This is a genomic window from Vreelandella indica (genome assembly GCF_037070225.1).
In the GTDB taxonomy this organism is placed as follows: Bacteria; Pseudomonadota; Gammaproteobacteria; order Pseudomonadales; family Halomonadaceae; genus Vreelandella; species Vreelandella arctica.
Genome location: NZ_JBANSO010000016.1, coordinates 57,672 through 105,935, shown reverse-complemented (window position 1 = coordinate 105,935; position 48,264 = coordinate 57,672). Strand labels below are relative to the sequence as shown.

At 52.8% G+C, this 48,264-nt stretch carries 41 protein-coding genes (1 of these 41 cut by a window edge); 15 read left to right on the top strand and 26 right to left on the bottom strand.

The features are described from left to right. Nucleotides 1–328: hypothetical protein (locus tag V8L71_RS12680; protein WP_336274342.1), on the top strand; the 328-nt coding region annotated here is incomplete at its 5' end. A 34-nt stretch (nucleotides 329–362) separates the two neighbouring features. Here V8L71_RS12680 and V8L71_RS12675 read toward each other — a convergent pair. The 4 genes from V8L71_RS12675 to V8L71_RS12660 form a co-directional block, all read right to left on the bottom strand. Continuing rightward, entirely contained in the window at nucleotides 363–2,168 is a 1,806-nt protein-coding gene (locus V8L71_RS12675) for an acyl-CoA dehydrogenase C-terminal domain-containing protein (RefSeq protein WP_336274341.1), read from the bottom strand. A 257-nt stretch (nucleotides 2,169–2,425) separates the two neighbouring features. Further along, nucleotides 2,426–3,193 (bottom strand): SDR family NAD(P)-dependent oxidoreductase, encoded by a 768-nt coding sequence (locus V8L71_RS12670; protein ID WP_336274340.1) that lies wholly within the window; start codon nucleotides 3,191–3,193, stop codon nucleotides 2,426–2,428. A gap of 26 nt (nucleotides 3,194–3,219) precedes the next feature. Next, a complete protein-coding gene (locus tag V8L71_RS12665; protein WP_336274339.1) occupies nucleotides 3,220–4,890 on the bottom strand; it encodes an AMP-binding protein in 1,671 nt (556 codons plus the stop codon). 208 nt (nucleotides 4,891–5,098) lie between these two features. Further along, on the bottom strand, nucleotides 5,099–5,668 hold the full coding sequence (locus V8L71_RS12660) for a TetR/AcrR family transcriptional regulator (protein WP_101146495.1): 570 nt from the start codon (nucleotides 5,666–5,668) through the stop codon (nucleotides 5,099–5,101). A 126-nt stretch (nucleotides 5,669–5,794) separates the two neighbouring features. Here V8L71_RS12660 and V8L71_RS12655 point away from each other — a divergent pair, with 126 nt between their 5' ends. After that, nucleotides 5,795–6,982: an acetyl-CoA C-acyltransferase gene (locus tag V8L71_RS12655; protein ID WP_336274338.1), complete on the top strand. Its 1,188-nt coding sequence runs from the start codon at nucleotides 5,795–5,797 to the stop codon at nucleotides 6,980–6,982. A gap of 45 nt (nucleotides 6,983–7,027) precedes the next feature. Here V8L71_RS12655 and V8L71_RS12650 read toward each other — a convergent pair whose 3' ends face one another. The 3 genes from V8L71_RS12650 to V8L71_RS12640 form a co-directional block, all read right to left on the bottom strand. After that, a complete protein-coding gene (locus V8L71_RS12650) occupies nucleotides 7,028–8,161 on the bottom strand; it encodes an SLC13 family permease (protein ID WP_336274337.1) in 1,134 nt (377 codons plus the stop codon). Nucleotides 8,162–8,244: 83 nt separating this feature from the next. Then, nucleotides 8,245–9,945 (bottom strand): methyl-accepting chemotaxis protein, encoded by a 1,701-nt coding sequence (locus tag V8L71_RS12645; protein WP_336274336.1) that lies wholly within the window; start codon nucleotides 9,943–9,945, stop codon nucleotides 8,245–8,247. Nucleotides 9,946–9,969: 24 nt separating this feature from the next. After that, the gene (locus V8L71_RS12640; RefSeq protein ID WP_336274335.1) at nucleotides 9,970–10,383 is read right to left on the bottom strand and encodes an arsenate reductase ArsC; all 414 of its coding nucleotides are present in this window, start codon (nucleotides 10,381–10,383) and stop codon (nucleotides 9,970–9,972) included. Between the two features lie 150 nt (nucleotides 10,384–10,533). Here V8L71_RS12640 and arsH point away from each other — a divergent pair, with 150 nt between their 5' ends. From arsH to V8L71_RS12580, 12 genes are all read left to right on the top strand, one after another. Next, on the top strand, nucleotides 10,534–11,271 hold the full coding sequence (gene arsH, locus V8L71_RS12635; protein ID WP_336274334.1) for an arsenical resistance protein ArsH: 738 nt from the start codon (nucleotides 10,534–10,536) through the stop codon (nucleotides 11,269–11,271). 13 nt (nucleotides 11,272–11,284) lie between these two features. Next, nucleotides 11,285–12,361, top strand: a complete 1,077-nt coding sequence (gene arsB / locus V8L71_RS12630; protein WP_336274333.1) for an ACR3 family arsenite efflux transporter — start codon at nucleotides 11,285–11,287, stop codon at nucleotides 12,359–12,361. 15 nt (nucleotides 12,362–12,376) lie between these two features. Then, complete coding sequence (locus tag V8L71_RS12625; RefSeq protein ID WP_336274332.1) at nucleotides 12,377–13,045, top strand: NADPH-dependent FMN reductase; 669 nt, start codon at nucleotides 12,377–12,379, stop codon at nucleotides 13,043–13,045. 17 nt (nucleotides 13,046–13,062) lie between these two features. Continuing rightward, nucleotides 13,063–13,464, top strand: a complete 402-nt coding sequence (arsC, locus tag V8L71_RS12620) for an arsenate reductase (glutaredoxin) (protein ID WP_336274331.1) — start codon at nucleotides 13,063–13,065, stop codon at nucleotides 13,462–13,464. Continuing rightward, entirely contained in the window at nucleotides 13,461–14,039 is a 579-nt protein-coding gene (locus tag V8L71_RS12615; protein WP_336274330.1) for an RNA polymerase sigma factor, read from the top strand. Before arsC ends, V8L71_RS12615 begins: the two co-directional genes overlap by 4 nt. 94 nt (nucleotides 14,040–14,133) lie before the next feature. After that, complete coding sequence (locus tag V8L71_RS12610; protein ID WP_336274329.1) at nucleotides 14,134–15,141, top strand: permease; 1,008 nt, start codon at nucleotides 14,134–14,136, stop codon at nucleotides 15,139–15,141. Nucleotides 15,142–15,158: 17 nt separating this feature from the next. Further along, nucleotides 15,159–15,395, top strand: coding sequence for a thioredoxin family protein (locus V8L71_RS12605; protein ID WP_336274328.1), 237 nt, complete (start codon nucleotides 15,159–15,161; stop codon nucleotides 15,393–15,395). Nucleotides 15,396–15,476: 81 nt separating this feature from the next. Next, complete coding sequence (locus V8L71_RS12600; protein WP_336274327.1) at nucleotides 15,477–15,764, top strand: CC/Se motif family (seleno)protein; 288 nt, start codon at nucleotides 15,477–15,479, stop codon at nucleotides 15,762–15,764. Nucleotides 15,765–15,990: 226 nt separating this feature from the next. After that, on the top strand, nucleotides 15,991–16,791 hold the full coding sequence (locus V8L71_RS12595; RefSeq protein ID WP_336274326.1) for a class II glutamine amidotransferase: 801 nt from the start codon (nucleotides 15,991–15,993) through the stop codon (nucleotides 16,789–16,791). A 16-nt stretch (nucleotides 16,792–16,807) separates the two neighbouring features. After that, complete coding sequence (locus V8L71_RS12590) at nucleotides 16,808–17,707, top strand: cation diffusion facilitator family transporter (RefSeq protein WP_336274325.1); 900 nt, start codon at nucleotides 16,808–16,810, stop codon at nucleotides 17,705–17,707. A gap of 288 nt (nucleotides 17,708–17,995) precedes the next feature. After that, nucleotides 17,996–18,514, top strand: coding sequence for an arsenate reductase (azurin) small subunit (locus V8L71_RS12585; protein WP_336274324.1), 519 nt, complete (start codon nucleotides 17,996–17,998; stop codon nucleotides 18,512–18,514). 15 nt (nucleotides 18,515–18,529) lie between these two features. Further along, complete coding sequence (locus V8L71_RS12580; RefSeq protein ID WP_336274323.1) at nucleotides 18,530–21,010, top strand: arsenate reductase (azurin) large subunit; 2,481 nt, start codon at nucleotides 18,530–18,532, stop codon at nucleotides 21,008–21,010. A 32-nt stretch (nucleotides 21,011–21,042) separates the two neighbouring features. On the opposite strand, the gene arsJ is transcribed toward V8L71_RS12580, so the two are convergent. The 16 genes from arsJ to V8L71_RS12500 form a co-directional block, all read right to left on the bottom strand. Continuing rightward, complete coding sequence (gene arsJ / locus V8L71_RS12575) at nucleotides 21,043–22,209, bottom strand: organoarsenical effux MFS transporter ArsJ (RefSeq protein WP_431313179.1); 1,167 nt, start codon at nucleotides 22,207–22,209, stop codon at nucleotides 21,043–21,045. A gap of 49 nt (nucleotides 22,210–22,258) precedes the next feature. Then, a complete protein-coding gene (locus V8L71_RS12570) occupies nucleotides 22,259–23,290 on the bottom strand; it encodes an ArsJ-associated glyceraldehyde-3-phosphate dehydrogenase (protein ID WP_336274321.1) in 1,032 nt (343 codons plus the stop codon). A gap of 175 nt (nucleotides 23,291–23,465) precedes the next feature. After that, a complete protein-coding gene (pstB, locus tag V8L71_RS12565) occupies nucleotides 23,466–24,305 on the bottom strand; it encodes a phosphate ABC transporter ATP-binding protein PstB (protein WP_336274320.1) in 840 nt (279 codons plus the stop codon). 26 nt (nucleotides 24,306–24,331) lie between these two features. Beyond that, a complete protein-coding gene (pstA, locus tag V8L71_RS12560; protein WP_336274319.1) occupies nucleotides 24,332–25,498 on the bottom strand; it encodes a phosphate ABC transporter permease PstA in 1,167 nt (388 codons plus the stop codon). 18 nt (nucleotides 25,499–25,516) lie between these two features. After that, nucleotides 25,517–26,767: a phosphate ABC transporter permease subunit PstC gene (pstC, locus tag V8L71_RS12555; RefSeq protein ID WP_101147905.1), complete on the bottom strand. Its 1,251-nt coding sequence runs from the start codon at nucleotides 26,765–26,767 to the stop codon at nucleotides 25,517–25,519. A 153-nt stretch (nucleotides 26,768–26,920) separates the two neighbouring features. After that, nucleotides 26,921–27,934 carry a substrate-binding domain-containing protein gene (locus V8L71_RS12550; RefSeq protein ID WP_336274318.1) on the bottom strand — a complete coding sequence of 338 codons (1,014 nt, stop codon included), beginning with the start codon at nucleotides 27,932–27,934 and terminating at the stop codon, nucleotides 26,921–26,923. A 127-nt stretch (nucleotides 27,935–28,061) separates the two neighbouring features. After that, the gene (locus V8L71_RS12545; RefSeq protein WP_336274317.1) at nucleotides 28,062–28,793 is read right to left on the bottom strand and encodes a sulfite exporter TauE/SafE family protein; all 732 of its coding nucleotides are present in this window, start codon (nucleotides 28,791–28,793) and stop codon (nucleotides 28,062–28,064) included. Nucleotides 28,794–28,837: 44 nt separating this feature from the next. Beyond that, entirely contained in the window at nucleotides 28,838–30,025 is a 1,188-nt protein-coding gene (locus tag V8L71_RS12540) for a multidrug effflux MFS transporter (RefSeq protein WP_336274316.1), read from the bottom strand. A gap of 178 nt (nucleotides 30,026–30,203) precedes the next feature. After that, nucleotides 30,204–30,722 (bottom strand): STAS domain-containing protein, encoded by a 519-nt coding sequence (locus V8L71_RS12535; RefSeq protein WP_336274315.1) that lies wholly within the window; start codon nucleotides 30,720–30,722, stop codon nucleotides 30,204–30,206. After that, the gene (locus V8L71_RS12530) at nucleotides 30,712–31,905 is read right to left on the bottom strand and encodes a PP2C family protein-serine/threonine phosphatase (protein WP_336274345.1); all 1,194 of its coding nucleotides are present in this window, start codon (nucleotides 31,903–31,905) and stop codon (nucleotides 30,712–30,714) included. Before V8L71_RS12530 ends, V8L71_RS12535 begins: the two co-directional genes overlap by 11 nt. 8 nt (nucleotides 31,906–31,913) lie before the next feature. Then, on the bottom strand, nucleotides 31,914–32,753 hold the full coding sequence (locus tag V8L71_RS12525; protein ID WP_336274314.1) for an MlaA family lipoprotein: 840 nt from the start codon (nucleotides 32,751–32,753) through the stop codon (nucleotides 31,914–31,916). Between the two features lie 42 nt (nucleotides 32,754–32,795). Continuing rightward, entirely contained in the window at nucleotides 32,796–33,917 is a 1,122-nt protein-coding gene (locus tag V8L71_RS12520; RefSeq protein ID WP_336274313.1) for a beta-ketoacyl-ACP synthase III, read from the bottom strand. Between the two features lie 128 nt (nucleotides 33,918–34,045). Beyond that, complete coding sequence (gene hrpA, locus V8L71_RS12515; protein WP_336274312.1) at nucleotides 34,046–38,050, bottom strand: ATP-dependent RNA helicase HrpA; 4,005 nt, start codon at nucleotides 38,048–38,050, stop codon at nucleotides 34,046–34,048. A 292-nt stretch (nucleotides 38,051–38,342) separates the two neighbouring features. After that, nucleotides 38,343–40,028: an AMP-binding protein gene (locus V8L71_RS12510; RefSeq protein ID WP_336274311.1), complete on the bottom strand. Its 1,686-nt coding sequence runs from the start codon at nucleotides 40,026–40,028 to the stop codon at nucleotides 38,343–38,345. A 208-nt stretch (nucleotides 40,029–40,236) separates the two neighbouring features. Then, nucleotides 40,237–41,016 (bottom strand): class II glutamine amidotransferase, encoded by a 780-nt coding sequence (locus V8L71_RS12505; RefSeq protein ID WP_336274310.1) that lies wholly within the window; start codon nucleotides 41,014–41,016, stop codon nucleotides 40,237–40,239. Nucleotides 41,017–41,062: 46 nt separating this feature from the next. Beyond that, nucleotides 41,063–41,488, bottom strand: coding sequence for a hypothetical protein (locus tag V8L71_RS12500; protein WP_336274309.1), 426 nt, complete (start codon nucleotides 41,486–41,488; stop codon nucleotides 41,063–41,065). A 62-nt stretch (nucleotides 41,489–41,550) separates the two neighbouring features. Between V8L71_RS12500 and V8L71_RS12495 the strand changes: the two genes are divergently transcribed. Then, nucleotides 41,551–43,653 (top strand): S9 family peptidase, encoded by a 2,103-nt coding sequence (locus V8L71_RS12495; protein WP_336274308.1) that lies wholly within the window; start codon nucleotides 41,551–41,553, stop codon nucleotides 43,651–43,653. On the opposite strand, the gene V8L71_RS12490 is transcribed toward V8L71_RS12495, so the two are convergent. The 3 genes in view from V8L71_RS12490 to V8L71_RS12480 are tightly spaced (at most 7 nt apart) and all read right to left on the bottom strand, a layout consistent with a single transcriptional unit that may run on beyond the window. Next, a complete protein-coding gene (locus V8L71_RS12490) occupies nucleotides 43,622–44,185 on the bottom strand; it encodes a biliverdin-producing heme oxygenase (protein WP_336274307.1) in 564 nt (187 codons plus the stop codon). The genes V8L71_RS12495 and V8L71_RS12490 overlap by 32 nt on opposite strands. Then, a complete protein-coding gene (locus V8L71_RS12485; protein WP_336274344.1) occupies nucleotides 44,178–45,659 on the bottom strand; it encodes a GAF domain-containing protein in 1,482 nt (493 codons plus the stop codon). Before V8L71_RS12485 ends, V8L71_RS12490 begins: the two co-directional genes overlap by 8 nt. A 7-nt stretch (nucleotides 45,660–45,666) precedes the next feature. Further along, nucleotides 45,667–48,264, bottom strand: the 3' portion of a protein-coding gene (locus tag V8L71_RS12480) for an EAL domain-containing protein (RefSeq protein ID WP_336274306.1). Its footprint extends 1,965 nt past the window's final position; only the last 2,598 of its 4,563 coding nucleotides appear in the window; its start codon lies beyond the right edge, outside the window; the stop codon is at nucleotides 45,667–45,669.

Here is a 48,264-nt window from a genome sequence, read left to right as displayed (position 1 = left end):
GATCAAATTGTTAAAGAGCTGTTTCGCTGTGCTTAACTGGCGAACCGTTGAACTGGCTTGCCGCAGCGAGGAAGGCGTATTCTACGCATTTCCTGGTGGTTGTCAACCGCTGTGTTTAGCGACTGAAGCGAGCGATGAAACTTGCGCTAACTTCCTGACAAACCAAGGCTTTTACACCTTATTCACCGCTGGTAACGCTAGGCGTCCCCGGCAGCGGATGCGTACTTTAAGGCCTCACTATCAAGATAGCAAGGAAAAGAAGATATTGCGTATAAAAAAGCGGCAGAAGGCTCTCCTTCTGCCGCAAACCACCGATCAGAACGCCTGACCAGAGAGTGCTCTTTTGGCATTTTCGCCGTTAATTAAATTTCAAAGCCCAAACCAAAGTCGTCGCTGGAAATGGTCATCAGGCTGGAAGCGCCCGACTGAATCATTTGCGCATGCGCCTTTGTGCGCGGCAATAGCCGCTGATAATAGAAGCGAGCAGTATTCAATTTAGCAGCATAGAAGGCTTTATCTTCGCCCTCTAAAGAACCAGATGCCTGCTTGGCCGCACGAGCAAATAGGTACGCCAGCGTGACGTAGCCGGAGTACATAAGGTAATCAACGCTTGCCGCGCCTACCTCTTCGCGGTCCTGCATCGCTTTCATACCTATGCCCATGGTTAGCTCACCCCACTCTGTGTTCAGCTTTGCCAGCGGCCCGATAAACTCTTTAAGCGCGGGGTTCTCTGATTCAGCCTTGCAGAACTGATGAATCTCCTTGGTGAACACTTTCAACGACTCACCCTGACTCATAAGGACTTTACGACCCAGTAGGTCGAGCGCCTGAATACCGGTAGTGCCTTCATACAAGCGAGTAATACGTGCATCGCGTACCAATTGCTCCATGCCCCACTCTTTAATAAAGCCATGGCCGCCGTAAATTTGAACACCTTCATTGGTGCTTTCAAAACCGACTTCGGTCAAGAACGCTTTTACAATCGGGGTTAGCAACCCCAAAAGCGTGTCGGCACGCTCTCGCTCTTCACCTGGCTGACCATGCTCTACAGCATCCAGCATTTGAGCGGTGTATAGCACCAGCATACGCCCGCCTTCGGCGAAGGCCTTCTGAGTCAGCAGCATGCGTCGAACATCGGGGTGGACGATAATCGGATCAGCCGGTTTTTCAGGCGCTTGCTTACCCGACAAACTTCGCATCTGCAGGCGATCACGGGCATAGCTCAACGAATTCTGGAAGCTGGCTTCAATCAACCCCAGCCCCTGAATACCTACCCCAAGACGAGCAGCGTTCATCATGGTGAACATGCACGCCAAGCCTTTATTCGGGGCGCCCACCAGATAGCCGGTTGCGCCATCGAAGTTCATCACACAGGTAGCGTTACCGTGAATGCCCATTTTATGTTCTAAAGAGCCACAGCTAACGCCATTGCGCTCACCAGGGTTGCCTCCGGCATCAGGCATAAACTTAGGCACCACAAACAGTGAGATACCTTTTGAGCCTTCGGGCGCATCAGGCAGTTTTGCTAACACTAAATGAACGATGTTCTCAGCCAGATTATGCTCACCGGCCGAGATAAAGATTTTGGTGCCGGTAATCGCGTAAGCATCGCCTTCAGTGGGCACTGCACGCGTTTTGATCAAGCCGAGATCGGTACCGCAATGGGACTCGGTTAAACACATCGTGCCAGTCCAAACGCCTTCCACCAACTTGGTGAGGTAGGTAGCCTTCTGCTCATCGGTACCGTGATGGCGTAGCGCATCCGCGGCGCCATGGGAAAGACCTGGGTACATGCCCCATGCTAAGTTGGTTGCGCAAATCATCTCCGAAAGCAGCATCGCTAACGAATGCGGCAGCCCCTGCCCCCCATGCTCAGGATCGGCAGCCAAGCTCGGCCAGCCGCCTTCTACATATTGTTGATAGGCTTCTTTAAAACCATTGGGCGCTTTTACTTCGCCCCCTTCTAACAAGCACCCTTCTGCATCGCCGCTTTGATTAATCGGCAGCAGGACCTCGCGAGCAAAACGCGCCCCTTCCTCTAAAATTGCGCTAACGACATCGGGCGATGCTTCGTCACCGCCTGGCAAGCGCGCATAGTGACCGGGATAATCAAGCATTTCGTCCATAACGAAACGCATATCACGAATAGGGGCCTGATAAGTGGGCATCGCACTTCTCCTAAAACACTCTCCTACAACCGGGGGATCAAAAGCCAAATAATATCTTCAAAACAGCAAGCAGCTTTCAAACGCATGTTTGAAAGCTAGCGCGGGCGCTCTGCATAGTCAAGCGAGCGTTTGAATTTAGCGCTAAAACGCTCTACAACTTTGGTAGCTAATGCTGCAAACCTCTAATGCCAGCAATAAAAAACTCGCCAGCCAAAAGCTGACGAGCCGTCTCATTGTGATTCTATATAGCTGAAGCGTTACTGCATACGTATGCCGCCATCCAAGCGAATGAGTTCGCCATTCAGCATTGGGTTGGTAATAATTTGCTCGGCTAATTGAGCAAACTCATCCGGCTTACCCAACCGCTTGGGAAATGGCACCGCTGCCGCTAGCGCCTGGGCAGCCTCATCGGGTATCTCGCTCATCATTGGTGTTTCAAAAACGCCTGGGGCAATTACCATAACTCGAATGGCATGACGCGATAACTCACGCGCCGCTGGCAAGCTCATACCCACAACGCCCGCTTTAGAGGCGCTATAAGCACACTGCCCTACCTGACCATCAAAAGCCGCAATAGAAGCAGTGTTAATAATCACCCCGCGCTCCCCGCTCTCATTAGGCGTATTTTTAGCCATCGCCGCCGCGGCGAGGCGCATTACGTTAAAGGTACCCACCAAGTTGATGTTGATGGTTTTAATGTAGCTATCTAGATCAGCCGGCTTTCCCTCACGATCAACCAACTTGGCTACGCTAACGACGCCCGCACAATGAACCACACCTGAGAGACCGCCCTTGCCACCCAGCGCTACCGCGGTATCGACCGCCTGCTGCATTTGCTCGGCAGAGGTAATGTCTGCCAAACACGCTTGAGCATGCTCCCCCAACTGCTGAGCATGTGCGTTTACACTGTCATTTAAATCGCATAAAACGACCCGAGCGCCCGCAGCCACCAAACGCTCTGCCGTTGCCGCGCCAAGACCAGAAGCGGCCCCAGTAATTAAAAAAGTACTGTCCTTAACCTGCATAACCATATTCCCTATAAGCGTTATGTTTATTTGGCTGTCTTAGCTTCTTCTGCTGCTTGGGCACGCAATTTAAAGCGCTGAATCTTGCCACTGGGGGTTTTGGGTAACTCATCGACAAACTCAATAACGCGTGGGAAAGCGTGAGTCGATAACCGCTCACGCACTCGCTGCTTGATCTCATCGGCAAGTGCTTCACTTGCCTCATAGCCTTCTCGCAGTACGACATAGGATTTGATCACTTCGCCACGGATCTCGTCTGGCTGCCCCACCGCCGCCGACTCTGCAACAGCCGGGTGTGTCATTACGCTATTCTCAACATCCGTTGGCCCCACCCGATAACCTGCGGTGGTAATAATGTCGTCGTCCCGCCCGGCAAATTGAAAGGTGCCATCTTCATTGCGGATCACAACATCCCCGGTAAGGTAATAGCCTTCTACAAAGGGATTTTTCTCCTGCCAGGTGTAACCTTGAAAGAAGTGCGCAGGTGAATTCTTGATATCCACGGCAAGCACCCCAGGCTCACCCGCAGGCAGCTCATGATACTCGGCATCCAAAATCGCCAGACGATAGCCCGGCATTGGGACGCCCATCGCACCCACATGCTTAAGGTGATCAAGTGCATGGTGGTTATTGCACGTCATGCCGGTTTCAGTTTGCCCATAATGGTCCATGACAGGACAGCCAAGCGACTTCTCAACCCAAGTGACCACTTCAGTGTTCAAAGGCTCTCCGGCTGAACTCGCTGCACGCAGCTCCAAGGTTTGATGGGCGTCATCAAACAGGCCTGATGCCTTCATCAGCCGGTAAGCGGTAGGGGCAGCGGCAAAATTGGTAATGTGGTGGCGCTTCATAAACGCCAGCGCCCCCTCAGCACTAAAGCCCGCTTCACAAAAATGGGTCGTCACACCGAGCAGCAGTGGCCCCGTGATCGCATAGTAAAGGCCATACGCCCAGCCTGGGTCAGCCATATTCCAAAAGCGGTCATCACCACGCAGGTCAATGGCGAGCTCCATATAGATCGCGAAGGCAGTCATTCCAGACAAGGGAACAGCAACACCTTTGGGCTTGCCCACGGTGCCAGAGGTAAACATTTGTAGAAAAGGTTGTTTAGGCGATAGCCTTGGCGGTTTATCGCTCATTGACGTATGCGTCAATGCAGCTTGCCAATCATGATCATCCGCATGTTCGCTGGTTGCACCACCGATTGCCAGCACGGGCGGGCACTGGCTCAAGCCATCAAACTTATAGCGATTGGCGTGATCAGTAATCACCAGCTTGGTATCTGCACGCCCTAAACGATAGTCCACGGCATCAGGACCAAAGGCAGTAAATAGAGGTTGATAAACCGCGCCAATACGCCATGTGGCGAGTACCGCAATCAAAAGCTGTGGTGACCGCGGCAACATACAAGCAATGCGATCACCTTTACCTAGCCTTTGAGCCTGAAACCAACCCGCCAATTTAGCGCTTTGCGCATCCAACTCAGCATAAGTCAGGGTGTGAACCGCCCCTTGGGTATCCTCTTGAACTAGCGCTAGCACATCGCCGCGCCCTTGGCGCACATGCCGACCACAGCAGGCTTCGAAAGCATTCAACATTCCATCCTGATGGTCATCCAGGCGAGCAATAACGCTCTTGATAGAAAAGTTTTCAAGGTAGTGCTGATAGTCGGGCAGTGATTGTGGTGTAGCTGTCATGATGGCTCTCTAATGTAGATGATCATTGTTGTTAGTAATGAGCGCAAAGCAATACAGGTAGGGCGCAGGCTAGGTCGCTAAAATTATCCGTTGACGTTAACGGAAACTTTAAGTTAAAAGCAACGCTAAAAGTAATCGTCTTAGAGAGCAAGCACTCTGATGAATTAAAGCGTTAGACGTTGGTAGGAAGCTGTATAGCGCAAGCAGTTCAAGCAGGCGGGGGCATAATCATGGCGACAAGCTCATCAGCGAGTTCATCAGGGGAACGGGGACCATTAGGATCATACCAGCGTACGGTCCAATTCAGTGCCCCGAGCACGAAGCGCGAGACCAGAAAGCGGTCTCCATGAATCAGCCCTGCTTCTAAAGCATCATCGATGACAGTAACCCACAGCGCCTCATAAGCATCGCGCAAATGACTTAAATGAGCACTTGCATCAGGATCGAGTCGACGCCACTCAAAGAGCGCCACTACATGAGCATTACGGTCAGTAAAAAGCGTTTCGAGATGGGCACGAGCCATAACGCGCAGGCGCACTTCAGGGTCAGAGGCACACTCATCCAGTGCTTTACGTGCAATTACTAAGGCGTTTTGAGTACCTTCTTCGATAACCGCTGCGAGGATTTCCTGCTTGTCTTTAAAATGATGAAACAAGCTACCAGACTTAATCCCCATTTCCTGCGCCAGCATACGCACGGTGGTGCGATCAAAGCCCTCTTGAACGAAGAGCTGGGCGGCAAGGCGCGTCAACTCCTTGCGGCGAGGTGATGCATTCATTACATTCATGTTATTTACACTAGCGCTTGCTTGGTTACTCTGGAGAAAACCACAGCACCGCCTACGGGTCAACGTATCACCCACTACTCAGCATGATAATCACAATAAACCTGAAGGAGATTGACCATGAGCAACGCCACTGATGTTGTATTTCTCGCCGCTAAACGCACCCCTATGGGCGGCATGATGGGAAGTCTTGCGAGTATGACTGCCCCGCAGCTTGGTGCCATCGCTATCAAAGCGGCGATTGAAGAGTCAGGCATTGACCCTGCTGCCATCAATGAAGGCATTATGGGCTGTGTACTTCCGGCAGGCGTTAAACAGGGCCCGGCTCGCCAGGCAATGCGGCAGGCGGGCATTCCCGATGCCAATGGCGCCACCACCATCAATAAGCTGTGTGGCTCCGGCATGAAGGCCGCGATGCTTGCCCACGATTTAATCAAAGCAGGCAGCGGTGATATTTTGCTGGCGGGAGGCATGGAGTCCATGTCTAACGCTCCACACATGCTGACCAAGGCACGCGGCGGCTACCGGCTGGGGCACGGCGAGCTTAAAGACCATATGTTTTTGGATGGTCTTGAAGATGCCGAAACGGGCAAGCTCATGGGCGTGTTTGCTCAGGATGTCGCCACAGAACGCGGCTACACGCGCGAACGCCTGGACGATTTTGCCATTGCCTCACTTGAGCGCGCCATGGCGGCCACTAACGCAGGCCACTTAAACGCTGAGATGGCCCCCGTCACGGTTTCCACGCGCCAGGGTGAACACCTGGTCGAGCACGACGAGCAGCCTTTCCAAGCTAAACTCGACAAAATCCGCGAGTTGCGCCCTGCTTTCGCCAAAGATGGCACCATTACCGCTGCCAACGCCAGCTCGATTTCCGATGGTGCCTCGGCGCTGATTTTGGCCAGTCAGGAAGCCGCGGATCAGCACGGTATTAAACCTTTAGCACGCATGCTCGGCCATACTACCCATTCACGCCACCCAAGTGAGTTCACTATCGCGCCGGTGGGTGCGATAGAAAAGCTGATGAAAAAGCTAGGCTGGGGCGTTAATGATGTAGATCTATTTGAGATCAACGAAGCCTTTGCCGTGGTGACACTTATGGCGATGGATGATCTAGGCCTGCCCCATGACAAGGTGAATGTTTTCGGTGGTGCCTGCGCCCAGGGCCACCCGATTGGCTCAACCGGCTCGCGCATTATTGCCACGCTGATACACGCGCTGCGCACCAAAGGCGGCAAACGCGGCATTGCCAGCCTGTGCATCGGCGGCGGCGAAGCGACGGCAGTCGCCGTCGAGCTAATCGACTAACCACTCCTCGCAAGGATTTAATCCCGAGAGGGTACCGCCCTGTCGCTACAACGACAGGGCGTTTTTCCAAAGCGCAGCAAACAGCCAAGCAAGGCCTAACATAGGCAAAGACCAACGGTGAAACTCTGTCCAAATGCCAGGCTGACGAGCCAAGCGCAGGGCAATTAAATTAGCCATTGAACCTACCGCCAAACCAAAACCACCGACACTGACGCCCCAGGCAAGCGGCTGCCACTCACTCTGCTCCGCGAGTAGCAGCGTTGCTGGCACGTTGGAAATAATTTGTGAAAGCAGTATCCCTACGCTGATATCGCCACCGGGCCACTGACGCATTGTATTTATTGCCTGCTGAACGACATTTAGCTCACCGATGACACTTAAATTGATGAACATTAATACGAACACTACCAGCAGCATCCAATCGATGCTGAACACCGCTCGCCGGGCCACCAATAACATCGCTAGCATTACGCCGGCCATCGCTGGCAACACCCAGCCCATGTCCACTGCAATCAAAAAAAGCGGGTAGCCGATTAGTGCCGCCCATAGTGGCTTTTTGTGCCGTATTGTTGCTGCAATAGAAGCTGACTCCAAATGTATTGACGCTTTAGGAAACGCCAAGGGAATAAGGAGCAAGAGCAGCAGCATCAAACCAACACCCAGCGGTAGCATTACCCATAGAAATTCGCCAAAGCGTAGGTCTGAAAGCTGCCATAGATATAGGTTTTGTGGATTCCCAATCGGACTCAGTGATGACCCCGCATTCACCGCTAGCGCTTCAAACACAATTAAACGCGCAATAGGCAGCGTTGCCATTTTGGCTAGGCCAAGAGTCAGCGGCACGACAATAAACAGCGCCACGTCATTGGTGACAAAGGCAGAAAGCAGACCTGAAAACAGCACCAAACCCACCGCTAGGCGCCTTTCACCCTTCAGACGGGCCAACAACTGGCGCCCCCAGAGCGTTAAATAACCGCTGAGCTCCAACGACCGACTGAGCAGCATAAGACCGGTCAACACAGCAAGCGTGGTCCAATGCACCCGCTCAGCCATCTCCGTCAATGACTGAGGTTCCAGCCACCACAAAACGACCCATAGGCCGCTCATTGAGAGCAGCATAGGATCGTTCAGTAAACGCTGAGAGATAAAGACGACGGGCGAGATGAGCCGTTGGATCAATTGCAAAACATTAGTCGCTCAGAGAAAACCGAATGATAGCGCTGGATGCCTCTGATTAAACGCAAATTACTGTTTTTAGTATTTTAAGCAGACGTCATTACATCCGTTTGACGATGGTGCTGCCCATCAGAGCTAGGTAAAGGGGTTTGTTGATGACTAAGCTGCTCCCATTCAGGGCACTCGCCGTTATGTTCATTGATGTCAGCAAAGTTCATTCCGGCGGCTTCTTCGGCAACACTAAACTGTCCTGCATACTCGCGCATTTGCAAAGCCTCCTGAGATAATCCTTCAGCGCTCTGGGCCGCCTGGTTGACTAAGCGCATGGTTCCTTGCGTCGTAGTATCAATTTGCACCACCGCCTGATTAACTTCTTCAATGCCGCGTCGCTGCTCCTCAGAGGCATTGGCTATTTGCGTCATTAGCGTATCCACGTTACTGGCAGCCTGCATTATCGCACGAGTATGCTCACCCGCTTGCTGCGACAATACACTGCCCTGTTGGACACTCGCACTCGACGCTTCAATGCGTGATCGAATCTCGCTGGCAGCATTGGCACTGCGGGTTGCCAGCGCCCGCACTTCATTTGCCACGACTGCAAAGCCACGTCCATGCTCACCAGCACGCGCCGCTTCAACCGATGCGTTCAGCGCCAATATATTGGTTTGGAAAGCGATGCTCTCAATCATTCGGATGATGCTTTGGATCTCTTCAGAGTGATCATTGATCGCCTCCATAGTGGCAATAAACTGAGTAATGACCTCGTCACCCTGCTGCGCCTTATGGGAAACATCCGCGGTCGATTGGCTCACATGCGCCGCACTTTCCGCATTTTGATTTACGGTCGCGGTTAGCTGCTCCAGGCTCGCCGCCATTTGCTGTAAGGCAGACACTTGGGTATCGGTTTGGCTGGCCAAGAGCTGGTTCTGCTCAGTCATCTCCTGGCTGCTGCTATAGACCTGCTGGCTGCTGGCAGTAAGGCGATCCACGGTTGTCGTTAAAGCGCTCTGCATACTGGCTAGCTCACTAAACAGCTGACCAATTTCGTTGGTCGAGTGGGCTGAAACGGGCGTGGATAGATCGCCTTTAGCAATGCGTTGAAAATGCTCGGTAATGACTTTTAAAGGGCGAAGCACATTCTTGCGCACTCCCCACACCACCACCGCCACCACTAACAGCGCGGCACCCAACACCGCAATGACGCCCCAAAACAGTAGCGATGATACTTGCTCATAACGTGCGAGAAGGCCGTTACCCCGCTGGTTTAAGGCGTTAAAAAATGCCTCGGCACTCTGCACAAATTGCTGGCTGCTGTCATCTACCCGTGACTCTCCTGACAGAAAACCAGAGACATCACGCTCTTCCAGCATCATCATCTGCAGGCTAAGGTTATTGTTAACGAACGATTGAAAATCAGCGGCCAGTTGATCAACTAACGCTTGCTGCTCAGGTTCAAAATCACTCGATGAAAACTGTTCGAAGTTGACTGCCGCCGTATCCAACAACCTCTGTGATTCATCGATAAGCGGAGCGGGACGATCAAACGACGGGGTGCGAATTAACTCTGCGGCACGATTCATTTGGATACGCGCACGTAATAATTGCGTGTAAGCACTATTAAGCTCACTGACCTGCGCCATGTCCCGCTGATGTAGCGACGTGAATGCATCGCGGCCAAAATGGTTAGCGAACAGCCCCAATGCGCCAATCACGACGACCAAACCACTGAACGCCAAGAGCACCAGCGTCCAACTCGCCTTGACGCTTAAGTTATTGATCCATTTCATCTCGACCTGCCCCTATGAATAAGATTAAGCAGACTTATGCAGGGGCAGCCATAGCTGCAGGCGACGACGAATTTCCAATAATGCCTGCTCGTAAGCGTCTGGCTTGCCAATCAGGCGAGGGTCGCGAATATCCCAGAACAGCACTTCGCCCGCCTGCCCTTGCCAATCCCGACAGGCTTGCTGGGCCTTGTCACACAGCACAATGACAAAATCAAAGGTCTCGCTCTCAAACTCATCCAACGACTTACTGCGTAAGCCTTCGGTGGGTAGTCCCTGCTTGCGCAGCGCTTCAAGTGTCAATGCATGGGGCTCATCCGGTTCAGAACCAGCGCTAAACGATTCAAAACGATCACCTGCCATATGGCGAAGCAACGCCTCTCCCATTAAGGATCGTGCAGAGTTAGCGTTGCAAAGAAACAACACGCGGCGCTTCGACATAAATAAATAGCCTCTAATGTAATTAATGGCTACCACTGTACGCTGGGTTCATGACGGCAATATTGCAGCTTGCAGGCGACGCTAGAAATATACGAAAAAACGTATATCATGGAGTGACTAACCTAAAATAGCGTTAAACAGGTAGCCCTAATGTCGTCACTCAAAGATTTCCCCCACCTGACTGATTTACCTAACATCGATACCGCGCTGTTTGAGCGGCCCAGCAGTGATCGCCTTAGCGTTCCACAAAACGTCGAGCATGCACCTAAAATATTGCTGTTATACGGTTCTTTGCGTGAGCGCTCGTTTAGTCGGTTAGCCGTTGAGGAAGCAGCACGCTTACTGACCGCCATGGGTGCAGAAACGAGAATTTTTGATCCTAAAGGATTGCCGCTACCGGATGCTGAAGATGCCAGCCACCCCAAAGTTGACGAGCTACGCACGCTAGCGCAGTGGTCCGAAGGCATGGTGTGGTGCTCCCCTGAACGCCATGGCGCAATGACCGGTATTATGAAAGCACAAATAGATTGGATCCCGCTTTCGCTCGGTGGCGTACGTCCTACCCAGGGCAAAACATTGGCAGTGATGCAGGTTTGTGGCGGCTCGCAGTCCTTCAACACGGTCAACCAGCTGCGCATTTTAGGCCGTTGGATGCGCATGCTGACGATTCCCAACCAATCGTCAGTGCCGAAAGCCTTCATGGAGTTTGATGAAAACGACCGAATGAAACCCTCCCCTTTCTACGACCGTATCGTCGATGTGATGGAAGAGCTGATGAAATTTACGCTATTAGTGCGAGAACGTAGTGATCTCCTCACAGACCGCTATTCAGAGCGTAAAGAGAGCGCTGAAGAAGTTTCCAAACGGGTTAACCAACGCGCCATTTAACAAGGAGCTTCACATGTCAGCATTGGGCGATAACACTTCACCCTCCACCGCAGAAGGAATGGGGATTTTCGAGCGCTACCTCTCGCTATGGGTGGCATTAGCCATTGTGGCAGGTATTTTACTGGGACAATTTATACCCGCGGTGCCGGAAACGCTTTCGCGCTTTGAAGTGGCCCAGGTATCGATTCCTGTGGCCGTGCTTATCTGGGCGATGATTTTCCCGATGATGGCGCAGATTGATTTTACCTCGCTGCTAGGCGTGCGGCGCCAGCCAAAAGGTTTGATTATTACCACCACGGTTAATTGGCTGATCAAACCCTTCACTATGTTCGCTATTGCCTGGCTCTTCCTGATGGTTATTTTTCGGCCTTTTATTCCCGCTGAAGTAGCCAGTCAATATCTAGCGGGCGCCATTCTTCTCGGTGCCGCACCGTGTACCGCAATGGTATTCGTGTGGAGCTACTTAACCCGCGGCGACGCCGCTTATACGCTGGTGCAAGTGGCCCTCAACGATGTGATCATGCTGTTTGCTTTCGCTCCCATCGTGGTCTTCCTCCTAGGCATCTCCAACATTCAGGTACCATGGGATACGGTTGCCCTGTCGGTGGTGCTCTATATTGTGATCCCCCTGGCGGCAGGTTATATAACGCGCCAAACCCTGATCAAAAAGCACGGTGCAGAGTGGTATGACAACGTCTTTATGAAGCGCGTTGGCCCCATCACACCGATTGGCTTGATCATCACCCTGGTAGTGCTATTCGCCTTCCAGGGCGAGGTTATTCTCAATAACCCGCTGCATATTGTACTCATCGCTATTCCACTGATTATTCAAACGTTTCTGATCTTCTTTATTGCCTATGGCTGGGCCAAGGTTTGGCGGGTGCCGCATAACGTGGCAGCCCCTGGCGCTATGGTTGGTGCGAGTAACTTCTTTGAACTGGCGGTAGCAGCCGCTATTGCGCTGTTCGGCTTACAGTCAGGTGCCGCGCTGGCCACGGTCGTCGGCGTATTGGTCGAAGTACCGCTAATGCTCGCGCTGGTCAGGATTGCCAATAAAACCCGCCATTATTTTCCGGCAGAAGCACATTAATCGGGAGTAAGCACTATGGCTCACTATTTGATATTTCTGGGCTCAACCCGCACCAGCACACCGCCCTCCCCGGCTCGCCTTGGCGAGCGGGTGGCAAAGGCCTGCGAGCGCTTGCTTTCATCGTTACCGCATACCACGACTGAAATTATTGATCCGCTAGAACTAAACTTAAGCGACCCGTTTAAGCCACATTTTGCTTACGCAAAAGCCGATGCGCCGGAGGACTTAGCAAAGCTTGCTGATAAAATCGCCGCTGCCGATGGCTATGTAATGGTCAGCCCGGAATATAACCACTCCATGAGTCCAGCGCTTAGCCATCTGCTTAATCACTTCGGCGCGTCACTATTTGCGTTTAAACCCAGCGCCATCGTGACCTATTCGATGGGCCAGTGGGGCGGCGTGCGTGCGGCAGTCGCCATGCGTGCGTTTCTCTCGGAGCTTGGCTGCCTGCCGGTCTCGGCCATGGTACATGTACCAAAAGCCCAGGAAGCGCTAAACGAAGAGGGGCAATTTGAGCAAGAGCAGGCGCGCTGGGAAAGCTACTTTGGCCGAACATTAGGCCAATTAATGTGGTGGGCAGAAGCTGCGGCTAGCTATAAACAGCAGGTAGACCCAACGCGGGTATCGCCCGCCTTTAAAACCGCGCCAGCTCAACGCAATGCGCCCGGTAGTGAAAACAGTTAATCGATCGAGAGGTCACCATGCCCGTCACTATTTACCACAACCCCAACTGCGGTACGTCGCGCAATACGCTGGCGATGATAGAAGCCTCTGGCGAATCGCCGGAAGTGATCTATTATTTGGAAACACCGCCTAGTCGCGAAAAGCTGCTCTCTCTACTGGCCATGATGCAAATATCGCCCAGAGAACTACTACGTCAAAAAGGCACGCCTTTTGATGAGCTAAAGCTGGATAACCCTTCCCTTAGCGATGAACAGCTCATCGACGCCATGATGACCCACCCGATTCTGATTAATCGCCCCATTGTGGTGACTAACAAAGGCGCGCGACTTTGTCGGCCTTCCGAGCAAGTATTAGCGCTTTTGGAAAAACCGATCAAACACTTCACCAAAGAAGACGGTGACGTAGTGACCTATCCATGAGGAAAAAAGCTGCCTCGTCCCAAGCCTCTCCCTGTATTGAGGAGGCTTGGAACAGTCATCATCAGGCACTGCGCTATTACCTCTTGGCGCTATGCAACAATCGGGACGCCGCCGACGAAATCTTGCAGCGTGTCTATGTAAAAGCACTGACGCATCGCGCCCAGTTTTGCCAACTGGCAGAGCCCAAGGCGTGGCTTTATACGGTTGCCAAACATGAGTGGATTGATGAGTTGCGCCGTTCAACGCCTGATTCTCAATCGCTAGATACCGCAACAGCAGCGCCATTGCCTGACCACACTGAAACCCACCTTCCCTTAGAGAGTCTGGATGCCTGCATCACGAAGGCACTGGCTCATTGTACTGACGAAGACGCTGATATTGTTGGGGCCTGCGACCTTAACGGCGTTAAGCAAAATGAGTATGCCCAGCGTCATGGCTTAACGCTCCCTGCGACCAAAGCGCGGCTACTGCGCGCCCGAAAACGTCTTCGCGAGACGTTGGTTGCCCAGTGCGGGATTGTCTTTGATGAACAAGGCCATGTCTGCTGCCACCGGGCAATGCCCTTTACCGAATAACTACCTTCCCGAATAACTATTTGGCTTTTCCCTGCATCCTTTTCCACTTTGCTTCGTCTTCTTAATAGAACAGTTCAAATAAAGGAAGGCAGCGATGTTGGAGATATTTACCTGGCTAGCCAGTTGGCTGGTATACGACCTGGGTGGTTTTGATCCTAACAGCAAGTTAGGCAGCTCACTGCACTTTTTCGTTGAAGACACGAGCAAAATTTTTGCGTTACTGGTGGTGATGATTTACGCCATTGCCTTGTTACGCGCCTCGCTCAATCTTGAACGGGTACGCTATTACATTCAGCGAAAAAACCGTTTTGCAGGCTATGGCTTAGGGGCTGGCTTTGGGGCAATTACACCATTTTGCTCTTGCTCAAGCATTCCGCTGTTCCTTGGCTTTACCAGTGCAGGCATTCCGCTGGGCATTACCATGGCGTTTCTGTTTACCTCACCGATTATTAATGAAGTTGCCGTCATCATGCTGTGGAGTTTGCTAGGCTGGGAATTCACCCTGGTGTACATAACAATAGGGATGACAGTGGGCATAGGCGGCGGCATGCTGCTGGATCGCTTAGGCGCTGAACGTTGGTTAAAAGCGTTTGCGGCTAAAGCCTACCAAAACGCCGCCGAAAGCCCACAAGCGAATCAGCCCGCTCCTGTACGTCCTTCAATGACGTTAAAAGAGCGCCACGATTTTGCAAGCAATGAGCTTTACGAGATTGTCGCGCGGATTTGGAAGTGGGTCATTATCGGTGTGGGGCTCGGCGCCGCCCTGCATGGCTTTGTTCCAGATGGCTGGTTTAGTGACAACCTGGGCAGCGGACAATGGTGGAATGTCCCGGTGGCCGTCTTAGCAGGCCTACCGCTTTACTCCAACGCTACCGGCGTTATTCCCATCATGGAAAGCTTGATTACCAAAGGATTGCCTGTGGGTACAACACTGGCCTTCTGCATGAGCACCGTCGCGGCGAGCTTTCCTGAATTTATCATGCTCAAACAGGTCATGCTATGGCGCTTACTAGCCACGATATTCATCATTCTACTCATCAACTTTATGCTGGTGGGCTGGATCATTAATCTGCTGGCACCCTGGTTATTCAGCAACTTGTAAACCCCAGAGGCAATGATATGAAAAAAATAGAAGTATTAGGCACAGGCTGTAAAAAATGCATAGCAACCGCAGAGCAAATTACGGCTATTGCTAAAGAGCTAGGTACTGTCGTTGAGGTGACTAAAGTCACTGACCCACAGGTCATCATGCACTATCAGGTTATGTCGACCCCCGCGGTCGCCGTCAATGGTCAGCTTGCTCACAGCGGAGGTGTTCCAGATCGCAAAAAAATTGAAGCTATATTGAAAGCCTAAAAACCTCAAGTTCACCCACTACGCTCAGGCTCCCCGATTACTTCCTGGTAAGCTGGGAGCTCTCTTTTAACAGGCGTCTCAATGCTGGAAATTATCGATGTTTCTGACGCTGCAAAAGCGTTTATCAAGCAACACGGGGGCGTGGCGACCGTACGTTTATCACCCCGCCACGGCTGCTGTGGAGGGCTCGCGAATGTCGCCGTTGCTGAGACAAGTTCACCCAACGATCCTGCGCCCTACCAGCGCCACTCTGATCAAGCTATCATCCTGTTCATTGATCCGGCGCTTGCTTGCCAAGGACTACGCGTCGACGTTGAGGGATTTTGGAAGCTGCGCCACCTTTATGTCGAGAGCTCACTATCATGTTAGGCGAGTAGTGATAAGCATCAAAAATTCATAGCGCTTTTCAAAAGATCACCTTCCCTACCCAATGTCTTTGTTGAAATCGCCAGCGCACTTTATCAGCGATTTCGATCTGTAGAGCCCTATGATTGCCAGCGCACTGACAACCATCTCTTTATCTGCCATTTTAATCAGACGGAGAGTTTGCGCTCACCAGCGATATATTTAAGGTGGTCATGACCACAAGGAATCAATGGGTATGTGTGAGCTATTAGCTATGTCATGCCGCCACCCTGCTAGGCTCACATCCTCATTAACAGCATTGGCATCCCACGCACAGGGGATTAGTCGCAATCGCGACGGATGGGGGTTGGCTTTTTACCAGGATAGAGATGTGGCTCTCTATCGGGGCATGGAAGCAGCAGATACCAGCTCCTTGGTGCAATGGCTGGAAGAGTATGGGCCGCTTACTGGGCTATCCCTTGGCTATATTCGACATGCAACTCAAGGGGATATCAAACTGGCGAACACTGGCCCCTTTATACGAGAGCTAAACGGACGTATTCACTGCTTTGCCCATAATGGCAACTTAACTCAGTTGGACGATGACTCCATATCAGCGCCGAGACACTTTCAACCAGTGGGTGACTCCGACTCAGAGCTAGCTTTCTGTTATCTGCTTGCACGTATAGAAAAACTGCACGAGCAACACACGGGCTTTCCCCCTTTTGAGGCTCGCCTGAAAGCGGTTGCTGAAATAGCCGTCATGCTACGAAACTTTGGCCCAGCCAACTTTCTTTACGCAGATGGTGATACCCTGTTTGCCCATGCTGATCGACGTATGCAGCCATCAACGGGCAAGGTTACACCGCCTGGGTTATATCTGCTGCAATGCCCAACTTTCTCAACATCCAAGTTGTTGAAACCCTCCCAAGCTCCCCATTTATTAAAGGCTCAGCGAGCAGTACTGTTTGCCAGTGTGCCCCTAACGGATGAAAACTGGGTGCCTCTAACACAGGGGGCTGCATTATCGCGGTTAGAAATGGAGAGCTAGTCGGAGAGATACCTATATGACACCTTCACACGATCATAGCCCAATCAGTTTTGGCAAAGCGTTTGCCATTGGTATCACGCTCAACGTTGCCTTTGTGCTTATTGAAGCCTTCTACGGCTGGAAGAGTGGTTCATTAGCACTGTTAGCTGACGCCGGTCACAACCTAAGTGATGTGGGGGGACTGCTATTGGCATGGGCGGCCTTCGGTGCCGCTCGTCTTCGCGCGAATGCTCGTCATACCTACGGATGGAAGCGAGGCTCCATACTGGCTAGCTTCACTAACGCCATTATTCTGCTGGTGGCGATGGGAATATTAGCCTGGGAAGCCCTACAGCGACTCCAGCAGCCTACCAGCGTCGACGCAGGCACAGTCATGATAGTCGCGGGTATCGGAGTCATTATTAATGCTGTAACGGCCTGGCTATTTCTTGCAGGGAGCAAGCACGATCTGAACATACGCGGTGCTTTTCTTCACATGGCCGCAGATGCCTTGGTTTCGGTAGGCGTGGTGGTAGCCGGTGGCCTATATCTATGGCAAGGCTGGAGCTGGATTGACCCGGTGGTCAGCTTGCTGATCGCATTGGTGATTGTGATAGGAACATGGTCTTTGCTGCAGAAATCAATACACCTACTGTTCGACGGAGTGCCTGAGGGTATTGATACGAAAGCAATACATCAAACCCTGATGACGATTCCCGGCGTGGTTAGCGTCCACGATTTACACATCTGGGCGATGAGCACTTCAGATAATGCGCTCACCGCCCACTTGGTCATTGATAAGAGCCATCTCTACCGTGATGGCTTACTCAAACAAGCCACTCTGATGCTGCATGAGCGCTTCGAGATACGCCACTGCGTACTGCAACAGGAGTCCGAACTGTACGCTTCTCACTGCCCCATGAGAGAGCGATGCTAGCTAACTCTAGAGCGGCACTAGCTATTTCTGCAGCTCGCAAACGATCTTGTCGAGATCACGCTTCAACTGACACCATCATAGATAGTGGATAGGAAAGCAGAAGAGACAAAGAACTCATCAGAATTGCAGTAAACCTAAGCCTGAAATTGATATAGCAATGATGAGTTTTTCTGTCTTGCGCGTCTGTCAGGGCAGAACTAAGCTAAATTTCGGCTTACCAAATTCGGGTAACTATATATTACCCCACCCGGCTAGCGCTTCTCGACAATAACAATGGAGTGTCAAACGATGACACGCTTGAGTCGCCGCACCTTTCTAAAGTTAACCGGCAGCAGTGCCGCCCTGGGTACTCTTTCGCTGGCCCCCCTCACTCAGGCGCAGCAAGGCAATCCTTCTACCGCGGGTAACACACACCTGCCCTACCCAAATGAGCTGATCGCCCGGCTTAGCGAGTTGACGGTCAATCAACCATTTTACTTTACTTACCCCGATATCCACTCACCCTGCGTGGTAATTCGCAGAGACCGAGAAGTTAAAGGAGGCGTTGGGCCGGACAAAGACATAGTGGCTTTCAGCACGCAATGTACCCATATGGGCTGTCCAGTGAGCTATGACCAGGAAGCTGAAACTTTCAAATGCCCCTGCCATTACAGCATATTCGATCCCGATAACATCGGTCAGATGGTGATTGGCCAAGCTACCGAGAATTTGCCGCGAATCATTCTGGAGTATGACGAGGCTGAAGATGCCCTAAGAGCGGTGTCGATCGATGGTCTTATCTATGGTCGTCAGGCCAATATCATCTGATTCGGGAGTATAAAAATGTCACAATTCAAAGACCGTATTCCCCTGCCTCCGGCGAATGCTCAAAAGACTAATATGGCTTGTCACTTCTGCATCGTCGGCTGCGGGTACCATGTCTATAAATGGCCTGCCAACCAAGAAGGCGGCAGAGCGGCTAACCAGAATGCGCTAGGGCTCGATTTCACTAAACAGCTGCCGGCCATGCAATTAACCATGACCCCCGCCATGGTTAATCAGATACGCGACCACGATGGCCGTGAATACAGCATCATGATCGTTCCTGATAAGGAGTGCAGCGTCAATAAAGGGTTATCCTCAACGCGTGGTGGCCAAATGGCCAGTGTGATGTACTCGGAAGGAACCTCCATCAGCGAGCGTCGCCTCAAGTATCCCATGATGTACACCGGGGACGATTGGTCAGACACCAATTGGGAACATGCCATGGCTCTATATGCTGGCCTAACCCAACGTATTCTCGATAATGACGGGCCGGATCAACTGTTTTTCAATCTCTTCGATCATGGCGGCGCTGGCGGCGGTTTCGAGAATACCTGGGCTACCGGCAAGCTTATTTTTGACGGCATACAGTCAAAAATGGTGCGCATTCACAACCGTCCTGCCTACAACTCAGAATGTCACGCCAGCCGTGATATGGGCATTGGCGAGCTCAATAATAGTTACGAGGATGCAGAGGTGGCCGATGTCATCTTTTCCATCGGCGGAAACTCCTATGAGACTCAGTCGAACTGGTTCCTGGCCCACTGGGAACCGAATCTAAGAGGATCTAACATCGCTAAAAAGCGGGAATGGTTTTCTGGCGAGACAGTCGGCAAAGGAAAAGTCATTCTAGTCGACCCCCGACGCACTCCCACCGTTGCTATCTGTGAAACGATTGCTGGAAAAGAGAATGTTCTACATCTGGCGATTCAACCGGGAACAGATACAGCTTTATTCAATGGGTTGCTGACCTATGTGGTAGACCAAGGGTGGCAAGATCAGGCCTTTATCGACGGACACACCAGTGGTTTCGAGGAGATGCTAGCTGCCAATCGCATGGGACTGGACGAGTGTAGTCGCATCACCGGCGTGAGTCGGGCCGATATCGTTAAGGCCGCCGAGTGGGCCTATAAACCTAAGGCCAGTGGCCATGCGCCACGTACCATGCATGCCTATGAGAAAGGCGTGATCTGGGGAAATGACAATTATCGGATTCAGTCCGCAATCGTCAATCTGGCTGTGGCTACCCACAATGTAGGGCAACGCGGCACCGGCGTGGTCCGTATGGGCGGTCACCAGGAGGGCTATGTGCGCCCACCCTACCCAGGCGGACGCCCAGCACCTTATATTGATCAAGAGCTGATCAAAGGTAACGGCATGATGTTGACGGTGTGGGCCTGCAATGCGTTTCAAACCACCCTCAATGCCGAGACTTATCGGCAGGTCATCAAGCGTCGTGCTGCCATTGTTAACCAAGCGCTAGCCGAAGCGGGAGGCGTCACTTCTCAAGAAGAGTTGATCGATATTGTCTATGATGCCGTCAAGAATAAAGGCGGCCTATTTATCGTAGATATCGATCTTTACCGCACCAAGTTTGCCGAATATTCACATATGGTGCTGCCAGCGACTCATCCGGGCGAAATGAACTTGACCTCCATGAACGGTGAGCGTCGGCTTCGGCTGTCTGAACGCTTTATGGACCCTCCCGGCATCGCTAAGCCTGATTGTCTCATTGCCGCCGATATGGCTAACGCCCTAAAGCAACGTTATGAATCCTTAGGTAACGCTACAATGGCCGAGCGTTTCGCTGGATTTGACTGGACGACCGAGGAGGATGCCTTCAACGACGGTTTCCGCATGGCGCATGAAAAGGAAATTGATAGCCAAGGCGGGCCAACAGGGCACTTAGCCACCTATGATAGATTGCGTGTGGCTGGCAATAATGGCGTCCAACTTCCCATCAAAGAGTATCGGGATGGCAAGCTCATTGGCACCGAGATGCTCTATACCGATAATAATTTCAGTACCAACGATGGCAAGGCCCATTTTCAACCATCACCCTGGAACGGTTTCCCCGACGTGGTTCAGCAGCAGAAAGAGTCTTATGACTTCTGGATCAATAACGGAAGAACGAATCATATCTGGCAAACGGCTTACCACGACCAGTACCTGGCCTTCCGCAAAGGCCGCTACCCAATGGCACCGATAGAAATCCACCCACGGGACGCCCAGGATTTAGGCATTGCCAATGGCGATATCGTCGAAGTTTATAACGACTACGGCTCGACCACCGCCATGGCCTATCTGGAGCCCGACTTAGAACAGGGCCAGGTATTTATGATGTTTGGCTACCCTAATGGGGTACAGGGCGATGTCATCAGCGATTGGACAGACAGAAACCATATCCCCTATTACAAAGGCACCTGGGCTAATCTTCGTCGGATAGGCGCAAACCCCGCTTACCTTCGTGATGTAACCTTCAAACGTCGACGCTATAGCTAGGGTTAGCGTTAAACCTACCCTAGGCAAACGGATCATGCGGTTTGTCTAGGCAACGCTAGCGCCATCGCTGAACTTGCCGCCACTAAGGCAGCCGATACCCACAGGCAGGCACTCAGTCCGTAAGCCATATACAGCCAACCCGACAATAGCGTGCCGATTAATCGCCCCATGGCATTGGCCATATAGTAAAAACCGACGTCCATCGACACACCATCGGCGCGGGCAAAGTGAACAATCAAATAGCTGTGCCAGCTGGAATTAATGGCAAACAGCACCCCAAAGGCGAGTAAGCCAGTCACTAACCAACCAACGTGTGCTAACGGCAGCATCGCTAACACAATTGCCAGCACGGCCAGCGCTGCAGCCCATCCGGCCGTCAGCACTCGAACATCGCCTTTAATTAGCTGGGTTAATTTTGGCGCCTGGGTTTGCACGCCGCCGTAACCAATCACCCATATCGCCAACAGACCACCCACGGTCCAGTGCGTCCAATCATGCTGGTCGTATAGAAAGACCGGCAGTGCCACCACAAACCAAACATCACGCGCTGCAAAAAGACAAAAACGTGCGGCGGAAAGCACGTTAATCGCGCGTGATTTTGAGAAAATCTCGGAGAACTTAGGCTTCACTTTCTGCCGACCAAGATCCGCCTTTAAGCGCAGCAGTGAGAGCAGCAGCACGCCAGCCAGCATCACGGCCATCACAAACACAGCAGCCTGGAAGCCAATCAACGTTAACAGCAGCCCGCCGACAAAAAAGCCCAGCCCTTTTAACGCATTTTTAGAACCGGTCAGCATCGCTACCCAACGGTAAAGCGAGCTGTTAGCGTTAGCGCTCTCTTTAGGAACCAGTACCTTAACGGCGCTTTTAGCGCTCATTTTATTAAGGTCTTTAGCAATGCCCGACAGCGCTTGAGCGGCCATGACCCAGGCAACGGTTAGCAGGCTCGCGGGCACCACTAACATGACTAGTGCCAAAATCTGCAAACCCAAGCCCACGTTCATGGTGCGGTTAAGCCCGAGACGCGCGCCCAGCCACCCACCTACCAAATTGGTCACAACGCCAAAGGCTTCGTAGAACAAAAACAGCATCGCGATGGCTAACGGCGAATAGCCCAACTGGTGGAAGTGCATCACCACCAGCATACGAAGCGCGCCATCGGTGATCGTAAACGCCCAGTAGTTGCCGGTAATCAGCATGTATTGGCGCACCTCGAAAGGTAGCGCCCTTACTCGCGTAAGTATTGAATCAGCCACGACCCACCTGCTCACTCCCTACCATCAGGGATAGCTCAGCGGTTCTGTTCGCGTAACCCCATTCGTTATCGTACCAAGCGTAGAGTTTTAGCTGCGTGCCATTGACCACCATGGTAGACAGCGCATCGATAATGGAGCTGCGTGGATCAGTACGGTAATCGATCGACACCAGCGGGCGCTCTTCATAGCCCAGAATACCGGCAAGCGGGCCATCCGCTGCGGCTTTCAATGCAGTGTTGACCTCGTCGACAGTGACTTCACGCTCAAGCTCAAACACCATGTCGGTAAGCGAGGCGTTAGCCAACGGGACACGAATCGCGTGGCCATTTAGCTTACCTTCTAGCTCAGGGAATATAGCAGTGATGGCTTTCGCTGAACCGGTGGTGGTAGGAATCAGACTCATGCCACAAGCACGGGCGCGACGCAGATCTTTATGCGGGGCATCCAGAATCGTTTGAGTATTAGTGATGTCATGCACCGTGGTCATTGAGCCATGACGAATACCAAAGCTGTCCTGAATGACTTTGACCACCGGCGCCAAGCAGTTAGTGGTACAGCTGGCAGCGGTAACGATTTTATGCTGCGAAGGATCAAAGAGATGATCGTTCACCCCCACGACCACATTGAGCACGCTCGCCTCTTTCATAGGCGCGCTTACCACTACACGGCTAACGCCCTGGTCGAGATACGCTTGAAGCTTCTCAGTGGTTTTCATTTTGCCTGAGCACTCGATGACTACATCACAGTCGGACCAGTCGCTATCGGCAATTGTTTTATTGGCGCTAAAGGCAACGGTTTTTCCATCGAAAATAATCGCGTCATCAGTGGCTGTAATGCCCTGCCCTGGAGCCCAGCGCCCATGTACCGAATCAAATTCCAATAAGTGAGCAAAGGTTGCCGCATCGCCACCCGGGTCATTAATGCGCACAAGCTCAACGTCACCCGTCGACACTTTTTGCCACAAAATCCTCAGCGTTAAGCGGCCAATACGGCCCAATCCATTGATACCAATTCGAAGTGCCATGGTGCCTCCTAGATTCTCTGTTTTATGGCGTCTATTTCCAGGTTTGCTGTTTTAAAGCTGTTTGTTGATAAAAAGGATATCGCTTATATACGCTCAAACATATATCAATACATAAAAAAACACACATTAAAAACAGGCCCACCGGGTGACGATGGACCTGCTTGAAAGGCGCTAATTAACCATAACGACCGGAAATATAGTCTTCGGTTTTTTTCTTAGCGGGGGTTGAGAACATCACTTTGGTGTCGTTGTACTCAATAATTTCACCCAGGTGGAAGAACGCCGTGTAATCGGCCACCCGCGCGGCCTGCTGCATGTTATGGGTCACGGTAATAATGGTGAACTCTTCCTTTAGCTTATCCATCAAATCTTCGATGGTCGCGGTCGAGATCGGATCAAGCGCTGAAGTTGGTTCATCCATCAGGATCACATCAGGCTGAACGGCAATAGCGCGGGCGATACATAAGCGCTGCTGTTGACCGCCCGAAAGCGAGGTACCGGGCTCTTGCAACTTGTCCTTCACCTCGTTCCAAAGGCCAGCACTACGCAATGCCTTTTCAACCAACTCATCTTGCTCCGCTTTGCGGCTAACCAAATCGTGCATACGCGGTGCATAAGCAACATTTTCATAAATCGACTTGGGGAAGGGATTCGGCTTTTGAAAGACCATCCCCACCCGGCGACGCAGCGCTACTTCATCCATTTTGGCAGCGTTTACGTCCTGCCCATCCATCTCGACCAAGCCTTCGATGCGTACGCTAGGAATCAAATCATTCATGCGATTCAGGCAGCGTAAGAAGGTCGACTTACCACACCCGGAAGGGCCAATCAGCGCCGTCACGTTTTTTTGGAACAGATCAATATTAAGGTTATTCAACGCTTGGTTTTTGCCATACCACAGATTCAAATCACGAACCCGAATACTCAAATCGTGGCAGGCCTGATTATTACGTGTGTAAGGCTGCCCAACCGCAGGTGCATGCTGGTCGTTCATTACAGGTGCTTGGCTATTCATAGCAATGTCCTCTATAACGCACTGGCCTACCAGCGGCGCTCAAATTTCTTACGTAGCACAACGGCAAAAGCGTTGAGTGAGATGAGTATGGTGAGTAGCACCAAAATACCGCCGGCTGTTTTTTCTACAAACGCCTGTTCAGGCTCGCCTGCCCAAGTAAATATTTGCGCGGGCATAACGGTTGCCGCGTTGGTAAACGAGGCGCCGACATCGGGGATAAACGCCACCATCCCGACAATAATCAGCGGTGCTGTTTCACCCATCGCTTGAGCAAGGCCGATAATGGAGCCTGTCATAATGCCCGGCATTGCCAACGGCAGAACGTGATCGCGTACCACTTGCCAGCGCGAACAGCCCACTCCAAAGGCGGCATGGCGTATGGAGTCCGGCACGCTACGCAATGCGGTTCGCGTTGAGATAATGATCACCGGCAACGTCATCAGCGCTAGCGTCATACCACCGGCCAACGGTGATGAACGCGGCACGCCGAAGAAGTTTATAAAGATAGCCAGGCCTAGCAAACCAAACAGGATAGACGGGATAGCGGCCAAGTTATTGATGTTGATTTCAATCGCCTGGGTGAAGCGGTTATCTGGCGCAAACTCTTCCAAATAAACGGCTGTCATTACCCCGATAGGGAACGAAATTAATAACGTCACAATCATGGTCATCACGGTGCCGACCACTGCCGAGAGAATACCTGCGCTCTCAGCGATTTTTGAATCCCCGGATCCAAAAAAGGTGCTATTGAAGCGAAGGTCAACCTGGCCCGCTTCGACACGCTCATCAAGCGCCGCTTGTTCTTCTTCACTCAGGCGGTGCCGATGCCCCTTCAGATACTGGTCGACCTCACTGTTTGCCAACACCCATTGCGCTTCGCTGGTACCGATTATTTCTGGATTGTTGCGCAACTCCATCGGAATCACTCGCACCACCGTGCGACTGATTAACGGTAGCAGCTCTTGATCAAACGCCTGCCGCCCATCGCTTTGCGCTTCCTCGGTGTAACTAATCTCGGTCTGGATATACGCCTGTTGAAAGGCTGGTAAGCCTTTGCTTAACATATCGGCAAAAAACAGAATCAGAAACAGACCTGCCAAGCCCAACGATCCCATCGAGATCCATTTAAGGCGGGCAGACTTACGGTGACGCCGCCTTAGCTGCTGGCTGATTTCGTCAAAAGTATGGCTCATCGAAACAGTTCCTCAGCGTTACAGGTTATTCACGCGGTATTTTTCGCGGAAACGACGGATCATCAGGACGGACACCAGGTTCAGCGAGAGCGTTACCGCAAACAGCACCAGCCCGAGGGCAAAGGCTGACAGCGTTTCAGCACTTGCAAACTCTTGGTCCCCGGTTAAAGCCGCCACAATACGCACGGTCACCGTGGTCATATCTTCCAGCGGATTAGCGGTGAGATTGGGCCGCATACCTGCTGCCATTACCACAATCATGGTTTCACCCAGCGCACGCGACATGCCTAAGAGCGCCGCTGAAATAATCCCTGGCAGAGCAGCAGGAATAACCACGTCTCGAATGGTTTCACCTTTGGTCATACCTAATGCCAGCGACCCTTGGCGCATACTATCGGGCACCGAGTTGATCACATCGTCAGACAGCGACGAGATAAACGGGATGATCATAATGCCCATTACGACACCTGGAGCAACGGCATTGTTATAGGAAGCATCGAGCCCAAAAAAACCAGCGATGTTAACGATAATAGGCGCTACCGTAATTGCGGCAAAAAAGCCGTAAACCACGGTAGGAATACCCGCCAACACTTCAAGCACGGGCTTGGCAATGGTGCGCACATTACGTGGCGCAAACTCAGACATGTAAATCGCGGAGAGCAGGCCGATAGGAACAGCGACCAGCATAGCGATAGCGGTAATCATAAAGGTACCGGCAAACAGCGGTACCGAGCCAAATTCAGCCCCACTACCGTCTCCACGTCCCGCTGACGCTAAAAAGCTCGCGCCTGGATTCCACGTGGTGCCGGTAATGAACTCCCAGAAGCTGTGCATTTGGAAAAAGCGCAGCGCCTCGGAGATGATCGAGAACAAAATGCCGAACGTAGTGAAAATGGAGATTAACGCAGCCCCGGCCAAGACCATGCGGATGACCCGCTCAATGGCCTGACGGGCATGAAAATCAGGTTTTACATGGTTAAGGCTTACCATTAGCCCTATAGCTGCGACCACCAAACTTGACGCTAGCAAATAGAGCGTGGGGATATCAGCGCCCATCAAAAGCAGCACAAAAGCCCCCAGCGCACTCACTACCACCGCTGGACCAGCGGTCGAGAGCACGGTGAACCAGGCGTATTGATCTGGCTGAGCAAACATAGCCGTACCCGCACTGCGTAAACGGGTGGCTTTTGAACGGCCAGCAAAAAACGCCAGCAGCCCCAGCAATAGTAACGCACCGCAAAAAATCAGAAGAAGCTGGTTAGTCTGCATCAAATTTCTCTCGCATTACTTAATGAAATCGTATTGGCGACTACTTTGGGGCACAAACATTACAGCAATGTGACAAACGCCAATATATCGCTGTCATAAAACGAAAGGCCGGCAGCTTTCGCTGCCGACCAGTTTCATTTCTAACTTAACGACTTACTTAAGAACGTCTGCTGTCATTGTAGTGCGATCTGCTACCGCTTGACGCCACTCTTCACGCTCGCCTTCCGGCAGTGCGATCAAGCCAATATCTTTCAAGTAACCATCTGAGCCAATCATCATCTCGCTCATAAACATGTCGACATACTCATACATCGGCGGTACTTCTTCAGCGTGCTGGTTCTTCACGTAGAACCAAAGTGAACGCGCGATAGGATAGTCGCCGGAACTGATTGCATCAGCTTCAGGCTCTACGCCGTCAATAGTGGCAGCGCTGATAGTATCGGTATTCTCTTCAAGGAAAGAGTAACCGAAAATACCAAAGGCACCGGTGTCTTCTGACAAGCGCTGAACGATCAGGTTATCGTTTTCACCAGCATCGATGTAAATACCGTCAGAACGGATATCGGTATAGCCTTCTTCGCCATAAATTTCCATTTCTGAAGAGGCGCTTTCCATGACCAGCTCTTCAAACGCATCACGCGTACCTGAAGTGGTCGGAGGCCCATAAATGGAGATTTCGCGGTCAGGCAGCGCCGAATCGATATCGCTCCAGTTGGTGTAGGGGTTATCGACTAACTCACCATCAACCGGCACCTGGGCGGCTACTGCCAGGAAAATCTGCTCAAGAGTGAAATCAACGTCATCGTTGGAGCTTGACTGACCCAACACGATACCGTCAGAACCGATCTTAGCTTCGGTAATATCGGTGACGCCGTTCTCTTCGCAACGCTCAAACTCAGCAACTTTCATGCGGCGTGAAGCGTTGGTGATATCGGGCGTGCCTTCGCCTACACCGTTACAGAACAGACGCAAACCACCGCCCGAACCAGTTGATTCAATAACAGGCGTTGGATTTCCGGTAGTAGCACCGAACTCTTCAGTTACGTAGCTGGCAAACGGGTAAACGGTACTGGAGCCTACGATACGGATTTGATCACGGGCTTGGGCAACAACGGCAACGCTCATTACAGCAGCCGCGATAACGGTGGTTTTTAGAATACGGTTCATGCGAAAAACTCCTGTTCATGTAGGGATCTAACCTTCGCAAGGCATACCTTGCACTGGTTCCATGACAACTTCATGACAGTGAGTAATACGTGAAAGATTTTTCGCTACGCGGGGAATTCGCTTTCGCTTACAACAGCAAACCCAATGCCGCCAAGGTACACAGCGCCAGCGAAGCGCCTTGCAGTAAACGTCTATCCAAGCGATGAGCAATAGCGTCCGCCACTGCGTTACCTAGGAGTACCGCGGGGAGAAAAGTAAGGGCAACCTGAAAATGCCATAGCTGAATCTGGTTAGCGAAGGCGAGAGTAATAATGGTCAAGAGCGAGGTCAAAATGAAAAAAGCCGCCAGGTTTCCCCGCACCTGATCAGCAGGCAAGCCGTGCATCAATATCACCATGGGCGGGCCCCCGATAGCCGCAACGGTGCCAAAGATCCCTGAAAGTACGCCAGCGCCGAATAGCGTTATTCGATTTACCGGCAGCTTAAATCGGCACAGCGTCACCAGCACAGCAAACAGCACGATGATGGCGATTAGCTTTTCTAACAGAAACATCGGCGCGGCGAGCAGCAGCCAAATACCTAGCGCATTGCCAGGCAGGCGCCCTACTAACGCCATGCCAATGGAATCCAGGCGTACCTCGTGCCAATAGTGACGCACCATCATTAACGAAACGGTAAAGCCAAACAGCACTAAAATGACCGGCACCAATCGTGGCTCAAGCATCAGCAGCAACGGCGCCCCGATAACGGCCAAACCGAAACCGGTCGCGCGCTGGACAAAGGCCCCCAGCAGCAGCACGGCTGCGCAGGCTAACCAGGTACTCATCGGCATATTGACCCAGGCCAGCATGCTATCCATCACGGCTGTTCATTCTTATTGCTCATTCCTGCGATTCATCCCTGCTACTCGCTTATGGCGGGCGACTTGGTTAATTTCCGCACGCCGATATTCCCCAATAGAGCGGCGCCCAACATCGTTAGCACCATTGGCCAAAGGTGTTCCACTTCAAACAACCCGACCATCACCCCAGCGAGAGCGCCACAGGTAAACTGGATGCCGCCTAACAGCGCCGTCGCGGTGGCACTGATATGGCCAAAGTGATCCAGAAGTGCCGAGATTGCGTTCGGGGTAATCAGCCCAATCATGCCGGTGAAGAGCATAATAAGCGGCACTACTAACATGAGTGACGCCATATTTAACGCAGTGACCAACACCAACCCCAGTGCTGCCACTAACTGTACAAGCAGCCCCAAGCGTAGATTCTGCTGTGGCGTGCGTTTGCGCAGCAGGTGAATATTGACGCGGTTTGAGAGCGCAATGACCAGTACGTTGACACCGAACACGAGCGGATAGGTACCTGGCGATAAACCAAAATAGTCGAGATAGAGAAACGGTGAAGCCGTCACAAATGCAAACAGGCCCGCAAAGGAAGCGGCTACCGCGCAGATATAGCCCATCCCTTCACGATGCTTGAGAACGCTGGCGTAATTACGAATGACCTGGCGTGGTGACGCCGCCGGAAGCGACATATCGCGAGTTTCAGGTAGGCGAGTTCCCAGTAGCCAGAGTAAAAATCCTGCATAAACGGCCAAGAAAACAAAAATTAACCACCAACCGGCCACATGCAGCAATAGACTTCCCACTGCTGGCGCCACTAGCGGTGCCAGCATCATAATCATCGCCATCGTCGACATTACTTTGGCGGCCTCTCGACCGCTAAAGCAGTCGCGCACAATCGCTGCCGAGTTGACAACACAAGCACCGCCGCCCAACGCCTGCACAAATCGCCAGGCCAGCAGCGAGGAGAGACTATCGACCGTGGTGATCGCTAGACTTGCCAACATAAACACCACTAGGCCGCCCAGCAGTACAGGCTTTCTCCCCATACGATCCGATAATGGCCCAAAACAGAGCTGGCCCAGCGCAAAGCCAAACAAGAACACGCTAATGGAAAGTTCCGTGCGATGAATGCTAGCGCCGATACTTTCGGCGATGATTCCCATTGCAGGTAGGTAGGCGTCGATCGCAAAGGGGGCAAGCGCCGTGTTGGCGGCAACTAACAACGCTACACGACGGGGATTAAGATGCATGGGTCTCCTTACGGCGATAACGAACGCGCGGAAATAGATAGGCCGCTAATCATAGCCGATTTTAAGACACTTGTCGGGGCTAAACGCAACAGAAACAGCGCTATCGCAGTGGGTGAAAGCGATGGATCACTCACTGAGATAGCGCTAAGGAAAGTCAGATCAGATTAAAGATGAGCGTTTATTGATGCGTGGCGGCGTCTTGCGACTCAAGCATGTCAACCAGCGGCTGAAACTGTTCGCGGTTATGCTCGTTCATGTGCATCAAAATACGATGAGCTTCCAGGATGCGATCACGCAGCCCCTCTTCATCGGCAGGCTCTTCAGGTAGCTCTTCGAGTGCATCGTTAAGCGTGGTGGCTTGCTGTAGAGGTGCTTCCATCAGAGTAAAAAAGCGTGCAAAACCCATCACGTCCAGCATTTTTCGGACGTCATCATTATCGACAATAATCGTCGGTGGCTGCTCTAAGCGCCCTTTTACTGCCATGGCGACCTTAGCTAAGAAACCCAACGCGGTAGAGTCCACGTTGGTGGCCTCGCGCAGGTCAATCAGTACGGCACGCAACCCCGGTGTCTCAGCGAGACGTTGGGCTTGGGTATCGAGTGTCGCGCAAAGCGTCAAGCGCACATCGCCACACAGCTTTAAAACAAAAACACCAGAATCGAACGCCGCTTTAATGCGGCCTTCTTCAATCAGCATGACCAAATCCGCTCACCATCATGATTGTTAGATCATCGGGTAAAGCATCGCGTTTCTGGTTAGCATCGAACTCTGCATCCCCTTCTGCAAGGAGAGCATTCGTCTCTGCTAGCCGGTCGCGCAACTGCTCAAGCGTGACACTCTCGCTTACTAATTGCTCAAGCTCCTTGAGCCGCGTGTCGAGCGTTTTACCCGGCAAGCATTCCAATACGCCGTCTGAGCAAAGCCATAAACAAAAGTCGTTCGGCAACGCACAGCTAAGCGAAGGATACTCCACATCGGGGAAAAGGCCTACCGGCATTCCTTCGCCTTCAAGACGTCTTAGCTCTCCTCCTGCTGCTAAAAGCGGCATAGGAAGCTGAGCGCCGAGCGAATAGTGCAGAGTATGCGCCTCATGGTCAATAACACCGACAAATAAGGTGGCATGTTTCCCTATATCCGTACCCTGCAACTCCCGGTTCATCGCCTTTAGCCAATCCGGCGGCAGCTTTTCCGGCTGCTGGCCATCCCACTCACTCAGCCAACGATTACATAAATATTTGAGCAGTACCGTGACAAAGGCTGACGACGCCCCATGCCCCGACACATCGGCAAAATAGAAGGCGCTATAACGCTCGTTATAGCGTTGATAGTCTAAAAAATCACCGGATAGATAGAGCGAAGGCGCAAATACATAGTCGTAATACACCCCGTTGATGATTTTTGGACGCAGCGGCAGTAAACGCCGTTGGATATGGCCGCCACTCTGCTGATCCATACGCAGTAGCGCTAAATGCGTCTCAAGGCTCTCATTTAACTCCGCGAGACGCTCGTGATCACGCTCACGCTCTAGGGCCAAATCATTTAGCTCGATGGCTTTACGAATCATACGCCGCAGCAGCTCGGCATGGCGCAGAGGGTGGACGATATAATCCACCAGCCCTACGTCAATGGCTTTGATAAGGTCAGCATCCTGGCGCGAGTCACTCACGACCAGCGTTGGTAAGTGTCGCGTAAGCTGCGACCACTGCTGGCGCGGCACTGCTCTCGCGTGGGCCACAATTAGCGCCGTCTCCGCAGGCAAGTGGTCGATATCTTCAGCGGCAAATACCCACATGCCATCGCAGGTAATCGCTTCGGCCAGCGCGTCGCGCTCTCGACCCGGCTCGTCGATCACCGCGATCAACTGCTTAGAATGCTCCATCATAAGCCTCAATCGGCGCTATTTTCGCCACCAACGCCGTCGTCACCAGCGTCGCTATCTTCAAAGTCACTGTCATCAAAGTCGCTATCATCAAAGTCGAAGGTATCGCTGGCAAAGGGGTCATCGCCCAATTCTCCATCGGTCACCTCGAACTGGCGGCTCTGTAAGTAAGCGTCACGAATAAAGCGGTAGCGATCACCGCGAATCAACTTTTCCTGGTCGAGCAACCCCGCTCGGGTGTCAATCAGGTTGAGCGCTGTCAGGCTTATGCGAACAGTATCATCTTCTACGTAGGTAACCGGATACGCGGCTATGTCAGCAGGCAAGCCCGTGGTATCACGCAGCGTACTTGGACCCAAGAAAGGTAGCACCAAATAGCGTGAATCATCCCAGCCCCATACCGCCAACGTTTGACCAAAATCCTCTTTATCCGCGGTAATTTCCATCAGCGTTGCGTAATCTAACAACCCGCCAATGCCCACGGTGGAGTTAATCAAAAAGCGTGAAGTAGCGAGACCCGCGTTAGCGGGCTTGCCCTGTAAAACGCTATTTAGAGCGGTACGTATTTCGCCTAAATTGGAGAAAAAGTTACCTACCCCCGTCTCCACCGGATCAGGGGTAATAGTGCGATAGCCTCTTGCCACCGGCTTAAGCGCGTAACGATCCAATACATCGTTGAACGCAAACACTTTGCGGTTAAAACCTTCCCACGGGTCGTCTGGATTGGTGTTTTCTGCCGTTTGCGTGCTGGCACAACCGCCGCTCGCTAATAACGCCACCAGCAGTAGCGGCAACCCTTTTGAGCGCCACGAAAGCGTTGACTTGTCGTTACTTAACCACTGCCACATGACATTTTCCTTTTTCCGATTCCGCAGCACGTTGACAGAGACCTACACCCGCCGAATGACGACACTGCCCGCGCTATAGCCTGCTCCAAATGAACAAATCACGCCAATATCGCCCTGATTGAACTGCTCGCGATGAAGGTGAAACGCTATAATGGAGCCCGCTGAGCTGGTGTTTGCATAGCGATCTAAAATGATCGGTGCTTGGGTTTCGCTTGGGTCATACCCCAACACTTTACGAGCAATCAAATCGTTCATATGCTGATTAGCTTGGTGCAGCCACATACGTTTAAGGTCGCTTCCGTTTAACTCCAAGGACGCCAGATGATCGGTGATCAACTTGGCCACCATTGGGCAAACTTCTTTAAATACCCGCCGCCCCTCCTGCACGAACAGCTTATCCAACGCCATCGGATCACTGTCCGTCACGCGATTTAAAAAACCCGCATTATTACGAATCGCATTGGAAAACTGAGTGATCAAACGCGTACCGAGGATTTCAAACTGCTCATCAGCAACGGCAACAGCGCTATTTTCTAGTACCACAGCAGTACAAGCATCGCCGAAAATGAAGTGGCTGTCACGGTCTCGAAAATTAAGATGCGCTGAACAAATCTCAGGATTAACCACCAGTGCGCGCTTGACGCTACCGGAGGCTATCGCATTTGCCGCGGTTTCCAAAGCAAACGTGGCTGAACTGCAGGCCACGTTCATATCAAACCCATAGCCACTTGTTCCCAGTGCTTGCTGGACTTCAACGGCCACGGCAGGATAGGCACGCTCTAGATTTGAGCAGGCAACAATCACTAGCTCGATATCAGCGGCATCCACTTGAGCGGCGGCCAGTGCCTGACGCGCAGCCTCGGTCGCCATCTCGCACTGAAGCGAGGGTTCGTCATTACTCCGCTGTGGCAGTTTAGGCCGCATACGCTGTGGGTCAAGGATACCTGACGCATCGAGCACATAGCGGCTCTTAATCCCTGACGCTTTTTCAATAAACTCGCTGCTTGAGTGCGCCAGCGGTTCACGCTCTCCTCGCGCAATGGCCTCGGCGTGCAGCTCATTCTCACCATCTACCCAAGCATTAAATGCCGCCACCAGGGCCGCATTATCAATGGCGTGTTCCGGTGTATAGAGTCCTGTACCGGTAATCACCGCATGTGTCATGCCAATCTCCTTTAAGCGGCTTGCCGACGTGGCTGGCCAGTGATGGCTAGCGCATAACCTGCGACGAACCCATAACGTTACTGTGTGCGTAAAATAGCGGTTTTTCCAGCACCTTTTTCAACCACTTGCTAAACGCTGATAATCTCTTGCCAGTGCTTTTCGAGGCGTTTCACCGATACGGGCATACGGGTACCTAATTGCTGTGCAAATAGTGACACCCTGAGTTCTTGCAGCCACCAGCCATAAGCGACCAACTCCGGGTCTTCCACCCGCCCGCGACGCTCGCTTTCGCGGCGGGCATCAAAGCGGGCCTCTAATGCCTGAACATCCTGCATCATCATTTGATCACGGCCACGTTCACGAGCGGCTTTTTCAAGCCGAAGTAGCGCCGCCTCGGTGTAGCGTGGATATTCATCCAGCCACACACCGGCATCGCGTATAAACCCTGGATAAACCAAACGCTGCATTTGCGCACTAACATCGCTGTACACCAGCGCCAAGGCAAAATTGAGCTTACCTTTGAGCACCTTACTGACTGCCAAGTGCCCTTGCAGTGCGGCTTCCACCTTCACCAGCAGTGCTTTTGCTTCTTCAACAAGCTGGTTCTGAGTGGCCGTCAGCCGCTGTTCAAACTCCCCTTCTGAGCGCGGCAGCGGGTGCTGAGCGACGATCTGGGTAAACACCGCTAGCAGCAGGTCTTCAATCAGGGCTTGCTTGCTGCCCACTTTGGCAAATAGCAGCGCGCACTTCTCGACACCTGGCAGTTGCTTAATCGCTTTAACCTGTTCGGGCAGCTTGGCAATCGCCAGTCGGGCGATGCCCTCCTGGTGCGCGGCGTCAGCTTTTGCAGGGTGATCAAACAGCGCGACTTTGAACTCGCTGGCTTCAGCGACCAACGCAGGATACGCCTCAACACGAATGCCTGCCTGGGTAGTAACACGCGAAGCAGGCAGCGGCTCCTTGGGCAGCCCTGCAACGGCAGGCTCAGAACTCACCTGTTTGGCTAACGCCTGGGCGCCAGCGCTGGCGGCTGCCTCAAAGCGCTGCTCCAGCGCTCGTAGATCACGCCCCTGGCCAAGGGTTTCTCCCGCATGATCCACCACGCGAATATTCATGATCAAATGCGGTTCGAGCAAATCCAAACGCCAGTCGTCAGCATGCACACGCGTTGATGTCCGGCGGCGAATAAATTCACCTAACGCCTCGGTTAACGGGCGTTGATCAGGCACCAAGGTTTCCAGCGCGGCATCCACCCAATCTGGGATCGGCACCACCTGGCGGCGAATGCTTTTTGGCAGCGACTTCAGCAGCGCAATACACTTTTCGCGTAACAGCCCCGGCACCAGCCACTCCAGCGCATGCACCGGCACTTGCGGCAGCATAGCGGCGGGAATGGTCAGGGTGACACCGTCATCTTCAGCTTCGGGGTCAAAGTGGTAGCTCACCGGATAGGCGACGCCAGCAAGGGTTAAATGATCAGGGTACTGCGCCTGGGTAACGTCGCCCGCATCGCGTGCTTTAAGCGAATCGATATCAAAGTGCAGTAATTGCGGGTCTTGCTGCTCGGCCTGCTTCCGCCAGTGCTCAAAGCCCTTGCCGTTGACAATATCGGCCGGGATCCGCCGGTCGTAAAAATCAAATAGCGTATCTTCATCAACCAAAATATCCCGCCGCCGAGCACGGTCTTCCAATGCTTCGACTTCGTCAATCAGCGCGCGGTTATGGGCAAAGAAGGCGCCTTTGGTCTGAAACTCCCCTTCCACCAGTGCCCGGCGAATGAACAACTCCCGGGACTCCTGGGGCGCGATTGGCCCGTAGTGCACCCGGCGCCGCGCCACAATCGGCAGTCCAAACAATGTGACCTGCTCAAAGGCCACCACCTGGGCGCGTTTCATCTCCCAATGCGGTTCGCTGTAGCTGCGCTTAACCAAGTGCTGTGCCTGGGGCTCAATCCACTGCGGTTCGATTTTGGCCACGGTACGGGCAAACAGCTTAGAGGTCTCCACCATCTCAAACGCCATGATCCATTTGGGCGACTTCTTGGCCAACCCAGAGCCAGGGTGGATCATAAATTTACGATTGCGGGCGCCGAGATACTCGCGGTTCTCCACCAGCGTACCCAAATTGGAGAGTAGCCCTGAAAGCAGCGCCTGGTGAACTTTACCGGAGGTTTTACGTCGTGCCTGCCTAGCCTGCTCTTCGCTCTCTTCCTCATCACGCACAGGCGGCGCGGGCACGTCGATATCCATATCGCGCAGCAGCTGACGGAGCTGGCGGAAGGTATCGTGCCACTCGCGCATGCGCAGGTAGTTGATGTAGTGATCGCGGCACCATCGGCGCAGTTGATTGCCCGACAAGGCCTCCCGGGCGTTCTCAATGCCGTGCCAGAGGTTCAGCAAGGCGACAAAATCTGAATCAGGATCATGCCAGCGCTGGTGGGCTTGATCGGCGGCTTGTCGTTTGTCTGCAGGCCGGTCACGCGGGTCTTGAATGGCCAGCGCAGAGACCACGATCAGTACGTCGCGCAGGCTGCCGAATTCGGCGCCCGCCAACACCATCCGCGCTAGACGCGGGTCAATCGGCAGCCGCGCCAGCTTACGGCCAAGCGGCGAGAGATGCTGTCGCTCATCGACAGCACCCAGCTCGAACAGCAGCCGAAATCCATCTTTAACAAAGCGGCTATCGGGGGGATCAACAAACGGAAACGCCTCAATATCGCCAAGCTTAAGCCCCAACATCGAGAGAATCACCGACGCTAAGTTGGTGCGCTGAATTTCAGGGTCGGTAAAACCAGGCCGGGATAGAAAATCTTCTTCACTGTAGAGGCGAATACACACACCTTCGGCGATCCGTCCGCAGCGCCCCTTGCGCTGATTGGCGCTGGCTTGGCTGACCGCTTCCACCGGCAGTCGCTGGATCTTGGAACGGTAACTATAGCGACTGATACGCACCAGCCCTGGGTCGATCACATAACGAATGCCCGGCACCGTTAGCGAGGTTTCCGCGACGTTGGTGGCCAGCACAATACGCCGCCCTCGGTGAGGCGCAAACACGCGATTCTGCTCTTCATTGGAGAGTCGGGCGTAAAGCGGCAAAATCTCGGTACCCTTTAAATCGGCTCGGCGCAAAATATCGGCTGTTTCACGAATTTCACGCTCGCCGGGTAAGAACACCAGCACATCTCGGGGACCATGCAGCCAGCCTTTCTCACGCTCAATAGCTTCGATCTCACCCACCGCGTGCAGGATTCCCTCTTGGAGCGTGCGGTCTTCCTCATCCTGGTCGTCACGTATTAGCGGACGATAGTGCACTTCAACAGGATAAGTACGCCCGGTGACTTCCACGACCGGGGCGGGCGTTGTCGCAGTGCCAAAGTGTTTAGCAAAGCGATCGACGTCGATTGTCGCTGAGGTAATGATGATCTTCAGGTCGGGGCGCTTAGGTAACAAACGCTTTAAATAGCCGAGCAGAAAATCGATATTGAGGCTACGTTCGTGGGCTTCATCGATAATGATGGTGTCGTAGCGCAGTAGCAGCGGATCGTGCTGGGTCTCGGCAAGCAAAATCCCGTCGGTCATCAATTTAACCAACGTACTCGGGCTGCTCTGGTCGGTGAAGCGCACCTGATAACCCACTTGTTCGCCCAGAGAGACCTGCAGCTCTTCAGCCAAACGCCCAGCAACGCTGCGGGCAGCCAGACGACGCGGCTGGGTGTGACCAATCAAGCCGCGGCGACCACGTCCAAGCTCCAGACACATTTTAGGTAGCTGGGTGGTTTTGCCTGAGCCGGTCTCCCCTGCCACCACCACCACTTGATGATCGCGTATCGCGTTAACGATATCTTCTTTGCGTTCAACTACCGGTAGCTCAGGCGGATAATTAAGCGCGACTTGCTGGGTTTCACGCAGGCTAAGCTGTTGCTGAGAACGGTCGAGTTCACGCTGCACTTCATCCAAACCACGGCTGATGGGCTTGTTGTCGCGCTGACGGCGGTATAAGCCCGCCAAGCGACGTTCCAGCCGCTCTGCATCGCGCAGCATCACACTCCCTGCCGCCTGTTGCAGCGACGCGAGACGTTGGCTATCGGTAGGGGCTGGAGATGTGTCGGTGGTCACGATTGAGTCGGCTTCCATTCACTTGGGCATTTAACAAGAGACGTTTAACTAGAGCTATAAAAAAATCAACCCGCTCAATTGAGCGGGTCGTATAGTGTAACGCTTTCATCTCCACGACGCCTAACCACAAAGCAAACAGAAAGCGGGCGAGACCAGGTCTCCACAAGGGCGCTGTGAACCCGTCCGTGGGCGCTACTTTCGCCACCTGACCGCCATGGATGGCGGAAATGCCGGAATTGTCAGGAATATTTTCCGGCCATGGCGAAAGACCCTTGTTACAACCTGCCCTCGCCCGCTAATCGAGTGTTTATTAATGACTATCTGATGACATTTTTGACGGCTCCTCATCACGCAGTTGGCGCCGCAACACTTTGCCCACGTTGGTTTTGGGCAGCTCATCTCGAAACTCGATGATTTTAGGCACTTTATAGCCGGTTAGCTCTTTTTTGCACCACTCACGCAGCGTTTTCTCATCAAGCTGGCTATTTTTGCTCACCACAAACAGCTTAATCGCTTCGCCAGCATTTTCGTCCGGCACTCCTACCGCTGCCGACTCCAGGACGTCCGGGTGAGCGGCTACCACATCCTCGACTTCATTAGGATAAACATTGAAGCCGGAGACCAGGATCATGTCTTTTTTACGATCTACGATGCGAATATAGCCATCATCCTGCAGCACGGCGATATCACCGGTGTGGAACCAGCCATTCTCATCAATCGAAACCTGGGTTTCGTCTTCACGCTGCCAGTAGCCTTTCATCACCTGCGGCCCTTGCACGCACAACTCCCCAGGCTCACCCATCGCCACGTCATTGCCATCCGCGTCGACAACTTTTACTGCAGTGCCTGCTACCGGCTTGCCAATGGTGCCCAACTGAATCGCATCGGTGGGATTGAAGCTTACAATAGGTGATGTTTCCGTTAGGCCGTAGCCCTCAGCAATCGGGCAACCGGTGGTTTGTTCCCAGCGCTGCGCCGCGGCTTTGGTCAGCGCCATACCACCGGAGATTGTCAGTTTCAGTTTAGAAAAATCCAGCTGTTTGAAATCGTCCCGGTTACATAGTGCATTAAACAGCGTATTGAGGCCGATGAAAGCGGTGAACGGCAATCCCTTAAGCTCTTTGACAAAACTATCCAAATCGCGAGGATTGGTGATCAACAAAGAGTGGTTGCCCGTTTCCATCAAAAATAAGCAGTTAACGGTAAACGTGTAGATGTGATAGACCGGCAGCGGTGCAATAATCAGCTCTTCACCATCGTTCAGATGAGGCCCGATGGCTTCGCGAGCCTGCAGCATGTTGGCGATCAAATTGCGATGAGTCAGCATCGCCCCTTTCGGCATTCCCGTCGTGCCGCCGGTGTATTGAAGCGCAGCTAAATCGTCGTGAGTTCTCTTGACCTCGGTATGGCTTAGTGAGGCACCTTTTTTCAGCGCATCGCGAAAGCCAATTGCACTGGGTAGCGAATAGGCCGGCACCATTTTTTTAACGTGCTTCACCACTGCATTGATTAGCCAGCGCTTGGGCACATCGTGCAAGTCAGCTAATTGCGTGACTAGCACGTGTTTGATGTCTGTTTTATCGAGCACTTTCTCCAGCTTATCCGCCATGTTGGCCAAGATTAAAATGGCTTTAGCATTGGAGTCTTTGAACTGGTTAGCCATTTCCCGCTCGGTATATAGCGGGTTGGTATTGACCACCACCAGCCCCGCCCGAAGCGCGCCAAATACCGCCACCGGAAACTGCAGTACGTTAGGTAGCTGGATCGCGATCCGATCCCCGGGCACGAGGTCGGTTTCGTGCTGCAGCCAAGCAGCAAAGTCTGCTGACAGGCGGTCAAGGTCGGCGAAGGTTAGCGTTTTCCCCATACAGGAAAACGCAGGCTTGTCCTTAAAACGCTCTACTGCGGTATGAAAAACATCCGTGACTGAATCGTATTGATCCAACCCTTCAAGCGCTGGGCCACGTAAAACGGCGGCGTTGGCGTGTTCGCTCATGGGCAATCTCCGCTATTGGCGTCGGCGTAAGTCACCGACCTTGTTGTTGTCGCTAAGCTCTGTCTGAAAAATAAGTTAAGAAGCCCAACGATATACGACCTACAACAGGCTGTAAAACGATCGATTAAAACTGACGTTTCAACTTTAGCCCATAGCCAGTTCCGCTTTATTGGCTGCTTCTCTCATTACAATTTAGTAGTTCGTTCGTTTATGGACAGTAACGCGCCTGGATTTCTCCGTCGCGCCATACCAATAGCTCACCCGGCTCCATGCGCTGCCAGGCTTCGTTGTGGGTGAGAGGTTCAGTGGCAATCACTGAAACGATGTCGTCAGGCGTAGTATGTTCGGCAAAATTCACCGTCATTTCAGCGTCAGAAAGTTCCGCATCACCAAAAGGCGCGCAGCGAGTAATGTGGGCCAGTTTGGTGGCGCAAAACGTATATAAATAGCATCCATCAGAGAGCAGCATATTGAATACGCCCAATGCTCTGAGTTGCTCACATAACTGGTGCAAGCGCTCCCAAAGCTCTTCGGGTTCCGCAGGTTGGGTAGGAAACTCACGGCGAAGTTCTCCCATTAACCAGCAGTAGGCGTGTTCACTGTCAGTGCTGCCAACCGGGATGTAGTTTCCTAACGCTAGACTCTCCCAGCCACTTAATTGGCCATTATGCGCATAGCACCAGGGACGCCCCCACATTTCACGGGTGAAAGGATGGGTATTGGCAAGCTTTACGCCGCCCACATTCGCTTGACGAATGTGACTGATCACCACGTTAGACTTAATGGGATAGTCGCAAATTAGCCGCGCAATGGGCGAATCGACCGAGGGGTGAGGGTCACGAAAATCGCGGTAACCGCCCTCTTCATAGAAGGCGATGCCCCATCCATCACGATGGGGGCCGGTGCCCCCACCACGATGCAAAAAGCCCGAAAAGCTAAAACAGATATCGGTAGGCACATTGGCGCTCATGCCAAGCAGTTCACACATACGCTTCACACATGCTTAAACACCGAAGGGTTGGTTAAGGGGCTCATTAACCAATCACCGGTTCACGACGACGAGAAGGCGGCTGGTCATCATGAGGTTCCTCTTCTTGTGTCACATACTCAGCATTGCTAGAACGACGCCACCACCACAGGGCGACACCAATAAGCGCGCCTAGCGCCATACCCAACACCAGCCACATCAGCCCGCCACGCAGCGCTGAACCGTTATTTTCTAAAAAGCCAACCGCTGCCACCATCGCCGAAGGTGCCCAACCGGTATAGAATTCACCCTCTTCAATCAGCGGCAACCGGAAACCAGCAGGCGCCCATATTGCACCAGCGACTGACCAAGTCAGCACTAGACGCGGTAAGCGAGGCAGAAAAACAAACGCAAAGTAGACCGCGACAATCACTAACAGCGACAGACCGTAATAACTCAACCACAGCAGTGACGTTGAATTTGCAAACAGCATAATACCCCTCATGTGGGTGAACTCACCCGACGTTGATTTCCCGTTATGGTACCTATCAATTTATGAAAGCACAGCTCGGCATACACTCAGACTTACCCGCTGCGCGCTATTATCGCGCTAATGACCCGCAATGGCACTGGTTAGAAGAGCGTGATAAAGCTGACGTTAGTGACTTTTTAGAAGCCGCCAACCAGCAACAAGCCGATTGGTTTACCCCGCTAGCTCCGCTGGAGGAAGCGTTATACCAGAGCCACTTGGCTCGCCGTGAACTAGCCGTCACCAGCCTTAAGACACCGCTTGATCACTTTACGTTCTGGAGCAAGACCGGCGCCAAAGACGACTACCCAAGCTGGTGGCGTCATCCCAATAACCAACCTGAACAATATGAGTGCTTCTTCGACGTTAGCGCCCGCGCCGCCGAGTATGACTTTTACGACATGGGCGACATGGCGCTTTCACCCGACGAGCAGTGGCTAGCGTGGACAGAAGATACCCAAGGCGATGAACGTTTTACGCTCTGGTTGAAAGCCTTGCCTAACGGATCACCCGTGCAACTGCTTAGCGATATTGGCGCTGGCCTATGCTGGGCAGAAGATCAAACGGCCACCACCGCCACCCTACTATTTACCCGCTTTGATGACACTCAGCGCCCCGATAGCGTATGGCGCATCCTACTAAGCCTGGCTAACCCCAGCGCCTCACTAGCGCCTGAGCTGGTGCTGCGTGAGGACGACCCGGAGTTCTGGATTGGCATCGGCAAAACCCGTTCACGGTCATGGCTACTGCTCGAAAGCGGCTCAAAGGACACCAGTGAAATTCATCTGCTGCCAGCGCACTCCCCTGCCGAGACGCCGCGGTGCATTCAGCAGCGCCAAGCGGGGGTGGAGTACAGCATTGATCACCGCCCGGGCAGCTTTTATCGACTGCATAATCAAGCAGGCGCTCACTTCCAGCTTGATTATCTGCAGGAAAGCCAGCTTGGCCAGCGCCAATTAGGTTGGCTAACCTTAATCGGTCACCGTGAAGAGGCCACGCTTGAAGGCGTCGATGCGTTCTCCTGGGGGCTGATGCTGGGTGAGCGCGATCATGACCAAGCGCAGGTGCGTTTAAGGCGATTAGTGTTTGACGCGCAGCATGCCTGCACATTGGATGAGTATCTTGCCCTGCCCGAACAGCCATGTTCACAACTGTTGGAAGATGCACCGCACTTTGATAGCCAGATACTGCGCTTGCGCGAAGAGTCGTTTACCCAGCCACCCAGTTGGTTCGCGCTTGATCTCACCAGCGGCGAACGCACGCTGCTCAAACGTGTGCCCGTTTACGGCAATCTTCAGCCTGAACAATTAATCAGTAAGCGTCTATGGGCCACCAGCCATGACGGCGAGCAGGTACCGGTATCGGTGGTCATGCGCGCCGACCTAGCGGATCAGCCTTTACCCACGCTGCTGTATGGCTACGGTGCTTATGGCGAGGCGCTAGATCCTTGGTTCTCTATCGCCCGGTTAGAGCTACTCGAACGTGGCGCAGCTTTTGCTGTTGCTCACGTTCGAGGTGGCGGTGAGCGCGGTGAACCCTGGTATTTAAACGGCAAGATGGCCCATAAGGAAAACAGCTTCCATGATTTCCTGGCAGCGCGCGAGGCACTGGTTGAGCAAGGCGTTAGTGATCCGCGGCATGTCGTTGCCTATGGCGCCAGCGCCGGTGGGCTACTGGTTGGCACCTGCATTAACCGCGCGCCTGACGCTTTCTGCGCCGCCCTACTTGATGTGCCTTTCTTGGACGTGCTGCGCACGATGCAGAATCCGGAACTTCCACTGACGACCGCAGAGTACAGCGAGTGGGGGAACCCCGACGACCCAGAAGTGGCCGAACGAATAGCCGCGTACTCCCCTATCGACAATATCAAGGCGCAGGCTTACCCAGCCCTGTGGATTGAAGGCAGCTGGTTTGATACCCGAGTCAGCTACTGGGAGCCAGCCAAGTTTTATGCCCAGGTATCACGGCAGCAGCTGGGTTCAGCGCCGATTCTAATGCGTACTGATATGAGTAGCGGCCACGGTGGCTCATCCGGGCGTTTCAAAGCCTGGCGCGATACGGCGCGGCAAGATGCGTTTATTCTTTGGGCGCTGGGCCTTAACACTCAACCCTCTCCAGCTCCTGCATAAAGAGTATGAAGGCCTGCTGTGCCCCCGCCAACACAGCAGGCCAGGTAGCGGTCGGGCAGTGATGCTCAGCGAAACGCCAGAAGTCGGCCCACTGGGCCTCCTCTAAAGGGTGAGTAGTCAAAAAACGCAGCGGTACCTGATTTCCCATCACGCGCTTAACGTGTCGAGCAATCATGGCGCCCCCCAAACGCGACCCTTCCAACACATAGAGCATGCCTACGATGCTCGCCATACTCTCAGGTAGTGAAACGCCGTGGGGTGCGCTCACCTGATGGCCTAATTGATCAATATCCGCCCTCAGCAGCGCTGCTCGTTGAGTGAGGGGGTAGTGAGCACCGTGAGCAGTTAAACCAATGCTCAACACTTCTTCTAAGCTGGCTATCGGCACATAAAGGGCGCTTAACGCAGTGGCATATTCTGGCAGGGTTAAATCCTGCTTAAGCAGCGGCTTCAACGCGGGGTGCTGATCCACTCGACGATGGTCTGCCCGTGTTTCACGCTTCAACCATTCGCTAAGCGTTGGATTACTCATCCGTTGTCCAGCTGAATGACTTTGCCTGTTGAAGTAAGGCACGAAGTTTCAGCAGGTAGATACGAGTACTGGAAAACCAGGGCCTGCTGTGACCCACACGCTGCTCCACCCAGGCTTCAAATGACCGTCTCGGGGCAATCGCACTGCTGCCATTGCGATAGTCGACAGGTTTATCTGGATTGCCGCCCCAAGTGACTTCATAGAGGTGTTCCAGTCGGCAAAGATAGAGATTAACGCTGTGATACTGATCCAGAGGTAAATCACTAACGACTGCAACGCCCGCAATCTCACTCAATGGCATATCAGCACAATCGCGCTGTAGATTATCGCTTATCCATACGGACGACGTTTCAAACCTGGCCGCCTCGGCTACAACACCCACAGCGCTCGCCGATAATACGACCCCTCTTTGATGGTACTCATGTCCGACCTGCAAAATAACACCATCAGCATTAAACGTTTCCATTAGCCAACGACTCAATTCGGGCCAAGCGCTCTCTAACTCACCATGGCGCATCAGTACCGCTTTGGCTTGGTCAAACTGGCGCTGCAATCCATCCAGTATCTGTAACCGCCGACGTGCTTTATAGTCGCGAAGACGTAAATTAAAGGCTTCTGAAAGCGCACTCATGGCCTGTAACTGGCTAACCGTTAACTGTTTTGGTACCGCACTGTGGCAAGAGATCAGCGCATCAAGTTCACCTGACTGGGTGATGGGGAGAGAAATAGCCGAGCCAACGCCCATATTGGCCATATACTCTTGATGAACAGGCGATACGCTGCGCAGATCAGTCCAGGTAAGATTGGGATGTGATGACTCGGCACGCCCAACAATGGCCGAGGGTTCAGCGCTGGCGTGGGGAATAGAGCGCCATGGATTTTGTAAGTAGAGCTGACGTGCCACCTGTGGAATATCGCTGGCGGGGAAACGCAGCCCTAAGTAGCTACCATCCACCTCCGGCTGACGGGCTTCCGCCGTTACTTCACCGTCGCCTTCCGGCATAAAGCGGTAATAGTGCACTCTATCGAAGCCGCTTAAGGCCAGCAGCGCCTCTAATAGTTGCTGGCACTGGATTTCCAGCGCTTGGCGATCTTCTGGTACAGGATAGGCCTCCCCTGTCATAGGCATCAGGTCAGCATGAGCATCCACTGGGTAAAGCTCATAGATCAGCTGTTCGCCGTTATGACTGATGATCACATCAAACTCTTGCTGCCCAATATTCCCCTGGCCAATATAGCGCTCCCCCTGATTAAGGGGTGGGGCGATATTGTGAACCTCCTCAAGAAATTCGGGCAGCGGTTGGTCTAGTAGCTGTTCAATACGCATATCTAAAGCGAGTAAGCTTGCCAAATTAGCCGATACATGGCTGACACGTCCTTGAAGATCACTCACCACCAGCGCCCCGTGAGCCTGAATGGCGCCGGAAAGATGCAACTGCTCCTGCTCACACTGCTCGATAAACCCGTCTTGCATCGCCACGTTAGGAATTCCTTTCCTTGTCATCGTTGCTTGAAGGCAAAGCATAGGCCGCTACTAACACGGTAAACTCAGCCAGCGGTAGAGGTCTTGATAATAAGTACCCTTGAACGTAATCACAGCCATTAGCGGTCAACCAACTCAGTTGAGCCTGCGTTTCCACCCCTTCCCCCACGGTGCGGATATTGAGCGCTTTGGCCATGCCCAAAATCGCCAACGCAATCGCTTGGTCACTCTCATCAGCATTACCTAGACCGTCGACAAAGCTTTTGTCTATTTTCAGCTCAGCCAGCGGCAACCGTTTTAGATACGCCAGAGAGGAGTAGCCAGTGCCAAAATCATCGACCGCCAGCTTGATGCCAGCTTCACGCAGTTTTTCAATATTGCCTAATGCCGCGCTCGAGCGGTCCACCAGCGTACTTTCGGTAATCTCTACCTGGATAAGCTCGTGGGGGACACGGTACTGCTTTAAACAGGTAAACAAATGGGAGATGAAACGCTCTTCCTGAAAGCTGCGGGCAGAGACATTCATGGCCACTGGCGGCGGGCAGATACCGTCAGCAAGCCATTGCGCCAGCTGATTAACCAACAGCAGCGCAACATGCCGATCCAGCTCTAAAATCAAGCCTGTTGCTTCTGCGACAGGGATAAAATCGGCAGGACTTACCGCGCCCAGTACCGGATCATTCCAACGCAGTAACGCCTCGGCTCCCACTATCTGATTGGGAGAAGCGCTGGTAAATTTAGGCTGATAGACCAAGTGCAAACGACCTTGCTCCATGCCTTCTCGCAAGGCGTGCTCTATGGCGACGTCTCGCATCAAGCGCTCTTGCAGCTCGGGTTTGAATAGCTCAAAACGGTCACGACCGTTCTCTTTAGCACGGTACATGGCCGTATCGGCAGCTTTGGTGAGGCCTGCCACATCTTCACCGTCATCGGGGCAAAAAGCTAGGCCAACACTTGAGGTGACGAATAGCGAATGACGGCGAACTTCAAAAGGTTTGGAAAGCGATTCAACTATCCGCTTGGCCACCTGTTCGGCACCTTCAATCGTGGTTTCCGTGACGATAATGGTAAATTCATCGCCCCCCAATCGGGCTACGGTGTCCATCTCTCTCACCAGCTCACGCAACCTAGCAGCCACTTGAATCAGCAGCTCATCACCAACGTCATGACCCAAGGTATCGTTAATGCTTTTAAAGTTATCCAGGTCTAGAAACATTAGCGCGCTGATTTGATTATTGCGTTTAGCGTGGGCAATGGCGACCTGAAGGCGGTCTTGAAACAACGTCCGATTGGGGAGGCCTGTCAACGCATCGTGAGTGGCTAAGTACTCCGCGTGCTGCTGAGACTCTTTAATGTGCGTGATATCCGAGAATACGGCCACATAGAGCATTGCTTCATGGCTATCCGGCTCAATACTGTTCAGCGTCAACCACTGTGAAAACAGCTTGCCATCATGTCGGCGGTTCCACACCTCTCCTTGCCAAAAGCCATTATGTTGAACTAGCTCCCATAAAATATGGCAGGTGGACGCAGGCTCAGTATCCATCCCATTTTCTTGTTCGCTGTATATAAGCGGCAGCGCCGGGGTGCCCAGTACCTGTTGAGCGGAAAATCCGGTAATCCGTGAGAAGGCGGCATTAACTGATTGGACATTACCTAACGCATTAATGACAACAATGGCCTCACCCGCCTGCTCGTAGACTTTAGCGGCCACCTGCATTTCCCGCTCGGCCTGCTTGCGCGACGTAATATCTTCCGCTTCTGTCAGGATCAGGTGTGGGTGGCCTTGCTCATCGCGTAAGACTTGATGAACCGACGAGAAAATACGCACGCCGCCGTCAGGCGTGGTCAACACGTGTTCCGCTTTTACCATGCGCTGATAGCGCAGTGCCTCAAGGTCACATGTCCACAGAGAACTAGCATAGGGTTCCGGAAATAATTCAAAGGGTGTATGGCCTACAAGTTCATTCTGGGACAAGCCAAACGTGTTTAAAAACTGGGGATTAGCAAACGTGTAGTGACCATTGAGATCCTTGAGCGCCATCATCACCGTGCTATTTTCCATCAGTGCGTTCAACTGCGCCTGGGATTGGCGTAATTTGGCCTGCACATGGCTAAGGTCGGTGATGTCCATCAACGTCACGATCAATAGCTCTACCTTGCCATCTCGACTAACGCCTGGCGTCAATACTCGCTGTAACAACCGCCCTTCAACTTCAACCACATCCTCTTCCGGCATCCCACTGGTCATAACGCTGGCAAGCTGCTGTTCCAAGTTATTGAGTGCAGACGGAAGTTTTAACCCCCCCACGTGCCGCTGAAGGGCCGTAGGTCGAAAGTTGAAATAGCGTGCGGCTGGAGCGTTATAGCGCTTCAAGCAGTGGTCGGTATCAAATACCAGCAGCGGAAAATCAAGTGCATCATAGAGGTAGGTGTACTCTTCGTTAAGCTTCGTCAGCTCACCGGTTTTAACATTGAGTTCTTCATTAAGGCTTATCAGCTCTTCATTAGTAGCTTGAAGCTCTTCGTTGGCGGCCTCCATCTCTTCATTAGTGGCCTGCAACTCTTCATTGGACGCCTGGGCCTCTTCATTAAG

Bases quoted from the DNA above. Each gene is read 5' to 3' on its own strand.
- V8L71_RS12580 (WP_336274323.1), top strand. From the start codon at position 18,530: ATGTCACAATTCAAAGACCGTATTCCCCTGCCTCCGGCGAATGCTCAA.
- V8L71_RS12530 (WP_336274345.1), bottom strand. From the start codon at position 31,905: ATGGAGCATTCTAAGCAGTTGATCGCGGTGATCGACGAGCCGGGTCGA.
- V8L71_RS12520 (WP_336274313.1), bottom strand. From the start codon at position 33,917: ATGACACATGCGGTGATTACCGGTACAGGACTCTATACACCGGAACAC.
- V8L71_RS12570 (WP_336274321.1), bottom strand. From the start codon at position 23,290: ATGGCACTTCGAATTGGTATCAATGGATTGGGCCGTATTGGCCGCTTA.
- V8L71_RS12640 (WP_336274335.1), bottom strand. From the start codon at position 10,383: ATGTCGAAGCGCCGCGTGTTGTTTCTTTGCAACGCTAACTCTGCACGA.
- V8L71_RS12645 (WP_336274336.1), bottom strand. From the start codon at position 9,945: ATGAAATGGATCAATAACTTAAGCGTCAAGGCGAGTTGGACGCTGGTG.
- V8L71_RS12585 (WP_336274324.1), top strand. From the start codon at position 17,996: ATGACACGCTTGAGTCGCCGCACCTTTCTAAAGTTAACCGGCAGCAGT.
- V8L71_RS12505 (WP_336274310.1), bottom strand. From the start codon at position 41,016: ATGTGTGAACTGCTTGGCATGAGCGCCAATGTGCCTACCGATATCTGT.
- V8L71_RS12625 (WP_336274332.1), top strand. From the start codon at position 12,377: ATGGCTCACTATTTGATATTTCTGGGCTCAACCCGCACCAGCACACCG.
- V8L71_RS12490 (WP_336274307.1), bottom strand. From the start codon at position 44,185: ATGAGTAATCCAACGCTTAGCGAATGGTTGAAGCGTGAAACACGGGCA.
- pstC (WP_101147905.1), bottom strand. From the start codon at position 26,767: ATGCAGACTAACCAGCTTCTTCTGATTTTTTGCGGTGCGTTACTATTG.
- V8L71_RS12660 (WP_101146495.1), bottom strand. From the start codon at position 5,668: ATGAATGCATCACCTCGCCGCAAGGAGTTGACGCGCCTTGCCGCCCAG.
- V8L71_RS12500 (WP_336274309.1), bottom strand. From the start codon at position 41,488: ATGCTGTTTGCAAATTCAACGTCACTGCTGTGGTTGAGTTATTACGGT.
- V8L71_RS12550 (WP_336274318.1), bottom strand. From the start codon at position 27,934: ATGAACCGTATTCTAAAAACCACCGTTATCGCGGCTGCTGTAATGAGC.
- pstB (WP_336274320.1), bottom strand. From the start codon at position 24,305: ATGAATAGCCAAGCACCTGTAATGAACGACCAGCATGCACCTGCGGTT.
- V8L71_RS12495 (WP_336274308.1), top strand. From the start codon at position 41,551: ATGAAAGCACAGCTCGGCATACACTCAGACTTACCCGCTGCGCGCTAT.
- V8L71_RS12665 (WP_336274339.1), bottom strand. From the start codon at position 4,890: ATGACAGCTACACCACAATCACTGCCCGACTATCAGCACTACCTTGAA.
- V8L71_RS12540 (WP_336274316.1), bottom strand. From the start codon at position 30,025: ATGCATCTTAATCCCCGTCGTGTAGCGTTGTTAGTTGCCGCCAACACG.
- arsJ (WP_431313179.1), bottom strand. From the start codon at position 22,209: ATGCTGATTACCGGCAACTACTGGGCGTTTACGATCACCGATGGCGCG.
- V8L71_RS12545 (WP_336274317.1), bottom strand. From the start codon at position 28,793: ATGGATAGCATGCTGGCCTGGGTCAATATGCCGATGAGTACCTGGTTA.
- V8L71_RS12605 (WP_336274328.1), top strand. From the start codon at position 15,159: ATGAAAAAAATAGAAGTATTAGGCACAGGCTGTAAAAAATGCATAGCA.
- arsH (WP_336274334.1), top strand. From the start codon at position 10,534: ATGTCGTCACTCAAAGATTTCCCCCACCTGACTGATTTACCTAACATC.
- V8L71_RS12590 (WP_336274325.1), top strand. From the start codon at position 16,808: ATGACACCTTCACACGATCATAGCCCAATCAGTTTTGGCAAAGCGTTT.
- V8L71_RS12670 (WP_336274340.1), bottom strand. From the start codon at position 3,193: ATGCAGGTTAAGGACAGTACTTTTTTAATTACTGGGGCCGCTTCTGGT.
- arsC (WP_336274331.1), top strand. From the start codon at position 13,063: ATGCCCGTCACTATTTACCACAACCCCAACTGCGGTACGTCGCGCAAT.
- V8L71_RS12525 (WP_336274314.1), bottom strand. From the start codon at position 32,753: ATGTGGCAGTGGTTAAGTAACGACAAGTCAACGCTTTCGTGGCGCTCA.
- hrpA (WP_336274312.1), bottom strand. From the start codon at position 38,050: ATGGAAGCCGACTCAATCGTGACCACCGACACATCTCCAGCCCCTACC.
- V8L71_RS12600 (WP_336274327.1), top strand. From the start codon at position 15,477: ATGCTGGAAATTATCGATGTTTCTGACGCTGCAAAAGCGTTTATCAAG.
- V8L71_RS12615 (WP_336274330.1), top strand. From the start codon at position 13,461: ATGAGGAAAAAAGCTGCCTCGTCCCAAGCCTCTCCCTGTATTGAGGAG.
- V8L71_RS12655 (WP_336274338.1), top strand. From the start codon at position 5,795: ATGAGCAACGCCACTGATGTTGTATTTCTCGCCGCTAAACGCACCCCT.
- V8L71_RS12595 (WP_336274326.1), top strand. From the start codon at position 15,991: ATGGGTATGTGTGAGCTATTAGCTATGTCATGCCGCCACCCTGCTAGG.
- V8L71_RS12535 (WP_336274315.1), bottom strand. From the start codon at position 30,722: ATGCTGATTGAAGAAGGCCGCATTAAAGCGGCGTTCGATTCTGGTGTT.
- arsB (WP_336274333.1), top strand. From the start codon at position 11,285: ATGTCAGCATTGGGCGATAACACTTCACCCTCCACCGCAGAAGGAATG.
- V8L71_RS12675 (WP_336274341.1), bottom strand. From the start codon at position 2,168: ATGCCCACTTATCAGGCCCCTATTCGTGATATGCGTTTCGTTATGGAC.
- V8L71_RS12610 (WP_336274329.1), top strand. From the start codon at position 14,134: ATGTTGGAGATATTTACCTGGCTAGCCAGTTGGCTGGTATACGACCTG.
- pstA (WP_336274319.1), bottom strand. From the start codon at position 25,498: ATGAGCCATACTTTTGACGAAATCAGCCAGCAGCTAAGGCGGCGTCAC.
- V8L71_RS12510 (WP_336274311.1), bottom strand. From the start codon at position 40,028: ATGAGCGAACACGCCAACGCCGCCGTTTTACGTGGCCCAGCGCTTGAA.
- V8L71_RS12485 (WP_336274344.1), bottom strand. From the start codon at position 45,659: ATGCAAGACGGGTTTATCGAGCAGTGTGAGCAGGAGCAGTTGCATCTT.